Source organism: Nocardia sp. NPDC059691 (assembly GCF_042733915.1).
GTDB classification, from domain to species: domain Bacteria; phylum Actinomycetota; class Actinomycetes; order Mycobacteriales; family Mycobacteriaceae; genus Nocardia; species Nocardia sichangensis.
Genome location: NZ_JBHWFB010000020.1, coordinates 1 through 55523, shown reverse-complemented (window position 1 = coordinate 55523; position 55523 = coordinate 1). Strand labels below are relative to the sequence as shown.

General features: G+C 68.7%; 55 protein-coding genes and 2 pseudogenes (1 of these 57 running past the window's edge). 34 read left to right on the top strand and 23 right to left on the bottom strand.

The annotated features are described in order from the left end of the window. The 6 genes and pseudogenes from ACFV2O_RS33370 to ACFV2O_RS33345 all read left to right on the top strand — a co-directional run. A protein-coding gene (locus ACFV2O_RS33370; RefSeq protein WP_379255587.1) for a branched-chain amino acid ABC transporter permease crosses the window boundary here: on the top strand, positions 1–18 show its end. Its footprint begins 1401 nt before the window's first position; the window shows 18 of its 1419 coding nt (coding positions 1402–1419); its start codon lies beyond the left edge, outside the window; it ends in the stop codon at positions 16–18. Beyond that, a pseudogene (locus ACFV2O_RS33365) lies at positions 15–947 on the top strand (ABC transporter ATP-binding protein); the annotation flags it as partial. The gene ACFV2O_RS33370 and the pseudogene ACFV2O_RS33365, both read left to right, overlap by 4 nt. Before the next feature lie 186 nt (positions 948–1133). Further along, positions 1134–1829, top strand: a complete 696-nt coding sequence (locus tag ACFV2O_RS33360; protein ID WP_245562527.1) for an ABC transporter ATP-binding protein — start codon at positions 1134–1136, stop codon at positions 1827–1829. 99 nt (positions 1830–1928) lie between these two features. Further along, the gene (locus ACFV2O_RS33355; RefSeq protein ID WP_356967823.1) at positions 1929–3605 is read left to right on the top strand and encodes a DUF885 domain-containing protein; all 1677 of its coding nucleotides are present in this window, start codon (positions 1929–1931) and stop codon (positions 3603–3605) included. Between the two features lie 115 nt (positions 3606–3720). Further along, on the top strand, positions 3721–6465 hold the full coding sequence (polA, locus tag ACFV2O_RS33350) for a DNA polymerase I (RefSeq protein WP_379255586.1): 2745 nt from the start codon (positions 3721–3723) through the stop codon (positions 6463–6465). 200 nt (positions 6466–6665) lie between these two features. Further along, entirely contained in the window at positions 6666–7160 is a 495-nt protein-coding gene (locus ACFV2O_RS33345) for a beta-class carbonic anhydrase (RefSeq protein ID WP_379255584.1), read from the top strand. A gap of 70 nt (positions 7161–7230) precedes the next feature. Here the strand turns inward: ACFV2O_RS33345 and ACFV2O_RS33340 are convergent, their stop codons facing one another. Next, entirely contained in the window at positions 7231–7545 is a 315-nt protein-coding gene (locus tag ACFV2O_RS33340; RefSeq protein WP_379255583.1) for a DUF6191 domain-containing protein, read from the bottom strand. Between the two features lie 426 nt (positions 7546–7971). On the opposite strand from ACFV2O_RS33340, the gene ACFV2O_RS33335 reads away from it, so the two are divergent. Then, positions 7972–8409, top strand: coding sequence for a 2-keto-3-deoxygluconate kinase (locus ACFV2O_RS33335; RefSeq protein ID WP_356967829.1), 438 nt, complete (start codon positions 7972–7974; stop codon positions 8407–8409). Positions 8410–8570: 161 nt separating this feature from the next. On the opposite strand, the gene trxA is transcribed toward ACFV2O_RS33335, so the two are convergent. After that, the gene (gene trxA / locus ACFV2O_RS33330) at positions 8571–8942 is read right to left on the bottom strand and encodes a thioredoxin (protein ID WP_355078241.1); all 372 of its coding nucleotides are present in this window, start codon (positions 8940–8942) and stop codon (positions 8571–8573) included. A 47-nt stretch (positions 8943–8989) separates the two neighbouring features. Next, positions 8990–9520: a 2'-5' RNA ligase family protein gene (locus tag ACFV2O_RS33325; RefSeq protein ID WP_379255582.1), complete on the bottom strand. Its 531-nt coding sequence runs from the start codon at positions 9518–9520 to the stop codon at positions 8990–8992. A 79-nt stretch (positions 9521–9599) separates the two neighbouring features. Between ACFV2O_RS33325 and ACFV2O_RS33320 the strand changes: the two genes are divergently transcribed. Further along, positions 9600–10694: an isocitrate/isopropylmalate dehydrogenase family protein gene (locus ACFV2O_RS33320; RefSeq protein ID WP_379255581.1), complete on the top strand. Its 1095-nt coding sequence runs from the start codon at positions 9600–9602 to the stop codon at positions 10692–10694. 3 nt (positions 10695–10697) lie between these two features. Here ACFV2O_RS33320 and ACFV2O_RS33315 read toward each other — a convergent pair whose 3' ends face one another. From ACFV2O_RS33315 to ACFV2O_RS33305, 3 genes are read right to left on the bottom strand one after another with little or no spacing between them, the layout of a single operon-like run. Beyond that, on the bottom strand, positions 10698–12029 hold the full coding sequence (locus tag ACFV2O_RS33315; protein ID WP_379255579.1) for a diacylglycerol/lipid kinase family protein: 1332 nt from the start codon (positions 12027–12029) through the stop codon (positions 10698–10700). Next, positions 12029–13435, bottom strand: coding sequence for a hypothetical protein (locus tag ACFV2O_RS33310; RefSeq protein WP_379255577.1), 1407 nt, complete (start codon positions 13433–13435; stop codon positions 12029–12031). Before ACFV2O_RS33310 ends, ACFV2O_RS33315 begins: the two co-directional genes overlap by 1 nt. A gap of 58 nt (positions 13436–13493) precedes the next feature. Continuing rightward, the gene (locus tag ACFV2O_RS33305; RefSeq protein WP_379255576.1) at positions 13494–13973 is read right to left on the bottom strand and encodes a hypothetical protein; all 480 of its coding nucleotides are present in this window, start codon (positions 13971–13973) and stop codon (positions 13494–13496) included. Between the two features lie 295 nt (positions 13974–14268). Between ACFV2O_RS33305 and ACFV2O_RS33300 the strand changes: the two genes are divergently transcribed. Together ACFV2O_RS33300 and ACFV2O_RS33295 are read left to right on the top strand one after the other, a co-directional pair. Further along, complete coding sequence (locus tag ACFV2O_RS33300; RefSeq protein ID WP_379255574.1) at positions 14269–14721, top strand: DUF6325 family protein; 453 nt, start codon at positions 14269–14271, stop codon at positions 14719–14721. 9 nt (positions 14722–14730) lie between these two features. Further along, the gene (locus tag ACFV2O_RS33295; RefSeq protein WP_379255573.1) at positions 14731–15057 is read left to right on the top strand and encodes an SHOCT domain-containing protein; all 327 of its coding nucleotides are present in this window, start codon (positions 14731–14733) and stop codon (positions 15055–15057) included. Between the two features lie 18 nt (positions 15058–15075). Here ACFV2O_RS33295 and ACFV2O_RS33290 read toward each other — a convergent pair whose 3' ends face one another. Next, positions 15076–15537 (bottom strand): SHOCT domain-containing protein, encoded by a 462-nt coding sequence (locus ACFV2O_RS33290; RefSeq protein WP_356967839.1) that lies wholly within the window; start codon positions 15535–15537, stop codon positions 15076–15078. 715 nt (positions 15538–16252) lie between these two features. Here ACFV2O_RS33290 and ACFV2O_RS33285 point away from each other — a divergent pair. From ACFV2O_RS33285 to ACFV2O_RS33275, 3 genes are read left to right on the top strand one after another with little or no spacing between them, the layout of a single operon-like run. After that, positions 16253–17176, top strand: coding sequence for an ABC transporter substrate-binding protein (locus ACFV2O_RS33285; protein ID WP_364430393.1), 924 nt, complete (start codon positions 16253–16255; stop codon positions 17174–17176). Positions 17177–17179: 3 nt separating this feature from the next. Then, entirely contained in the window at positions 17180–18139 is a 960-nt protein-coding gene (locus tag ACFV2O_RS33280) for an amino acid ABC transporter permease (protein ID WP_379255572.1), read from the top strand. A gap of 32 nt (positions 18140–18171) precedes the next feature. Continuing rightward, positions 18172–18924, top strand: coding sequence for an amino acid ABC transporter ATP-binding protein (locus ACFV2O_RS33275; RefSeq protein ID WP_379255701.1), 753 nt, complete (start codon positions 18172–18174; stop codon positions 18922–18924). 5 nt (positions 18925–18929) lie between these two features. Here ACFV2O_RS33275 and ACFV2O_RS33270 read toward each other — a convergent pair whose 3' ends face one another. After that, positions 18930–19829 carry a LysR family transcriptional regulator gene (locus ACFV2O_RS33270; RefSeq protein WP_379255571.1) on the bottom strand — a complete coding sequence of 300 codons (900 nt, stop codon included), beginning with the start codon at positions 19827–19829 and terminating at the stop codon, positions 18930–18932. 71 nt (positions 19830–19900) lie between these two features. Here ACFV2O_RS33270 and ACFV2O_RS33265 point away from each other — a divergent pair, with 71 nt between their 5' ends. From ACFV2O_RS33265 to ACFV2O_RS33250, 4 genes are all read left to right on the top strand, one after another. Then, positions 19901–21262 carry an FAD-binding oxidoreductase gene (locus ACFV2O_RS33265; protein WP_379255569.1) on the top strand — a complete coding sequence of 454 codons (1362 nt, stop codon included), beginning with the start codon at positions 19901–19903 and terminating at the stop codon, positions 21260–21262. An 80-nt stretch (positions 21263–21342) separates the two neighbouring features. After that, the gene (locus ACFV2O_RS33260) at positions 21343–22227 is read left to right on the top strand and encodes an SPFH domain-containing protein (RefSeq protein ID WP_355078229.1); all 885 of its coding nucleotides are present in this window, start codon (positions 21343–21345) and stop codon (positions 22225–22227) included. A gap of 12 nt (positions 22228–22239) precedes the next feature. Continuing rightward, on the top strand, positions 22240–22398 hold the full coding sequence (locus tag ACFV2O_RS33255; RefSeq protein WP_168434213.1) for a toxin-antitoxin system HicB family antitoxin: 159 nt from the start codon (positions 22240–22242) through the stop codon (positions 22396–22398). 101 nt (positions 22399–22499) lie between these two features. Next, on the top strand, positions 22500–22808 hold the full coding sequence (locus ACFV2O_RS33250; protein WP_355078228.1) for a hypothetical protein: 309 nt from the start codon (positions 22500–22502) through the stop codon (positions 22806–22808). Here the strand turns inward: ACFV2O_RS33250 and ACFV2O_RS33245 are convergent. Further along, a complete protein-coding gene (locus tag ACFV2O_RS33245; RefSeq protein WP_364430381.1) occupies positions 22786–23637 on the bottom strand; it encodes a class I SAM-dependent methyltransferase in 852 nt (283 codons plus the stop codon). The genes ACFV2O_RS33250 and ACFV2O_RS33245 overlap by 23 nt on opposite strands. A gap of 240 nt (positions 23638–23877) precedes the next feature. Here ACFV2O_RS33245 and rpsA point away from each other — a divergent pair, with 240 nt between their 5' ends. Next, positions 23878–25344, top strand: a complete 1467-nt coding sequence (gene rpsA, locus ACFV2O_RS33240; RefSeq protein WP_039797295.1) for a 30S ribosomal protein S1 — start codon at positions 23878–23880, stop codon at positions 25342–25344. A gap of 71 nt (positions 25345–25415) precedes the next feature. Here the strand turns inward: rpsA and ACFV2O_RS33235 are convergent, their stop codons facing one another. Further along, the gene (locus ACFV2O_RS33235; protein WP_379255566.1) at positions 25416–25676 is read right to left on the bottom strand and encodes a hypothetical protein; all 261 of its coding nucleotides are present in this window, start codon (positions 25674–25676) and stop codon (positions 25416–25418) included. A gap of 49 nt (positions 25677–25725) precedes the next feature. Between ACFV2O_RS33235 and ACFV2O_RS33230 the strand changes: the two genes are divergently transcribed. After that, positions 25726–26004: a hypothetical protein gene (locus ACFV2O_RS33230; protein WP_379255565.1), complete on the top strand. Its 279-nt coding sequence runs from the start codon at positions 25726–25728 to the stop codon at positions 26002–26004. 107 nt (positions 26005–26111) lie between these two features. On the opposite strand, the gene ACFV2O_RS33225 is transcribed toward ACFV2O_RS33230, so the two are convergent. Next, positions 26112–26792: an NAD(P)-dependent oxidoreductase gene (locus ACFV2O_RS33225; protein WP_379255563.1), complete on the bottom strand. Its 681-nt coding sequence runs from the start codon at positions 26790–26792 to the stop codon at positions 26112–26114. 81 nt (positions 26793–26873) lie between these two features. Between ACFV2O_RS33225 and ACFV2O_RS33220 the strand changes: the two genes are divergently transcribed. After that, on the top strand, positions 26874–27575 hold the full coding sequence (locus ACFV2O_RS33220) for a TetR/AcrR family transcriptional regulator (RefSeq protein WP_356967854.1): 702 nt from the start codon (positions 26874–26876) through the stop codon (positions 27573–27575). 51 nt (positions 27576–27626) lie between these two features. Here the strand turns inward: ACFV2O_RS33220 and ACFV2O_RS33215 are convergent, their stop codons facing one another. Beyond that, positions 27627–28223, bottom strand: a complete 597-nt coding sequence (locus ACFV2O_RS33215) for a TetR family transcriptional regulator (protein WP_364430374.1) — start codon at positions 28221–28223, stop codon at positions 27627–27629. A 91-nt stretch (positions 28224–28314) separates the two neighbouring features. Here ACFV2O_RS33215 and ACFV2O_RS33210 point away from each other — a divergent pair, with 91 nt between their 5' ends. Continuing rightward, complete coding sequence (locus ACFV2O_RS33210) at positions 28315–28650, top strand: hypothetical protein (RefSeq protein WP_355078222.1); 336 nt, start codon at positions 28315–28317, stop codon at positions 28648–28650. 72 nt (positions 28651–28722) lie between these two features. On the opposite strand, the gene ACFV2O_RS33205 is transcribed toward ACFV2O_RS33210, so the two are convergent. Next, the gene (locus ACFV2O_RS33205) at positions 28723–30159 is read right to left on the bottom strand and encodes an MFS transporter (RefSeq protein WP_364430369.1); all 1437 of its coding nucleotides are present in this window, start codon (positions 30157–30159) and stop codon (positions 28723–28725) included. A gap of 100 nt (positions 30160–30259) precedes the next feature. Here ACFV2O_RS33205 and ACFV2O_RS33200 point away from each other — a divergent pair, with 100 nt between their 5' ends. Then, positions 30260–30682: a MarR family winged helix-turn-helix transcriptional regulator gene (locus tag ACFV2O_RS33200; RefSeq protein ID WP_379255561.1), complete on the top strand. Its 423-nt coding sequence runs from the start codon at positions 30260–30262 to the stop codon at positions 30680–30682. Positions 30683–31772: 1090 nt separating this feature from the next. Further along, positions 31773–32984 (top strand): dephospho-CoA kinase, encoded by a 1212-nt coding sequence (coaE, locus tag ACFV2O_RS33195; RefSeq protein ID WP_364430365.1) that lies wholly within the window; start codon positions 31773–31775, stop codon positions 32982–32984. Between the two features lie 58 nt (positions 32985–33042). Here coaE and ACFV2O_RS33190 read toward each other — a convergent pair whose 3' ends face one another. After that, the gene (locus ACFV2O_RS33190; RefSeq protein WP_355078218.1) at positions 33043–33567 is read right to left on the bottom strand and encodes a DUF402 domain-containing protein; all 525 of its coding nucleotides are present in this window, start codon (positions 33565–33567) and stop codon (positions 33043–33045) included. Between the two features lie 57 nt (positions 33568–33624). Next, positions 33625–34275: a hypothetical protein gene (locus ACFV2O_RS33185; protein ID WP_356967866.1), complete on the bottom strand. Its 651-nt coding sequence runs from the start codon at positions 34273–34275 to the stop codon at positions 33625–33627. A 501-nt stretch (positions 34276–34776) separates the two neighbouring features. Here ACFV2O_RS33185 and uvrB point away from each other — a divergent pair. Further along, on the top strand, positions 34777–36966 hold the full coding sequence (gene uvrB, locus ACFV2O_RS33180) for an excinuclease ABC subunit UvrB (protein WP_379255560.1): 2190 nt from the start codon (positions 34777–34779) through the stop codon (positions 36964–36966). A gap of 65 nt (positions 36967–37031) precedes the next feature. On the opposite strand, the gene ACFV2O_RS33175 is transcribed toward uvrB, so the two are convergent. After that, positions 37032–37502, bottom strand: a complete 471-nt coding sequence (locus ACFV2O_RS33175; protein WP_355078215.1) for a VOC family protein — start codon at positions 37500–37502, stop codon at positions 37032–37034. Positions 37503–37554: 52 nt separating this feature from the next. Here ACFV2O_RS33175 and ACFV2O_RS33170 point away from each other — a divergent pair, with 52 nt between their 5' ends. The 3 genes from ACFV2O_RS33170 (at position 37555) to ACFV2O_RS33160 (ending at position 39838) form a co-directional block, all read left to right on the top strand. Further along, the gene (locus tag ACFV2O_RS33170; protein ID WP_379255558.1) at positions 37555–38457 is read left to right on the top strand and encodes a DUF6597 domain-containing transcriptional factor; all 903 of its coding nucleotides are present in this window, start codon (positions 37555–37557) and stop codon (positions 38455–38457) included. 28 nt (positions 38458–38485) lie between these two features. Next, positions 38486–38899, top strand: a complete 414-nt coding sequence (locus ACFV2O_RS33165) for a DoxX family membrane protein (protein WP_355078213.1) — start codon at positions 38486–38488, stop codon at positions 38897–38899. 486 nt (positions 38900–39385) lie between these two features. After that, the gene (locus ACFV2O_RS33160; RefSeq protein ID WP_355078212.1) at positions 39386–39838 is read left to right on the top strand and encodes a universal stress protein; all 453 of its coding nucleotides are present in this window, start codon (positions 39386–39388) and stop codon (positions 39836–39838) included. Between the two features lie 82 nt (positions 39839–39920). On the opposite strand, the gene ACFV2O_RS33155 is transcribed toward ACFV2O_RS33160, so the two are convergent. From ACFV2O_RS33155 to ACFV2O_RS33145, 3 genes and pseudogenes are all read right to left on the bottom strand, one after another. Continuing rightward, entirely contained in the window at positions 39921–42218 is a 2298-nt protein-coding gene (locus tag ACFV2O_RS33155) for a HelD family protein (protein ID WP_379255556.1), read from the bottom strand. A 171-nt stretch (positions 42219–42389) separates the two neighbouring features. Next, a pseudogene (locus tag ACFV2O_RS33150) lies at positions 42390–42674 on the bottom strand (antibiotic biosynthesis monooxygenase family protein); the annotation flags it as partial. 10 nt (positions 42675–42684) lie between these two features. Beyond that, positions 42685–44034, bottom strand: coding sequence for a diguanylate cyclase domain-containing protein (locus tag ACFV2O_RS33145; protein ID WP_364430355.1), 1350 nt, complete (start codon positions 44032–44034; stop codon positions 42685–42687). Positions 44035–44313: 279 nt separating this feature from the next. Here ACFV2O_RS33145 and ACFV2O_RS33140 point away from each other — a divergent pair, with 279 nt between their 5' ends. Together ACFV2O_RS33140 and ACFV2O_RS33135 are read left to right on the top strand one after the other, a co-directional pair. Beyond that, entirely contained in the window at positions 44314–45456 is a 1143-nt protein-coding gene (locus ACFV2O_RS33140) for a beta-ketoacyl synthase N-terminal-like domain-containing protein (protein WP_379255699.1), read from the top strand. Between the two features lie 162 nt (positions 45457–45618). Then, the gene (locus tag ACFV2O_RS33135; protein WP_379255554.1) at positions 45619–46401 is read left to right on the top strand and encodes a sigma 54 modulation/S30EA ribosomal C-terminal domain-containing protein; all 783 of its coding nucleotides are present in this window, start codon (positions 45619–45621) and stop codon (positions 46399–46401) included. Between the two features lie 3 nt (positions 46402–46404). Here the strand turns inward: ACFV2O_RS33135 and ACFV2O_RS33130 are convergent, their stop codons facing one another. After that, positions 46405–47961 (bottom strand): GAF domain-containing protein, encoded by a 1557-nt coding sequence (locus ACFV2O_RS33130; protein ID WP_379255552.1) that lies wholly within the window; start codon positions 47959–47961, stop codon positions 46405–46407. Between the two features lie 507 nt (positions 47962–48468). On the opposite strand from ACFV2O_RS33130, the gene uvrA reads away from it, so the two are divergent. Then, complete coding sequence (uvrA, locus tag ACFV2O_RS33125; RefSeq protein ID WP_379255550.1) at positions 48469–51420, top strand: excinuclease ABC subunit UvrA; 2952 nt, start codon at positions 48469–48471, stop codon at positions 51418–51420. A 54-nt stretch (positions 51421–51474) separates the two neighbouring features. Here uvrA and ACFV2O_RS33120 read toward each other — a convergent pair whose 3' ends face one another. The 3 genes from ACFV2O_RS33120 to ACFV2O_RS33110 all read right to left on the bottom strand — a co-directional run bounded on the left by ACFV2O_RS33120 (position 51475) and on the right by ACFV2O_RS33110 (position 52900). Beyond that, entirely contained in the window at positions 51475–52185 is a 711-nt protein-coding gene (locus ACFV2O_RS33120; protein ID WP_379255548.1) for an alpha/beta fold hydrolase, read from the bottom strand. A gap of 240 nt (positions 52186–52425) precedes the next feature. Further along, the gene (locus ACFV2O_RS33115) at positions 52426–52767 is read right to left on the bottom strand and encodes a DUF1844 domain-containing protein (protein ID WP_355078206.1); all 342 of its coding nucleotides are present in this window, start codon (positions 52765–52767) and stop codon (positions 52426–52428) included. Positions 52768–52771: 4 nt separating this feature from the next. After that, positions 52772–52900 (bottom strand): hypothetical protein, encoded by a 129-nt coding sequence (locus tag ACFV2O_RS33110; protein ID WP_355078205.1) that lies wholly within the window; start codon positions 52898–52900, stop codon positions 52772–52774. Positions 52901–53236: 336 nt separating this feature from the next. On the opposite strand from ACFV2O_RS33110, the gene infC reads away from it, so the two are divergent. From infC to ACFV2O_RS33090, 4 genes are all read left to right on the top strand, one after another. Next, positions 53237–53902, top strand: a complete 666-nt coding sequence (gene infC / locus ACFV2O_RS33105) for a translation initiation factor IF-3 (RefSeq protein ID WP_379255697.1) — start codon at positions 53237–53239, stop codon at positions 53900–53902. Between the two features lie 59 nt (positions 53903–53961). Continuing rightward, entirely contained in the window at positions 53962–54156 is a 195-nt protein-coding gene (gene rpmI, locus ACFV2O_RS33100; RefSeq protein WP_355078204.1) for a 50S ribosomal protein L35, read from the top strand. 110 nt (positions 54157–54266) lie between these two features. Beyond that, positions 54267–54647: a 50S ribosomal protein L20 gene (gene rplT / locus ACFV2O_RS33095; protein ID WP_039797323.1), complete on the top strand. Its 381-nt coding sequence runs from the start codon at positions 54267–54269 to the stop codon at positions 54645–54647. Positions 54648–54687: 40 nt separating this feature from the next. Next, a complete protein-coding gene (locus ACFV2O_RS33090) occupies positions 54688–55479 on the top strand; it encodes an RNA methyltransferase (protein WP_356967886.1) in 792 nt (263 codons plus the stop codon). Positions 55480–55523: the final 44 nt, after the last annotated feature.

Here is a 55523-nt window from a genome sequence, read left to right as displayed (position 1 = left end):
ATCGGAGCGGGCCGATGACCGGGCCGGGTGCGGGCGACGCGCTGTTCGACAACGAGGACATGGCCGCGGGCTACGCGGCCGAGCCACAGGCCGAGTCCGCGGGCACGGTCGACGTCACCCAGGTGATCCCGGAACTCGCCGACGCGGAGACCGTCGCGGAAGTGGTGGCCCCGCGCCGCGAGATCGAGACCGCGGTGGGTGCGCCGCTGCTGCGGACCGAGGGCCTCACGGTGCAGTTCGGCGGGCTCACCGCGCTGGACCAGGTGAGCTTCGAGATCCGCCGCGGCGAGATCCTCGGTCTCATCGGACCCAACGGGGCGGGCAAGACCACGTGCTTCAACGCGATCACCGGCGTCTACCAACCCGCCTCCGGACTGGTGTACTTCGACGGCAAACCGCTGACCAAGACCAAGCGCAATGCGATCACTCGCCTCGGCATCGCCCGCACGTTCCAGAACGTGCGCCTGTTCGGTGAGATGACCGCGCTGGAGAACGTCGTGGTCGGCACCGACGCGCGGCACAAGACCTCGGTGCCGGGCGCGGTGTTCCGGACGCCGCGGCATCGGCGCGAGGAACGTGACGCCATCGAGCGCGGGATGGCGCTGCTGGAGTTCGTCGGGATCGCTCCGCGCGCGGTGGAGAAGGCGCGCAACCTGTCCTACGGCGACCAGCGTCGCCTGGAGATCGCCCGCGCGCTGGCCACCGAGCCGAAGCTGCTGTGCCTGGACGAGCCGGCGGCCGGGTTCAATCCGAGCGAGAAGTCCGCGCTCATGGACCTGATCCGCAAGATCCGCGACGACGGGTTCACCGTGCTGCTCATCGAGCACGACATGCGGCTGGTGATGGGCGTGACCGACCGGATCGTGGTGCTGGAGTTCGGCCGCAAGATCGCCGACGGGCTCCCCGGGGACATCAAGGACGACCCCGCCGTGATCGCCGCGTATCTCGGCGTGCCGGACGCCGAAGCGGTCGAAACCAGCTCCGCCACAGGCGAAGACGGCGCGTCCGGGGATGTCGCGCCGTCCGGGCCCGAGCCGGATGCGGTGCCGCTCGCCAAGGCGGCGGCCACCGAGCCGGTGGCGGAGACGGCACGCGAGACCGCAGCGGGCACACCGCTGCTCGAAGTCGAGGGCATGGTCGTCAACTACGGCAGGATCCAAGCGCTGCACGGGATCTCGTTGACCGTCGCGGAGGGCGAGCTGGTCACCCTGCTCGGCGCCAACGGCGCGGGCAAGACGACCACGATGCGCGCGATGTCGGGACTGCTGCCGTTGACGCGTGGCCGGATCCTGTTCGAGGGTCGCGACATCACCCAGATGAAGGCGCACGAGCGGGTGCTGCACGGGTTGATCCAAGCGCCGGAGGGCCGGGGCGTCTTCCCCGGCATGACGGTGCAGGAGAACCTCGACATGGGTTGCTACGGAAGAGGTTTCAAGCAGAAGGCCGAGTACGACCGGACCTTGGAGTGGGTGTTCGAGCTCTTTCCCCGGTTGCTGGAGCGGCGCAAGCAGGTCGGCGGCACGCTCTCCGGCGGTGAGCAGCAGATGCTGGCCATCGCCCGCGCGCTGATGGCGCGGCCGCGGCTACTGCTGCTCGACGAACCGTCGATGGGCTTGGCGCCCATGGTGATCCAGCAGATCTTCCGGATCATCGGCGAGATCAACCAGCAGGGCACCACGGTGCTGCTGGTGGAGCAGAACGCGCAGCAGGCGCTGGCCCGCAGCGACCGCGCCTACATCATGGAGACCGGTGAGGTCACCAAGACCGGCCGCGGCGCGGAATTGCTCACCGATCCCGCGGTGAAATCGGCGTATCTCGGCGTGGGCTAGGCGTGGGCTAGGCGTACCTCGGCCTTCGCTGGGGCGGCTTCGCCTGGCTCGCCGCAGACTCCGGTGCCGCGCGGCCTGGCTCGAGGCATGATCGTGACCATGGATGGTCACGACGAGCTGATGAGCTTGGCCGAGCGGTACTGGGACAGCGTCCTCGAGGCGGCGCCGAGCGAGGCGACCCTGCTCGGCGACCGCCGCTTCGACGATCGGATCGAGGATCTGTCCGTCGACGCCGAACAGCGGTTGCTGTCGACCTGGCGAGATCTGCTGCGCGCGGTCGACGCGCTCGACGCCGAGGGGTTGAGCCAGGGCGACCGCATCACCCGCAGCTTGCTGCGCACCGAATTGAACGGTGCGGTCGAGCATCTGGAGTGGCGGCCGCTGGAACTGGCCTCCGACCAGATGAACGGCGTGCACGCGGGCGTGCTGATGGTGGCGCCGCAGACGAACGCGCCGCGGCCGGAGCACGCGCTGGCGCTGGTACGCCGCTACCGCCAGTTCGGGGACATGCTCGGCCAGGCCGTGGAGCGGTTCCGCGCGGGACTGGCCGCGGGCCGCACGCCCGCCCGGATCGCCATCGAGCGCTCGCTCAATCAGCTGGACGGCTACCTGGATTCCGACGTGGCCGCCGATCCGTTCGTCACCTTCGCCGGTCCGGAGGGCTGGGACGGCGAGGCCGCATGGCGCTCGGAATTGACCGAGGTGACGCGGGATGTCATCCGGCCTGCGTTCCAGGTCTACCGCGACGCGCTGTACGACGAACTGCTGCCCGCCGCGCGTCCCGACGACCAGCCGGGCCTGTGCTGGCTCGGCGCCGACGGCGAGGACATCTACCGGCGGCTGCTGCGCCACCACACCACGCTGCCCGATCTCGGCGCCGACGAGATCCACGAACTCGGCCTCGCCGAGCTGGCGAAGCTGCGCGAGGAATACGCGACGGTGGGCGCGCGCCTGTTCGGCACCGGCGATCTCGGTGCGATCTTCGGTCGGCTGCGCGACGATCCCGCGCTGCGCTACGACGACGCCGAGCAGATCATGTTCGACGCCCGCCGCGCCCTGGCCGTGGCGACCGCCGAAATGGGGAACTGGTTCGGGCGCCTGCCGAAGGAGTCCTGCGACATCGTCCCGGTGCCGGAGTTCCTGGCCGCGGATTCGCCTGCGGCGTATTACTTCCCGCCGGCCGCCGACGGGTCCAGGCCGGGCACGTACTTCGTCAACCAGCACCATCCCACCGGCCGTGGGCGCTTCGAGACCGCGTCGGTGGCCTACCACGAGGCGATCCCCGGTCATCATCTGCAACTCACCATCGCCAACGAACTCGACCACCTGCCGCGTTTCCAGCGCCAGTCCTTCGCCAACACCGCCTTCGTCGAGGGCTGGGCGCTCTACACCGAGCGGCTTGCCGACGAGATGGGTTTGTACGAGGACGATCTCGGCCGCCTGGGCATGCTGGCGGGCGATTCCTGGCGCTCCTGCCGGTTGGTGGTCGACACCGGCCTGCACGCGAAAGGCTGGAGCAGGCAGCAGGCGATCGACTTCATGGTGGCCAACGCGCCGGTCGGGCTGGCCGAGATCACCGTGGAGGTGGACCGCTACATCGCGATGCCGGGGCAGGCGGTCGGCTACAAGATCGGGCAGCTGGAAATCCTGCGCCAGCGGGTGGCGGCCACCGAGCGGCTCGGCGCGGACTTCGACATCAAGGCCTTCCACGACGTGGTGCTCGGCTCCGGATCGGTGAGTCTGCCGGTGCTGCGGGAACTGGCGGGCACACTCTGACGGCGCGGGGCGCGACCGGTACTCGCGCCCCGCGGACCGGGATCCGGTCCCGGCGGCTCCGGCTGCCGGGTGTCGGCGTATCGCCTTGTCGGTGCCGGTCCCTAGACTCTGGGGCGTGAGTTCACCCACGACCGCTCCGCGTCCTGCCCCCGCGTCCGGCTCCGGCGATCCCGGCTCGGGAGACCGGCCGACGCTGCTGTTGCTGGACGGGCATTCGATCGCCTATCGCGCGTTCTTCGCGCTACCGGCGGAGAATTTCAAGACGGTCACCGGGCAGACCACCAACGCGGTCTACGGCTTCACCGCGATGCTGATCAACCTCCTGCGCGACGAGAAGCCGACGCACGTGGCCGCGGCGTTCGACGTATCGCGCCAGACCTTCCGCGCCGAGGCGTATCCGGAGTACAAAGCCAACCGCACCACCACGCCGGACGAGTTCCGCGGGCAGGTGGAACTCACCAAGGACGTATTGGGCGCGCTGGGCATTCCGGTGATGGCGATCGAGGGCTTCGAGGCCGACGACATCATCGCCACGCTCACCACGCAGGCGACGGCAGCGGGTTTCCGCGTGCTCATCGTCACCGGCGACCGGGACTCCATCCAGTTGGTGAACGAGAACGTCACGGTGCTGTACCCGCGCAAGGGCGTGTCCGACCTCACCCGGTTCACCCCTGACGAAGTGCTGGCCAAATACGGCCTCACGCCCAACCAGTACCCCGACTACGCGGCGCTGCGCGGCGATCCGAGTGACAACCTGCCCGGCATTCCCGGCGTGGGGGAGAAGACCGCGGCCAAGTGGATCCGCGAGTACGGCGACCTGAACACCCTGGTCGAGAAGGTCGACCAGGTGAAAGGCAAGGTCGGCGACGCGCTGCGGGCCAATCTGAGCAGCGTGGTGCTCAACCGGCAGCTCACCGAGCTGATGCGGGAGGTGCCGCTGCCGTACACCCCGGATCAGCTGGCGCAGGGGCCGTGGGATCGCGAGAAGATCCATCAGCTGTTCGACGATCTCGAGTTCCGCGTGCTGCGCGACCGGCTGTTCGAGACCCTGGCTCCGCCGGAGCCGGAGGCGGAGGCCGGTTTCGAGATCAGCGGCGGCGCGCTGGAGATCGGCGCGGTCGCGGACTGGCTCGCCGAGCACGCGAAAGCCGGTGTGCGCCACGGTGTCTCGATCCTCGGCACCGGCTCCCCGGCCGGCGGCGACGTTCGTGCGCTCGCCATCGCCGCGGGTGACGGCGAGAGCGGCTACATCGACGTCACGGTGCTCACCCCCGAGGACGAGGCGGCGCTGGGCGCCTGGCTGGCCGACCCGGCCGTGCCGAAGGCGCTGCACGAGGCCAAGGCCGCCCTGCACGCCCTGCGCGGCCGCGGCTGGGCACTGGGCGGGCTGACCAGCGACACCGCGCTGGCGGCGTATCTGGTCCGCCCGGGCCAGCGCACGTTCAACCTCGACGACCTGTCACTGCGTTACCTGCACCGCGAGTTGCGCGCCGAGACCGGCGAGACCGCGCAGCTGTCGCTGCTCGACGACGAGGACGCCGTCGACGCCGAGCTCGCGCGGGCGCAGATGCTGCGCGCGCGTGCCGTCGCCGACCTGGCCGACGCGCTCGACGGGGAACTGGCCCAGATCGAGTCCACCCCGCTGCTGGCGGACATGGAGCTGCCGCTGCTGGGTGTGCTGTCCACCTTGGAGGAAGCGGGCATCGCGGTGGACACCGACCAGTTGGCGACGCTGCAGCGGCAGTTCGCCGACCGGGTGGCCGAGGCGGCCGAGGCGGCCTACGAGGTGATCGGCAAGCAGATCAACCTGGGCTCGCCCAAGCAGTTGCAGGTGGTGTTGTTCGACGAGCTGGACATGCCGAAGACCAAGCGCACCAAGACCGGCTACACCACCGACGCGGACGCGCTGGAATCGCTCTACGAGAAGACCCAGCACCCCTTCCTGGAGCATCTGCTCACGCACCGCGACGCCACGCGCTTGAAGGTCACCGTCGACGGCCTGCTCAAGTGCGTCGCCGAGGACGGTCGCATCCACACCACGTTCAACCAGACGATCGCGGCCACCGGGCGGCTGTCCTCCACCGAACCGAACTTGCAGAACATCCCGATCCGCACCGATACCGGCAGGCAGATCCGCGACACCTTCGTGGTCGGCTCCGGGTACCAGTCGCTGATGACCGCCGACTACAGCCAGATCGAGATGCGGATCATGGCGCACCTGTCCGGGGACGAGGGCCTGATCGAGGCGTTCAACTCGGGGGAGGACCTGCACAGCTTCGTGGCGTCGAAGGCCTTCGACATCCCGATCTCCGAGGTGAGCCCGGAACTGCGCCGCCGGATCAAGGCGATGTCCTACGGCCTGGCCTACGGGTTGAGCTCCTACGGTCTGTCCGCGCAGCTGAAGATCAGCACCACCGAGGCGAAGGAGCAGATGGAGGTCTACTTCGCCCGCTTCGGCCGCATCCGCGACTATCTGTACGAGGTGGTGGAGCAGGCACGCAAGGTCGGCTACACCGAGACGCTGTTCGGCCGCCGCCGGTACCTGCCCGATCTGGATTCCAGCAACCGGCAGCGCCGGGAGGCCGCCGAACGGATGGCGCTCAACGCCCCCATCCAGGGCACCGCGGCCGACATCATCAAGGTGGCGATGATCAACGTGCACCGGGCGATGCGCGAGGCGGGTTTGCGCTCCAGGATGCTGTTGCAGATCCACGACGAACTGCTGTTCGAGGTCGCCGAGGGGGAACGGGAGACGCTCGAGGCGCTGGCGCGTGAGCAGATGTCCGCCGCGATCGCCCTCTCGGTGCCGCTGGAGGTCTCCGTCGGCGTCGGCCGCAGCTGGGATTCCGCCGCGCACTGACCGGCGCGGGCACACCGCACCGACATGCCGGGCCCCACCGCACGGGCCCGGCATCTGGCATCCCGAGAGCTATCATCGGGCCACCGCGCGCAAGTAAACGAATCACGGTGAACAGGACCCATGTCCCGTGCCGCGCGGCCACCTACCGTGGGGCTGGTCACACATAGGGATTCACGCATACCGAGCGCAGGGGATGGCCCATGACTGTCACCGATGAGTACCTGGAGAACAACGCGGCGTACGCGAGCACCTTCCGAGGCCCGCTGCCGCTGCCGCCCGCGAAGGGCGTGGCCGTGGTCGCGTGTATGGACGCGCGGCTCAATGTCTACGGCGCGCTCGGCCTCGCCGAGGGCGAGGCGCACGTCATCCGCAACGCGGGCGGCGTCGTCACAGCCGACGAGATCCGCTCGCTGGCCATCAGCCAGCGGCTGCTGGGGACCAGGGAGATCATCCTGATCCACCACACCGACTGCGGCATGCTCACCTTCACCGACGACGACTTCAAGGCGAGCATCCAGGAGGAGACCGGCATCAAGCCCGAGTGGTCGCCGGAGGCTTTCTCGGACCTGGAAACCGATGTGCGCCAATCGATCGCGCGCATCGTCGCCAGCCCGTTCGTGCCGCACAAGGACTCCATCCGCGGCTTCGTCTTCGACGTCGCCACTGGAAAGCTGAACGAGGTTCTGCCCCGATAGGGACGAATTTCACACTGCGCCAGTGGGATCCGGGTGAAGTCACCCGGATCCCACTGCGTTGTGGCGTATTTCACGAGGGCTGTCGCACGATCAGGCGCGCCGATCCGGCGCCGAGATCCACCTCGTCGCGGGGTGGCGCGCCGTCGGATGCGTCCTCCCGATGCATCAGCGTCGTCATCCGCTGCTCGAACTCGTGGTGCTTGCCGCCTTGGAAAACCGCCGTGACCTGTTCGAACCCCGCCGCCGCGACCGGAAGCCCCGACCGCTTGCGAGTCCAGGGCAGCGCGCGGCCGCCGGTGAGTTTGTTCCAGGCGACTTCGGCGAAGGCGAACAGGATGAGCAGGACGGCCAGACCGGGAATGGTCATCGCCACGAGGAGACCCATGTCACCGACGCTACCCTCGCCCTGGCCGCACCGCGCTGAACTGCACGTTTGATACTCGCCAGTAGACAATTCGGGCATCGAATGTGGTTGCTATTGCGCCGCGATGTCCCTATCCTCGATGCCGTGCCGAAACCCGCCGACCGCCGCAGCGCAGCGCTCCATGTCGCAGACCGCGACAGCGCTTTGCTTTCGGCGTCGCTCATCGGGCCCTCCGTGGCAACGCAGGCTACCGCCTCCGTGTCCGAGGATCGCGCCGAGCTACTTCCGCTCACCGCGATGGTGGCGTCGCTTCCCCGAGTTCTCGTAGTAGCCCGCCGTAGCGGGGTCTGATTCGGGCCGGCCCCCTCGCTGCGGGCATTTCCACTTGTTAGTGCTGGTCCCCTCTGTCAACTGAGCCACGACATTCTTCGGGAAGACCTACTTTCAATGACCATCCTGACTCTTGATACAGACATGTTCCAGGCCGCCGCGCCCAAGGGCCTACGGGCGGAAGCCACCGGGCTGACCTCGGCGGAGTTCCACAGCCGTTACTGCGCGCACGGCGGTCCGATCCGGCTCGGCGAGTGGTCGCCCGCGGGCGCCAGGACCGCGGAGTTCACCGCCACGCTGGAGTTCGCCGGGCATCTGCGGACCGTCGTCGCCACCGGCAGCCCCGTCGCGGCGATGACCTCGGCCCTCTACGAGGAGGGCTACCCCGTCGAGATCCTGCAATTCCACCAGCGGCGCACCGCCGAGGGCACCGCCACCTTCGTGCAGTGCGAATGCAACGGCAGGCGCGGCTGGGGCGCGGCGATCGCCGACGACGGCGCCGAGTCGACGGTCCGCGCCATGATCGCGGGCGTCAACCTGCTCGGCGTGTCCTGACATCGGGTTATTCGGCCTCGGGGCGGTGGCCTGCCGCCCCGAGGCCCGCACCCGGGCCCTGACGTGCGACAGGGCCCGGACACGGACTGCCGCTTTCGCGTGTCCGTCCCCGGGCCCGAGTGAATTCCGTTGTGGCGCAGTGTCGCACCGCGCCACGCGAACTACTGTTCGGCCTTCTGCTGCTCGGCGAGCTGCTTGCGCACCTCGTCCATGTCCAGCGCCTTGACCTGGGTCACCAGGTCCTCGAGCGCCGCGGGCGGCAGCGCGCCGGGCTGCGCGAACACCAGCACGCCCTCCCGGAAAGCCATGATGGTCGGGATGGAGCGGATGTTGGCAGCCGCCGCGAGGCCCTGCTCGGATTCGGTGTCGACCTTTCCGTGCACCACGTCGGGGTGCTTGGTGGAGGAGGCCTCGAAAGTCGGTGCGAAACTCTTGCACGGGCCGCACCAATCGGCCCAGAAATCGACGAGTACCACGTCGTTTCCGGTGACTACCTCATCGAAATTGTGCTGGGTCAGCGTCTGGGTGGCCATGACGTCCTCTCGTTTCGGTGTGCCTGCTACAACGCGGGCTGCCTCGGTTATCTTCCACGACGGATCCGGCCGACCGGCCACTCGCGCCGCTGATCCCCGTCCCATCGACGGATACCCAGCACCGTCGCGGGGAAATCCCGGTCCCGCGCGACGGCGTGAATGGCCTCGCCGAGTTGTTGCGGGGGCACCCGCCTGGCGAGGGTGATGTGCGGGGTCCACGCGTCCGGATGCAGGTTGGCCGGAACGCCGGGGCACGGGGAGATCGTGTGGAAGATCCGTCGGTGCAGGGCGAGCAGCGCCTCGGACGGGACCACCATCCGCACCAGGATGGGGCGGCGGGCGCCGAAGACCACCAGCCCGCCGAGCCGCAGGGGGATCGGCGCGAACGCCTGCTCGTCCAGCGCCTGCTCGATGCGCGGCCAGATCTGCCTGGCCACCCCGGCGGTGATGTGCGGGCGGTTGGACTCGTCGGTGCGCGCGGCGAGGCTCGGCACGCCTGCTTCCGCCAGCAGTTGCCACTGGCGGCGGATCTCCGTGTCGGCGGCCTCGTCGAGGAGTAGTTCGACCGACTGCACCATGGTCTCCCGAAGGTAGCCGCAACCGGCGTGTCCGCGGGCCGGTTCCGGCGGCCGGGCGCGCCGGCGGGAGGATGTCCCGGTGAACGACGTGAAGCGACCCCGGGCGCACCGGGCACTGCGACTCGGCCTGATCGACGGCGACGGCATCGGCCCCGAGGTGGTGCGATCCGCCAGGCAGGTCGTCGACGAGGCGCTGTCCGCGGCGGGCGCCGCCCCGGTCGAGTGGGTGCCGCTGGCCATGGGACACCAGGCCATCGCCGAGTTCGGCACTCCGCTGCCCGAGCAGACGCTCGAGCAGCTGGCCGCTGTGGACGCGTGGATTCTCGGCCCGCACGACAACGCGTCCTATCCGGCCGAACATCGCGTCGCGCCGGGCGGGGTGATCCGCAAGCATTTCGACCTCTACGCCAACATCCGTCCCGCGCGGGCCTTCGAGGGTGTGCACGCGGCGGCCCCGGATATCGACCTGGTGATCGTGCGGGAGAACAGCGAGGGGTTCTATGCCGACCGCAACATGTTCGCCGGGTCGGGGGAATTCCGGCCGACGCCGGACATCGCGATGTCGGTCGGACTGGTGACCCGGGCCGCCTGCGAGCGGATCGCGCATCAGGCGTTCCGGCTGGCCGCGACCCGGCGCAAACGGGTGACGATCGTGCACAAGGCCAACGTCCTGCCCCTGACCATGGGCCTGTTCCGCGACGTCTGCCGTGCTGTCGGCCAGGACTACCCGGGAATCGAGGTCGACGAGGAACACGTCGACGCGGCGGCCGCGCACCTGGTCCGCGCCGCCTCCGACTACGACGTCCTGGTCACCGAGAACCTGTTCGGCGACATCCTGTCCGACCTGGCCGGTGAGTTGAGCGGATCGCTCGGACTGGCCGCGTCGCTCAACTGTTCGGCCACCACGGCCATGGCGCAGGCGGTGCACGGCGCGGCCCCGTCGCTGGCCGGGCACAACCGGGCGAACCCGGTGGCGCTGCAACTGTCGGCGGCGATGCTCTTGCGCTGGCTGGCGACCCGGGACGCCGAGATGGCCCTGGCGCGGGCGGGCGAGCGGATCGAACGCGCCGTCGCCGCGACCTTCGGGGCGGGCATCGCCACCGCCGACCTCGGCGGACTGGCATCCACCAGCGAATTCACCGAGCAGGTTTGCGCCAGGGTGCATCGCAGGTAGCGGTCAGCGAAATTTGCGCGGCCCGGCCAGTTCTCGCAACCGCGCCCAGTTCAGCGTCGGTGGCGGCACCCGCGTGCCCGGCCGGGTCCGCGGCACCCGCACCCGCAGCGCGCCGGGCAGGATCGCGCAGCGCACCGGCGTTTCGAGGCGGAGGGATTCGCCGTCCACACCGACCGGGATCTCGGCCCGGTCCGCGTCGACGACCACCTCGGTGGCGGTGAGCCGCACCAGACCGCGATCGTGCGCCCGCCGCAGCAGGCCCACCGCTTGGCGCGTGCTCGCCACCGTGACCGTCACCACGCCGAGCAGGCCCGCGTCCAAGCGGGCGCGGCGGCCGAGGCCCGCGAGATCGCCGGTGGCGTAAGGGCCGTTGCTGACCAGGACCGCCTGGGGCCCGTCCACGGACACGTTGCCGATGCGCGCTCGCAATCCGGTGTCGGAGCCACGTCCGAGCAGGTCGGGTAGCAGGCGCAACACGGTCCCGGTCTTGTCGTCGCGATACTGCGGACTCCGCACCACCTCCGCGTAGACGCCGAAGGATGCGTTGTTGACGAACGTGCGCCCGTTGACGGTGCCGAGGTCGACCAGGATCTCGACACCGTCGCGCAGCGCAGCCAAGCCCGCGGCCGGGTTCGTCGTATCCAGTCCGAGATCCCGCGCGAAATGGTTTCGCGTACCGGCGCCGATCACCACGAACGGTAGCCGGTGTTCCGCGGCGACCGCCGCTACCGAGGCCTGGGTCCCGTCGCCACCGGCCACGCCGAGGAGGTCGGCGCCGCGCCGCACCGCTCGCCGGGCTAGCGCGGCGACATCGATCGGATGCGGCCCGGCCAGCAGCGCCACTTCGGCCCCGAGTTCCCTGGCCCTGCGTGGCAGATCGAACTCGAGCACCTTGCCGCCACCGGAGCGGGGATTCATCACCAGGAACGGGTGTCGTGCCGGGGCGGCGGGGAACTCGGGTAGGCGCGACTGCCCGCCGTCGTTCCGCAATGCCCGCCGTGCGAACGCCACGGCCGCCGCGACCAGCGCGCCGGAGACCAGCACCACCCACAGTTGCCGCTCCCGCACGAACAGAAGCACCACCACGATCGGCGACGAGATCGCCAGGGCCGCCGAAACGACCCGCAGCACGCCACGGTTGATCAAAAACCAGTAGGTCCCGGCGACGCTCAGCGCGACACCGCCCGTCCCGGCGATCAGCAGAGTGAGCAGACCGAGCAGCCCCGCCACCGCGAGCGGCAGCACGGCCGCGGCGATCGCGGCGGCGAATGCCGCCCTGGCCCACCATTGCCGAGCGATCGGGGGCCGCGCCGAGCCCGCGTCGGCTTCCGGCATCACGCACCGGCCCCGGCCGGGGTCTTGTCCTCCGGCTCGGGCTCGGCCTGCCAGGCGCGAGCGGGACGAATCAACAGCTCCAGCAGGAGCAGCGCCAGCAGCGCGCCCAGGACGATCCACACCACCACGAGACCGGTGGGGTAGCGCCAGAACACCAGCAGCAGCGCGGCGATGCCGATGATCGCGCAGCGCAGCGCGGTGCGCGCCCGGAAAGCCCAGGTCTCCACGGGGTTCGGCGGACGCGAACGCCGCAGGCCCTGTACCGCGTCCATGCCGCGCCCGAATCCACGGCGCACCGCGATGGCCGAGGCCGAGCCGCCGGTGAGGTAAGCGCCCAGCGCGATGACCAGGCCGAGCACGGCGACCCCGCGCAGCGCGGTCCGCAACGGCACCATCACCGTGTCGGTGATGACGGTGGCCGCGTCCGGTGACAGCACGTCGGGCGGAATCTCGTCCAGATACAGCGCCCGGGCGACCATCAGCGCGATCGCCAGGATCAGCATGCCCACCGCCAGCGCGAGACCCACGAAGGCCAGGGCGCGGCGGCGACGGCCGACGGGTGCCGCGGCGATCGCGGCCACAGCGGCCGCGATCGTCACCCACGGCAGCACTGCCGAAGCTTTGTCGAGATTGTCGACCGCCCGTTGCGCCCGTACCAGTTCCGGCGACCGGAACAACACGAACTGTTTGTCGACCGCGGGGATCTTCTCGGCGAACGTGAATCCGCGATCGATCAGCCGCGCCTTGACGTTCTCGATCACGGTGCGCAGCGAGAGGCTCACCGTGCCGTTCTCGTCGACGGTCACCGACTGCGGGCCGACGTGGCCGGTCAGCACCCCCACCAACGCGGTGTGGGCGGCGCGGTTGGCTTGCACCCACAGATCCTCGAACTGGTCGCTGCGCACGAACGACAGCACGGTGTCGTTGACGAAGCCGCGGGCCTGCTGCGTGATCACCGGCGCCAGACCCTCGACCGCCCGGTCCACCCGAGGCCGGTTCGCGGTCGCCGGAACGGCGTCGGTCAGCGCGGCCAGGGCGTCCGCGGTCAGGCCCTCGATGTCGACGCGAGCGAAGATCTCGTCGGTGACCGTGTCGGCCACCTCCGTCTGCAGCGCCGGATCCGATCCCAGCGGAGCCACCGTGCTCAGGTACCGGTCGGTGTCGAGGATCTCGCCGCGCACGAAGCGCGCCAGTACCGTGGTGATCGCCAGGACGGCGACCAGCACCGTCAATATCACCACCGCGGTCCACCGCCACGCATGCCGCGGTGGCCGCGACACCCGCGGCGGCGCGCCGCGCGCCTCCGTCCGCAGCGCGGCGACCTCGGCGCGCAGGCGCACGAGCTCGGCGCGTTCGTCCGCGCTCAGCCGACTTTCGGGTGCATTGTCACTCGCGTTGGAATCCATGGGTTCCTCACTCCAGGAACGGATTCGGGCTGCGGGACGCGACCGGCAGCGGCGCTGCTCAGGCCGTCGCCGAGCCGGAGGGCGGCGCTCCGGGGCCAGCGGCGGAACCCGGCCCCTGGAACGTGGTCTCCGGGTTCCACGTCGTGACGGCCCAGATCACCACCACGTCCAGCGCGATGATCAGGATGGACCAACCCGGGTAGTACGGCAGCCACAGGAAGTTGGCGATGATCGACAGCGCCGCGATGACGATCGCCGACACCCGCGCCCAGGTCGCGCCGGTCATCAACGCGATGCCGACGACGATCATCACCACGCCGAGCACGATGTGCGTCCATCCCCAGGCGGTGAAGTCGAATTTGAAGGTGTACTGCTGACCCTGGACGAACAACTCGTCATCGGCCACCGCCGAGATTCCTTGGAACAGCTGAAGGAACCCGACGGTGGTCAGTATGATCGCGGCCGCAATCGATGTGCCCGCGGCGATGCCTTGCCGGACGCGGTGGTTTTCCTGGCCCACAGGCGTGTGTTGCGACATTTGCGGTTCCCTTTCGCGACGATTTCGTATCGGCATGGGATGTGCGCATGCACGCCATGTCGGGACGGGCTTCGAACCTGAGGGTCCGGGCCGGGCTGAAGGTTTCGCGACCGGGTAGCGGTCGGCGGCGTACGCTATGACTGAGATTAGCATCGGGATGGCAGCCGAGTTCGAAGTTGTCATTTCTCGGATCCGGGATGCCGGTGCGTATTCCGGGAGACCTGTGGGAGGCCGATCGGCACGGCGGCCCGATTCGAACGAATTTCGTCATTTCGCAACGGAAAAGAGGCTTGCGGTGACCGGTACCGATATCGACGCGATAGGCCCTATTGACTATCTCGTTATCGAATTTCCCCCGGATCGACCCCCGGACGGTTCGGCGCTGCCCATGCTGGCCGACCTCGTCGAGCGCGGCATAGTCCGGGTCCTCGATCTGGCGTTCGTCCGCAAGGACACCGACGGTTCCCTCACCGGAATCGACATCGCCGACATGGGACTCGAAGGGGACTTCGACATCACCCTGTTCGCGGAGGCGGGCTCGGGCCTGCTCGACGAAGCCGACCGCAGGGAAGCCGGGGCGGCGCTCGAACCGGGATGTTCGGCCGCGATCCTGGTCTACGAGAACAGGTGGGCGGCGCCTTTCGCCTCCGCGTTGCGCCGCAACGGCGCTCAGCTCGTGGCCTCCGGGCGCATCCCGGTGCAAAGCCTTTTGTCGTCGTTGGATGCCCTCGAGGCACAGAGTCGATAGGAGACCGTCATGCCAGGTTTGCTTCGCGGAGTCGCCCGCACCGCCGTCGTCGCGGGCACCGCGACCGCCGTCTCCAATCGGGTCTCCCGACGTCAGGGGGAACGCTGGGCGGCGCAGGAACAGTCGCAGTACGACCCGTACGCGCAACAGCAGTACACGCAGCAGCAGTATGCGCCGCAACCCGCCGCGCCGCAGCCCGCGCCCGCACCGCCGAGTGGCGGCGGTGCGGGCATGGACCGGATCACCGCGTTGAAGGAACTCGCCGAACTCAAGGCTCAGGGCGTACTCACGGAACCCGAATTCGAGGCCGAGAAGGCCCGCATCCTCGCTTCCTGAGCGCGAGACCGGCGCTGGTCACCGACCCGCAGGCCGGGTGGGCGCCCCGCTAGGTTGCGGCGTCGGCGCCGCGCCCGCTTGCGGCGCCGCACCGGGCTGCTGTCCTGCCAGTGCCTGGGCCTTGAGTTGCTCGAATTCGGCCACGGTGATCGCGCCGGAGTCGAGGAGGGCTTTGGCGTCGGCGATGCTCTCCGCGGGAGACCTGCCCGCCACCTCCCGGATGTACTGGTCGGTGGCTTGTTTCGCTTCTGCCTGGGCATGTTGGGCGCGCAGGGCCATGCCCCGGCCCCGGACGACGAGGTAGACCAATGCCGCGAGGTAAGGGAACACCACCAAGGCGATCACCCACACGGCTTTGGCGATGCCCGAGACGGAGTGATCCCGGAACAGATCGACCAGAATCTGGAACAGCACGATCAGGTATGCCACGAAAGCGAATACGAGGATCGTGTACCACACGTAGTCCCAGAACGAATCCATGATGTGAACCTCCTCTGACGAGCCCGCGGCGTATTCGAAATCCGCGGCTCACCATGTCCTGGATCGGACCGTCGGACGGCCCGGTGGCCGGAAAACAAACCTTTCTCTGTGCGCTTGCCGGGCTCTGCCTGCCGTATATCTCTTTGTTCGGTAGGCCGGCCCGCATCGGTGCTCGGGGCGGGCGTCGTGCGAAGCGTCCGAAAGAGGGAACGTTTCACCGCCGCCGTGTCGCTCGAATATTCGAGGGCACATCGATTTTCGAGTGTCCGGACAGTCGTTCGGTTCATCCGTCGATCCGGAGAAACTCGTCCGGCCCGAAAAGACCGGCAAATAATCATCGGCGCTGGCGGAGGCGTCGTCAAGATTGCCGGGGAATTCGGCGCCGGTGCCGCAACGGCGTCGTCGCGCGGACGGAGCCGGTGTCCGATGGGCCGCGTGCGCGGATGTGAGCGCCGTGTCCACCGCCACGCTCCGGACAGCACGCGTGGGAAGAGCCGCGGCGGACGGCGGCGGAACCGGGCCGACGCAGAGCCCGAGCCGACGTCGTTCATTCGATCCGCGGAGCGGCACCCGGCGGAGTAGGGTCTCCCCGCCGGCGCCCCGGCACGGGGCGCGCGAGCAGATCGTGTTGCTGTTGCATTACTGTCCAGCGCGGAGCGGCCCGGTCGCTTAAATTGCCAAACGGGTGATGACGCCCGGGTAGCGTGGAGCCAAAATGTGGAGGGCTGCTGTGTCTGATCGTTCGTTTCTCGGCAGGCGCGCCCTGCGAGCCGCCACGGGCGCGCTCGCTGCGGGCGCACTGGTGCTGACCGGATGTACCACCAACACCGAGGACACCGGACCCTCGGTGGCCAAGGTGCAGGTGGACAAGGTCGACGAGATCGCCGCACAACTCCCCGACAAGATCAAGCAATCCGGCCGGCTCGTCGTCGGCGTGAACATCCCCTACCAGCCGAACGAGTACAAGGACGCCAGTGGCCGGATCGTCGGCTTCGACGTGGACCTGATGGACGCGATCGCCTCCGTGCTAGGCGTCAAGGCCGAGTACCTCGAGTCGGCCTTCGAGAAGATCATCCCCTCGATCCAGGCGGGCACCTACGACGTGGGCATGTCGTCGATCACCGACTCCAAGGAACGTGAGCAGCAGGTCGACTTCACCACCTACTTCAACGCGGGCATCCAGTGGGCCCAGCAGAAGGGCAAGCCGGTCGATCCGGAGAACGCCTGCGGCAAGAAGGTCGCCGTGCAGGCCACCACCGTGGAGCACACCGACGAGGTGCCCGCCAAGAGCGCCAAGTGCGTCGCCGCGGGCAAACCCGCCATCGATATCAAGTCGTTCGACGAGCAGAGCGCCGCGACCAACGCGCTGGTGCTCGGTCAGGTCGACGCCATGTCGGCCGATTCGCCGGTGACGGCGTACGCGATCAAGCAGAGCGGCGGCAAGATCGAGAACGCGGGGCCGGTGTTCGACTCCGCGCCCTACGGCTGGGCGGTGCCCAAGGGCGCGCCGCTGGCCGCCGTGCTGCAGAAGGCGGTCCAGCACCTGATCGACACGGGCAAATACGCCGAGATCACGAAGAACTGGGGCGTGCAGGAAGGCGCGATCACGAAGTCCGTCGTCAACGGCGCCGTGAGCTGATCGATGACGGACAACGACACTCGGCCGGCGCCCGGCGATCCCGGGCCCGGCGGAGCGGATTCGACGCGGGAGCCGGAGCCGATCAAAGCGGTTCCGCTGCGCAGGCCGGGGCGCTGGATAGCGGCGGCGGTCATCCTCGTCCTGGTGGGGTTGTTCGTCTACGGCGCCGCCACGAACCCGGCCTATCGCTGGGATACCTATGGGAAGTACCTGTTCGACACCAGGATCACGGCAGGCGCGATCGTCACGCTGGAACTCACCGTGTGCGCGATGGCGATCGCGGTCGTGCTCGGAACGGTGCTGGCCGTGATGCGGCTGTCGCCGAACCCGGTATTGCGCAGCTCGGCATGGGTGTACCTCTGGATCTTCCGTGGCACCCCGGTGTTCGTGCAGCTGGTGTTCTGGGGGCTGGTCCCCTCGCTGTACAGCCGGATCCAGCTCGGCGTTCCGTTCGGGCCGGAGTTCTTCCACCTCGACGTGCAGCAACTGCAGGCCGCGTTCGCCTTCGCCGTCCTCGGCCTCGGGCTCAACGAAGCGGCGTACATGGCCGAGATCGTGCGGGCCGGGATCAATTCCGTCGGTGAAGGGCAGCGGGAAGCGTCGTTCGCGCTCGGCATGTCCTGGAGCCAGACCATGCGCCGCACGGTGCTGCCGCAGGCCATGCGCGTGATCATCCCGCCGACCGGCAACGAGCTCATCGGCATGCTGAAGACCACCTCGCTGGTCACCGGCATCCCGCTGAGCACCGATCTGTTCGGCCGGGCGCGGGACATCTACGGCGTGAACTTCCAGCCCATTCCGCTGCTATTGGTCGCCGCCACCTGGTATCTGGCGATCACGAGTGTGCTCATGGTCGGGCAGTACTACTTGGAGCGCTACTACTCGCGCGGCGTCTCCCGCACGCTGACCACCAAGCAGCTGCAGGAGCTGGCCGACGCCCAGCAGGGGGAGAAGGCCAAATGAGCGTGCAGGTCGAGAAGACCACGGCCCCTCCGATGGTCCTGGCGGACCGGGTCTGCAAGAACTTCGGCGCACTGCAGGTGCTCAAGGGCGTCTCCCTCGAGGTGGGCCGCGGTGAAGTGCTGTGCCTGATCGGGCCGTCCGGCTCGGGTAAGTCCACCTTCCTGCGTTGCATCAATCACCTGGAGCAGGTGAACGCGGGGAGGCTGTACGTCGACGGCGAGATCGTGGGCTACCGGGAGAAGAACGACAAGCTCTACGAGATGCACCCGCGTGATGCGGCAAAGCAGCGCCGCGAGATCGGCATGGTGTTCCAGCATTTCAATCTGTTCCCGCACCGGACGGCGCTGGACAACATCATCGAGGCGCCCACCCAGGTCAAGAAGGTGCGTAAAGCGGAGGCGGTGACCAGGGCGCGTGAGCTGCTGGACCGGGTCGGGCTGGCGGACAAGGCGAACGCCTACCCGGCGCAGCTGTCCGGCGGGCAGCAGCAGCGCGTCGCGATCGCCCGTGCCCTGGCCATGGACCCCAAGCTCATGCTGTTCGACGAGCCGACCTCGGCGCTGGATCCGGAGCTGGTCGGTGAGGTCCTCACCGTCATGCGGGAACTGGCACGCTCGGGCATGACGATGGTCGTGGTGACCCATGAGATGGGATTCGCCCGCGAGGTCGCCGACCAGCTGGCGTTCATGGACGGCGGCGTGGTCGTCGAGTCGGGGCCGCCCAGACAATTGCTGGCGGATCCGCAGCACGACCGCACCAAGGCGTTCCTCTCGCGACTGCTCTGAGGGGGTTACGTCCCGGCGCGCAACGCGATGCGCAGCTGTCCGAGCAGCACCTTGGCTGCCGGACTCGCGGGACGGTCGGTGCGCCAGGCCAGTGCGAGGCGCCCGCGCGGTTCCGGTTCGACGATCCGGACGGTCCGCACCCCGAAGGCCGCGGCCTCCTCGGTGCTGAGCGCGGGCACGACCGCGACACCGAGACCGCGCGCGGCTAACCGCAGCAGCAGCGCGGGCGCCGCCGCCTCGTAGGCGATCGCGGGCTCGAATCCCGCCGCGGCGCATGCCCGCTCGAAGACGCCGCGGATTCCGGTGCCGGGGGTGAGGCAGATCAGCGGACGATCCCGCAGCGCGGTCAGCGGGATCTCCGCACCGTAGTCGAGGTCCGCCACCGCGACGGCGGCGACGACCGCGGTCTCCAGCACCACTTCGATGCCGATGCCCGGTTCGAGGTCCGCGCCGGTCATCCCGATCAAAGCGATGTCGAGCTCACCCCGGCCGAGGGCGGCGAGCATCCGCTCGGAGGTGTCCTCGGTGAGGCTGATGCCGACCTCGGGGTGGTCCCCGTGGAATTCGGCGAGCACGGCGGCGACGTCGAACTCCTCGACCGCCGCTCCCGAGATCAGGCCGACCCGGACCTGACCCCGCAGCAACCCGCTGAACTCGTCCACCGTATGGGTGATCCGTTCGGCGGCGGCCAGCGCCGCCTGCGCGTGCCGCAGAACGGCGGCGCCCACTTCGGTCAGGGTCACCGTACGCCCGCCACGGTCGAGCAGCGGTTGGCCGAGTTCGCGCTCCAGCTGCCGGATCTGGGCGCTCAGGCCGGGTTGGGCCAGATGCAGCCGAGCCGCCGCGCGGGTGAAGCTCGCTTCCTGGGCGACCGTGACGAAGTACCGTAGCTGACGCAGCTCCATAACAGATCATTATAGGAACTAGAAGAACTATCTGTTTTACTTCTTCACCCTGGCCGGGCAGGGTCGAAGCCATGGGAAACAACGCCGCACAGATCGAAGAGAACAGCGACATCTTCACCGGCCCGGTCTTCCGTCCTGGCGACGAGGGTTACGACGCGGAGATCGCCGGGTTCCAGACCGCCTACACCCATCGGCCCGCGCTGATCGTGGGCGCGGTGCACACCGAGGACGCGCGCGCGGCCGTGGAGTACGCCGCGCGCCACGATCTGCCGATCGCCGTGCAGGCCACCGGCCACGGACTGTCGGTCGCCGCGGACGGCGGTGTGCTGATCAGCACCCGGCGCATGACCGATATCCGGATCGATCCGGTGCGCCGGACCGCGCATGTCCGCGCGGGAGTGCGGGCGGGCGCGCTGGTGGACGCGGCGGCTGAGCACGGACTGGCGCCGCTGAACGGTTCGTCGCCGTCGGTGGGCGTGGTCGGCTATCTGCTCGGCGGCGGCGTCGGTCTGCTCGCGCGCCGGTTCGGGTACGCGGCCGAGCACGTGCGATCGATCGAGTTGGTCACCGCCGACGGCCGGGTGCGCACGCTGACGCCGGACGACGAGTTGTTCGGCGCCGTACTCGGCAGCGGGGGCAACTTCGGCGTCGTGACCGCGCTGGAAGTCGGCCTGGTCCCGGTCGCCACGGTGTACGGCGGGCAGTTGGTGTTCGACACGCCGCTGGTCGAGCGGGCGCTGGACGCGTGGCGACGATGGACCGCGACCGTGCCGGAGGACCTGACCTCGACGGTCACCATGCTCGCCTTCCCGGATATCCCCCAGGTGCCCGCGCCGCTGCGCGGACGGTATGTCGCCTCCGTCCGGATCGCTTACAACGGGCCCGCGGAAGAAGGGGAACGGCTGGTCGCGCCGCTGCGGGCGGTGGGGGAACGGCTGAAGGACGATCTGCGCGAAATGCCGTACCCGGAGTCGCACACCATTCACAGCGACCCTGATCATCCACACGCCTATGCCGCTACCAACGCGCTACTCGGCGAATTCACCGAGGAGACGGCCGCTGCCCTCCTCGCCGCCGCGGGCCCGGATTCCGGGGCGGGCGCGGTCGTCGACGTCCGTCATCTCGGCGGGGCACTGGCCCGCCCGAGCGATACCGGCATCGCCGTGGATCATCGCGAGGCCGCGTATGTCGTGCGAATCATCACCGGCCCCGAGAATGCCGCGACTCGCGCCGCGATCCGCGCCGCGCTGACGCGGTGGACGCTCGGGCACAGCCTCAATTTCCTCTACGGCGCGGGCGCCGAAGCGGACGAGGCGCAGACCCGCGCGGGTTATCGGCCCGACACCTACGCCCGGCTGGCCGCGCTCAAGGCCGAGCACGATCCGCGCAATCTGTTCCGCTTCAACCGCAATATCCGGCCGGAAGCCAGCTGATCCCACCGCCGCCGCGCCCTGGTGCGGCGCGGCGGCATCATGCTATCTTCGTGATATCACTCTGATATTGGGAGGATGTCATGCAGTTTCGATCCGCGTTCCACGTCGACGGCTTTCTGGTGCTGCTCGGGTGGTTCGTGCTCACGGTTTTGTTCGGCGGCGGCGCGGCGCTCGGTTTCGCCGTGGGCGCCAGGGACGGCAACGGCTTCGCGGTGGCCGGTGCGGTGGCGGCGGTCGTCGTGGTCGTAGTCCTGCTGCTGCTCGCGACCGGGCTGACCGTGGTGAACCCGAACGAGGCCAAAGTGGTGCAGTTCTTCGGCCGCTACGTCGGCTCGGTGAGCGAGCCCGGCTTCTATTCCGTGCTCCCGCTGACCGACCGCAAGAGCATCTCGCTGCGCGTGCGGAACTTCGAGACCCAGAAGCTCAAGGTCAACGACGCCGACGGCAACCCGGTGGAGATCGCCGCGGTGGTCGTCTACCGGGTGGTGGACAGCTTCAAGGCGGCCTTCGCCGTCGACGACTACGAGGAGTACGTCGAGACCCAGTCCGAGGCGGCCGTCCGGCACCTGGCCACGACGCACCCGTATGACGCGCACGAGGCCGACCGCACCAGCCTGCGCGACGGAGCGGAGGTGGCCGGGGAACTGACCGTCGAACTGCGTGAGCGCACCGAAATGGCGGGTATCGAGGTGCTGGAGGCGCGGATCACCCACCTCGCCTACGCGCCCGAGATCGCCCAGGCCATGCTGGTCCGCCAGCAGGCCGCCCAGGTGGTCGCCGCGCGGACCCGGATCGTCGAGGGCGCGGTCGGCATGGTCGGCCTGGCGCTGGAGCGGCTCGCTCAGGAGGGCATGGTGGAACTGGACGAGGAGCGCAAGGCGGCGATGGTGTCGAACCTGCTCGTCGTGTTGTGCGGTGACCGTCCCACCCAGCCCGTCGTCAACGCCGGTTCGCTCTACTCCTGAGGCGGGCTGCCCATGGCCGAGCGCAAGAAACTGCTGCTACGCCTGGACCCGGCCGTCCACGACGCCATCGCGAAGTGGGCGGCCGACGACCTGCGCAGCATCAACGCCCAGATCGAGTACGCGCTGCGCCTGGCGCTGGAGCAGGCCGGACGCAAACCGAAGTCGCAGTGACACGACCTCGATACCGATCAGAGATGGTGCCCCGGCCCGAGGGCGCGAAGACTTGCAAGGTGTCAGCAAATGTCCGGCCATCGGAACCGAAAGGGGAAATGATGACCACGGTCGTGCACATCGATGACACCGTCCGCGATTACGAGACGTGGAAGCCCGCCTTCGACGGTCTGGTGCAGTACTACACCGAGGCGGGAGCCCGCAACTGCCGGGTGGCGCGGTTCACGCACAACCCCAACCGGGTGCTCATTGAGCTGGACTTCGACACCATGGCGGAGGCCGAAGCCTTCCGGGACGGTCTGCACAAGCTGATCGACCTGCCGCGGACGCAGATGCTACTGGTCAGCCACGAGGTCTCCATCCTCGAGCTGGTCGATGACCGCCGCCTCACGGCCCGGGCTTCCTCGTGACGAAGATGGCCGTACCGGGGAACAGCTCACCGCGCAGCGGGCTCCACTGCCCCCATTCGCGGTCGAGCCATTCCGGCCATTCCGGTTCGACGATGTCCTCCAGCGCCAGGCCCGCCGCGACGATCTCCCTGACCCGGTCGCCGATGGTCCTGTGGTGCTCGACGTAGGTGGGCACGTCGTCGCCGTCGACCTCGACGTAAGGGGTGCGGTCGAAGTACGGGATGGTGGCGGTCAGGCCCGCCGGGCCGGGATCGTCCGGGAAGATCCAGCGCATCGGGTGGTTCACCGAGAACACCCAGCGCCCACCGGGGCGCAGCACCCGCGCGACCTCGCGCATCACCTGCGCCGAATCGGCGACGAACGGCACCGCGCCGAACGCCGAGCAGGCCAGATCGAACGACGCGTCCGCGAACGGAAGGGCCTCGGCGTCCGCCTGCACCAGCGGCACTCGCGGGCCGCCGCGCGCCATCACCGCGAGGCCCCGCTCGAGCATCCCGCGCGACAGGTCGAGCCCGACGGGGCGCGCGCCCTGCCCCGCCAGCCAGCGCGAGCACGGAGCGGAGCCGCAGCCGATCTCCAGCACCGCTTTGCCGGTGACGTCGCCGAGGAATCTCATGTCGCCTTCGTGCAGGCCCTCCGGGCACCACACGAACTCGCCGCCGGGGGAGTCCACGCCGAGGAACTCCGCGTGCGTCTCGTGGTACTGCGCGGCGTCGGCGTCCCACCATCGCCTGCTGGCCAGTCTGCTGGCCGCCGATCCGATCCGGGTCCGCACCGTGCCCGTCGTTCCGAGCAGTGCGTTTGCTTGCGCATGGCGATCTTCCGACACGCCGATCAGACTATCGGCGTGGCGACCCGACCGGTTTGCCCGCCCGGACCGAGGTCGCGTACGCTGAACGCGCGAGTGTCTTCCGTACAGCCGTACCGAAGTTCAACCCGTGCTGAGTTTCACGCGCGTCGCGTGCGGTACGTTCCTAGTGTCCGTCTTCACACCTCGCGGTGAGATCGCAGCGTACCGAAAGTTCCAATGTCCGCAACCGACCACAATCCGTCCGGAGCAAACCGACATATGCCCACCACCGTCACCTCGCCGCAGGTAGCCGTCAACGACATCGGCTCCGCCGAGGATTTCCTCGCCGCCATCGACGCCACGATCAAGTACTTCAACGACGGCGACATCGTCGAAGGAACCATCGTCAAGGTCGATCGCGACGAGGTCCTGCTCGACATCGGTTACAAGACCGAAGGCGTCATCCCCTCTCGTGAACTCTCCATCAAGCACGACGTCGACCCCAACGAGGTCGTTTCCGTGGGCGATGAGGTCGAGGCCCTTGTTCTCACCAAGGAGGACAAGGAAGGCCGCCTGATCCTGTCGAAGAAGCGGGCGCAGTACGAGCGTGCGTGGGGCACCATCGAGGAGCTCAAGGAGAAGGACGAGGCCGTCAAGGGCACCGTCATCGAGGTCGTCAAGGGCGGCCTGATCCTCGACATCGGCCTGCGCGGCTTCCTGCCCGCGTCGCTGGTCGAGATGCGGCGCGTCCGCGATCTCCAGCCGTACGTCGGCAAGGAGATCGAGGCCAAGATCATCGAGCTGGACAAGAACCGCAACAACGTCGTGCTCTCCCGCCGCGCCTGGCTGGAGCAGACCCAGTCCGAGGTGCGCAGCGAGTTCCTGCACCAGCTGCAGAAGGGCCAGGTCCGCAAGGGTGTGGTCTCCTCGATCGTCAACTTCGGCGCCTTCGTCGACCTGGGCGGCGTGGACGGTCTGGTGCACGTCTCCGAGCTGTCCTGGAAGCACATCGACCACCCGTCCGAGGTCGTCGAGGTCGGCAACGAGGTCACCGTCGAGGTGCTCGACGTCGATCTGGACCGCGAGCGCGTCTCGCTGTCGCTCAAGGCGACCCAGGAAGACCCGTGGCGTCAGTTCGCCCGCACCCACGCGATCGGCCAGATCGTGCCGGGCAAGGTCACCAAGCTCGTTCCGTTCGGCGCGTTCGTCCGCGTCGAGGAGGGCATCGAGGGCCTGGTGCACATCTCCGAGCTGGCCGAGCGCCACGTGGAGGTGCCGGACCAGGTCGTGGCCGTCGGCGACGACGCGATGGTCAAGGTCATCGACATCGACCTGGAGCGTCGCCGGATCTCGCTGAGCCTCAAGCAGGCCAACGAGGACTACCACGCCGAGTTCGACCCGTCGAAGTACGGCATGGCCGACAGCTACGACGAGCAGGGCAACTACATCTTCCCCGAGGGCTTCGACCCCGACACCAACGAGTGGCTCGAGGGCTTCGACAAGCAGCGCGAGGAGTGGGAGGGCCGCTACGCCGAGGCGGAGCGTCGCCACAAGATGCACACCGCGCAGATGGAGAAGATGGCGGCCGACGCCGCGGCCGAGGCCGCGAACGGCGGCGGCGCGTCGAACTACTCCTCCGAGAGCGGTTCGCAGTCCTCCGCGGGCCAGGCCGAGCCCGCCGGCGGTTCACTGGCCAGCGACGCCCAGCTGGCGGCTCTGCGTGAGAAGCTGTCCGGCAATGCCTGATCGGCAATAGCCTGAACGACTGTGCCCCAACCGGGATTCGGTTGGGGCACAGTCGTTTTTCGGTGCGCTTTTCAGTCGTTCTCGTGCCGTGAGGCTTTCGTCGTGCCGCGTTGCACTCGTGGCGCGTGAGCGGGCGGCCGTAGCGCCTCGTGTGGCGCCACCATCTGGGCCGTGGTGAGCGCGACGACCTGAATCTGCTCGAGCCGCAACCCGAGCGAGGCCAGCCGGGCGATGACGCCCAGCCGATGTTCCGGCAAGCCGGGGCGAATCACCAGCGGTTCCGGCTCCGGTCGACGCAGAACGTAGGCTCGACGTTCGGCGTCGAACCGCACGGGGACACCGTCCCGGATCGCCCGGTAAGCGGGTCAGATCCAGTGTGCTGTGCCGGATCGGGTCGATCAGCAGCGACTCGACGAATTGCTCCGCCTGCCGCAGGAACGGCTCTTGGTCCGACGGGTCCAGATGCTCGATCCGCTGGGCCACGCGGTACCGGTAATCCTCTGCGGCGGGGCGCAGCAGGGCGCGGTGCCGCTCGATCTCCGCCGCGAAGGCCACGAGCTCTTCGTGGTCCACGGCGAGACGGTCGGGCGTCGAAGCAAGGACGTCGGGCATGGTGACCCCTATCTCTCGGGTTGCGGATTACTTTGTGTGGCAACCTGATCGACGTCCGACATCCCTTATTGTGCCGGAGGGGTCCGACAGAAACCGTGCGCGGCGCCTGGCTGTTCGCCCGTAGGCTCCGGATTGTTCGGCAGGCGACTCCCGCCTCAGTAGCCCACGGTGAAGCGGCGCTGAACGAAACGCGGCTGCTCGGCCTCGTCGATGAGGGCGACCGCCACGTCTTCGGCGGAGAGGTCTCCGCCGCCGACCAAGAGTTGATCGCCGCCGATCCGGAAGCGGCCGGTGCGCTCGCCCGGAGCGATCCGCCCCGAGGAGGGGCTCAGGTAGGTCCAATTGCGGTTGGACAGCCGATAGATGTTCAACGCGTCGCGCAATGCGCGCACCACCCGCGCGTAGTCCGCGGGAACGTCGAGCACTTCGGTGAGGGTGCGAGTGAAATCGTCTCCGGTGTCCAGTAACTGGATGCCGGGCGCGACTTCCAGGCTGCCCGCCCCGCCCACCGCGATCAGCCGGACGCGCGGCTGCCGGTCGAGCGCGGCGACCATCGCCCGCGCGCCCGCCACGAAGTCGTCCGCTCTGGCGATGGTGTCGGCGATGCCGTGCCCGGCGTTCACCGCGCTCACGACGACGTCGAGCCCGGCTATGGCCTCGGCGATGCTGTCGGTATCCAGCCAGTCGGCCACCGCCCACGTCGCGCTCCCCCCGCGGGTCGGGACACGCGCCGCGTCGCGAGTGAACGCGGTGACCCGGTGCCCCCGCCGCAGCGCTTCGGTGACCACGCGCGACCCGATGACGCCGGTCGCCCCGAAAACTCCGATGTCCACCATTCTCCTTAGCAATGTTCATTTACTACACGCCGTTCAGTAACAACACGGCAGATAGTACCCAAACGCTGTAGGGTGTCAACCGTGGCCGAGATCGTGAGAAGTCGCCGGGAGCGCCTGCGCGCCCAGACGCTGGAGGACATCACGACGATCGCGATGCGGCTGCTCGCCGAGGGCGGTCCGGACGCGATCTCGCTGCGCGCCATCGCTCGCGAAATGGGCATGACGGCGGGCGCGATCTACGGCTACTTCGCCACCCGCGACGACCTGATCTCCACCCTCATCTCGGACGTCTACACCGCCTTGGTCGACCGGCTGGAAGCGGCGCGCGACGCCGTTCCTGCGGCGGATCCGGCCGGACGCATCATGGCCTGGGCCGAGGCCGTGCGCGCCTGGGCAATCGAACGGCCCGCCGAATTCCGGCTCATCTACGGCGATCCGGTGCCCGGTTATCGGCCGCCGCCGGGCGGACCCGCCGGCGCGGCCGAATTACGCGCCTGCACCGGCCTGGTCGGTCTCGCGGCCGCCGCGTGGCCACGGGCCGCGGCTACCCAGTCCGCGGGTGACTGCACGTGGTCCGACTTCGACGCGAGCTTGGTCGACCATGTCCGGTCCGACTTCCCGGATCTACCTCCCGACGCGCTCGCCCTCGCCCTGCGTCTGTGGGGCCGGATGCACGGCCCGATCGCACTGGAGGTGTACGGCCACCTGCGTCCACAGTCGCAGGACCCGGGGAAACTGTTCCGCGCCGAGATGCGCGACCTGGTTCGTTCGCTCGGCTTCTAGCCCGTAGGGTTCGGCGGCGGTTCCGCAGCGGCGTCGCGGAGCTCGGACGATCTAGCGTGCCGGTCGTGTTCCCTCGTGCGATCCCGGTTCGGCGGGGCCGTGCGCGATGTCGTGAAAGGCGTTGCGCAGCAAGGCAATGATGCGCTGCGGCGGCGCGTCGCGCAGACCATCGAGTTCGAGCAGATGACGGCCGATCACCACGCCGATGGTGAGGGCTCCCAGCAATCCGGCGCGCAGGTCCGCCTCGTCGTCGCGCAACTGCCCGGCCGCTTCCCGCTGTCGCGCGGTCATGGCCGCGCGTACCTCGTCGGCGGCGTCCGGGTGGGTGAGCATCGAGCGGATCGCCGCCAGCGTGTTGACCGGCTGGTCGGCGAGCTTGATGGCGAGCGCGTCGAGCAGGAGCTCGGCGACCTGCTCCGGCGTCCCGGTGATCGGGTGGTCGTCGGCGAAGACCGCGACCCGCGCGAACAAATTCTCTTTCGATCCGAAATAGCGCATCACCAGGCTCGGATCGGTGTCCGCCTCCGTCGCGACGGCCCGGATGGTCGTCCGGTCGTAGCCGATCTCCGCGAACAACCGGCCCGCCGCCGCCAGGATCCGTTCCTCGGTGTTGCGGCGCTGCTGGGCTCGGGTGGGAGTCGCATCCATGAATTCAGTCTACGTGCGTTGACTCAAAGGCCGCGCAGGGGTAGCTTTCGGTCTACAACTGTTGACCGAATTGGAGAGTGAGGTGGTAGCGATGTGGTCCACTGTCGCCCTGGCCCTCGGTGCCGGGATCCTGGGAGTGAACGCCGTTCCGCATTTCGTGAAAGGGATGATGGGGGAGGAGTTCCCGAACGTCACGGGTAACGCGCCCGTGCGCAACTCCGTGGCCGGATTCCTCGGACTGCTGCTGACGGCGCTGCTGGTGTACTGGGCCGACTTGGCGAGTCATCCATGGGTCGGTGCGGTGAGCATCGGCATCGGAGGCCTGAGCATGGCGGTCTTCCACGGTCTGGGTGGGGCTTACCGCCTCAATACCGCACTCGGGCTGCCGAATCCGCCTCGGCAGATGCACGCGGGTACGACTGCCTGATCCCGCGTTCCGGGCTGGTGCGGCTTCGGCGAGGCATCCGATGAGGTGTCTCGCCGTCGCCGGTCCATGAATTCAGCGAGCCGGTGCCGGAGCGGTGCCGGCTTTCGCTGTGATGCCGAGTGCCGCGAGGATCGCCGCCACCGCGAGAATCGCCGAGCTGATTTCGAATGCGAGCCGGAATCCCTGGGTGAGTGCGGATTCGGTGGAGATCCCGGACTCGAGCAACGCGGTGCTGCGGCTGATCGCGACGGTGCTGAGCACGCCGAGCCCGAACGCGCCGCCTAGCTGTTGCGTCGTCGTCACCAGTCCGGAGGCCAGTCCGGTGATGTCCTCGTGGGTTTCACCGACCGCCGCGATGGTGATCGACACGAACGCCAAGCCCATTCCGAACCCGGCGGCCAGCATGCCCGGCAACAGCTCGAGATAGCCTCCCGTGGGTGACAGCCGCGACAGTGCGAGCATGCCGAGACCGCAGGCGACCATCGCGGTGGTCAGAACCCAGCGGACGCCCAAACGTGGAGTGAGGGCCGCCGAAGTCGCGAAGCCCGCGATCACCAACGCGCAGAACGGCAGCCAGGCCGCTCCGGTTCGGGCCGGGCTGTAGTGCATGACCTGCTGCAGGTGGAGGGTGAGGAAGAACAACATCGACAGGATCGCCGAGCAGAACAGGACGTTGGCCGCGTTGGCGACCGCCCGATCCCGATCGCGGAAGAACGACAAGGGAATCAGGGGGGACGCGTGGCGCCGTTCGCGAACGAGGAACGCGAGCAGCAGCGCGAGACCCGCACCCAGCCGGAACGCCGTCGCGGCGAAGGATGCTCGGCCGCTGTCGATCAGCCCGTAGTCGAACGCCGCGACCGCCGCGGTGATCAGGGCTGCGCCGAGCCCGTCGATGCGCGGCCGCACGGCCTCGCTCCGGGTTCCCGTCTCGACCAGTCGTGGGATGGCGACCAGGGCGATCAGCGCCACCGGCACGTTGATGAAGAAGCACCATCGCCAGCTCGCGTACTGAGTGATGACGCCGGAAAGCACCACGCCGAGCGTGGCAGCCAAGCCGCCGAGGCCGGCCCAGATGCCCAAGGCGCGACTTCGTGCCCGTGGGTCGGTGAACAATCCCGCGACGATGCTCAGCGCGGCCGGACTGGCGAGAGCGCCGCCGATGCCCTGACCCGCGCGGCTCGCCACCACCATCAAGCCGTTCTGCGCGAGGCCGGTGGTCAGTGACGCGACCGCGAACACGGTGACGCCCACCAGGAAGACGCGCTTGCCGCCGAACAGGTCGGCGCAACGTCCGCCGAAGATCAGGAACCCGCCGAACAGCAGGAGGTAGGCGTTGACGATCCAGGTCAGGTCGCTTTCGGACATGTGCAGCGAGCGCTGGATGGTGGGCAGTGCGACGTTGACCACGGTGTCGTCGAGATTCAGCATCATCTGCACCGAGCACAACAGCGTCAACGCCAGATAGCCGGACCTCAGGCCGGGGCGCGGTGCGATCGTCGAAGTAGTCATGGTTCCTTCATTGGTGGTGTACCACTATTACCGAGCTATGGTGACATCCGATTTAATGGTGGTCAACCACTAATTAGTGTGCCGCGGGTAGGCTGTGTCGGTGAGCGAACCGCAAGAGGTGCCGAGCATGGCGGAGTTGGTCGACGTGCTGCAGCGCGCGGTCGGGCTGGTGCGTGCGCATTTCGCCGCTGCCACAGCGCGTTTGGGCGTGACCCCGGCGCAGGCCAAGGCACTGGGGCGACTGGATACGCCCCTGACGCCGAAGGATCTCTCCCGTCAGTTGGGTGCCGACCTGTCGAATACCGCGACCATGGTGGACCGCTTGGAGGCGCTGGGCTTGGTGCGCAAGGAGGTGCACCCCACCGATCGCCGCGCGCGCCTGCTGACTCTCACCGAGCGGGGAGAGGAGCTCCGGAGAACTCTCGATCGAGAGGTGTTCGACAACGTGCCCGCACTGGCCGTGCTCGACGAACCGGAGCGCAGGCAACTGTACGGGCTGCTGCGCCGCGTGACGTCGGGCTGAGCGCCGCGAGAGACCCGGTAGCCCGGCTCGCTGCGGATGGTTTGCCAGGAGACGCACCACATCGAGAATCCGAACGGCGTCCGGCTGCTGGTGAAAGGCAATATCCCGCTGGCGATAATGCCGGGAATTCGGTCGTCGGCGCTTTTGGGACCGTTCGGTGGGTCGTGTTGCGCGAGAAGCGGTGGAAACGGCGGCGGTTTCGGAGATGTTTTTCTCTCGTTCCGGTGACGGTCACGAATCGAAACCGAGTGCATGCCGTGGCGGCGCACGGCTTCGTCACCGAATCGGAGGAGAACCTTCGTAATTATTTACGATGTCACACGGGCATCCGGGCCGCTCGGAGTTCGCGCTCGGGGAAGCACGGCTTATTCGGGGACGGTCGGCGCGGAGTTCGCCGGAAGCGAGTTCACTGACGCCGCCCGCGATCGATCTTGCATCTGTACTTACATTCTGTCCGGCCGATGTCGTGCGCCGAGAACCGCGCTCACCGTTGGCACGCAAAACAGTGGCCCAGCCTTGGCGAGAGGCTGGGCCACTTCGAGCTCGGGTTCAGCTTGCGGTAGCAGGTACCCACCGGACCGCGGGTGCGGCCGGACGGTTCCGCATGGCAGCGAAACTGTGCCGCGCGGGACTGATGAACGCGGTGAACCAAGAGCGACGGTGCTCCGCGAGCGCCGCCGCGACAGCGGGGATCTGAATGCAGTGCACTCGCCCCGCCATGCCCAGGCGGTGGCGACCCGCCCGGTTGATTCTGGTGCCCAATGGTGTTCCTTTGCTTCGCTGGTGTCGGCCTGGATCGCCACGGCGAAGATTAGCGGAACGAAACTGATCGGCAGAGTATTTTGCCCGAGTAATTGCCTCGGCGTGTCGGAAAGTCGTCGCGGCCGAACCGTAAACATCCGGAATTGTTGCGAATCGGTCTCGGCGCTGTCACGGATCGGGCAAATGGCTTCCCGGGCGGTGGAATACGCGACCGCATCGGGTATTCGGCCGGATCGCCCGTCGACGGGCCTGGCCTACGAGGCGGACCGTCGCCGACGCGTTCGGGGCAGCACAGGCCCCTGCCAGGCCCGGATGCAAGACTGGTCGAATGTTACGAATCGGCCTCACCGGAGGCATGGGAGCGGGGAAGTCGACGGTGGCTCGCGCACTGGCCGACCTCGGCGCGGTGGTCATCGATTCCGACCTCATCGCCAGGGAGGTGGTCGAGCCGGGCACCGAGGGACTCGCCGCGCTGGTGGAGGCGTTCGGCGCAGGCATCCTCGCCGCGGACGGCAGTCTCGACCGGCCCGCCCTGGCCGCCGCGGCGTTCGGTGACGACGCGGCGCGCGCGAGACTGAATTCGATCGTGCACCCGCTCGTTGGAAAACGTACCGCGGAATTGATCGCGGCCGCACCCGCGGACGCCGTTGTGGTGCAGGATATTCCGCTTTTGGTGGAAAACGGCCTGGCGCCGTTGATGAATCTCGTGCTCATCGTCGACGTCGACGCGGAAACGCGAATTCGCCGTTTGGTGGAATTCCGTGGTGTCGCCGAATCCGATGCGCGTGCGCGTATTTCGGCGCAGGCCACCGACGAGCAGCGTCGAGCCGTTGCCGATGTATTGCTGGACAACAGTGGCGCGCCGGGTGAGGTCGAGGCGGAGGTACGCGCGCTGTGGGCGGAGCGCCTGGTGCCCTTCGAGCGCAACCTGCGCGCCGGGACGCCTGCGCGACGCGGTGACATCCGGCTGGTGCCCGCCGATCCGGCCTGGCCCGCGCAGGCGCAGCGGCTGATCGCCAGGCTGTGGGTGGCCTGCGGCAGCGCCGCCTCCCGGATCGACCACGTCGGTTCCACGTCCGTGCCGGGCCTGCCCGCCAAGGACGTCATCGATCTGCAGATCACGGTCGCCGACCTGGCCGCCGCCGACGGCCTGCGCGATGCCATCGCCGCCGCGGGATTCCCGGCGCGGCCGGAGAGTACCCAGGACAATCCCAAGCCGACGCCGCAGGACCCGGCGGGCGTCGACACCGCGCTGTGGAGCAAGCGCTTCCACCAGAGCGCCGACCCCGGCCGGTTGGCCAACGTGCACGTGCGCGTCGAGGGTTCGCCGGGGCAGCAGTACGCGCTGCTGCTGCGGGATTGGCTGCGTGCCGACGCCGGGGCTCGCGCGGAGTATCTCGCCGTCAAGCGTGAGGGTGAAGCCAAGGCGGCAGGGCTGACGGGCGCGGAGGCCACCGCCGCCTACCTCGACGTCAAAGAGCCCTGGTTCGACGCCGCGTATCCGCGGGCGCTTGCTTGGCGGGAGTCGTCGGCGCCTTAGCCGCTCCGGCCCCGGCCGTCCGCCGCGTCGATCGGGTCGCGTGTGCGCAGGTCCGGGACTACAGCCAGGTCAAGGTGATGTCCATGGTCTCCAGCCAGCCCTCGAAGGTGTGACCGTTCGCGGCGATGCCGTCGATGGCGGCGGTGGCGTGCTGCACCGCCGCCTCGGCGTCGGCGAGGCTGATCAGGCCCGCGGCGTGCGCGGCGATCAGCTCGTCGACGTCGAGCAGCTGCGTCTCGCGTGCGGAGCGCACGACGATGTCGAGGTAGTGATCGACGGACTTCCACTTCTTCGGGGCGACCGGTGTGAATTCACCGATGTCGAGGTAATAGTCCTGGTCGCGCCGATGCGCGGGCAGGTAGTGGAAGATGGTCGCGCGCAGGTGCAGCTTCGGCAGCAACCAGGACTCGATGTAGTGGAACTGCGGGTGATCCGAGGTGCGCGCCATGTACAGGCCCCACGGCTCGACGTGGTACTTCTCGACCGGGCGCACGAAGCCTTTCGGATCCGTGTTCGTCAGGTCCGCGAGGTTGAAGTACTCGACTTTGGGCCGGTGCACGTCGACGATGGGTGCCTGCGTCATGCATCAAGAATCTACCGCCGTTCCCGGCGCGTCGAGCCGGAGGCAGTAATCCGCGGGCTACATCCAGGTGAGGGTGATGCCGTGGGTGGCGAGCCAGCCCTCCACGCGGTGATCGTGCGCGGCCAGCCCGTCCAGCACGGCCGTGGCCCGCTCGAACGCCCGGTGCGCCTGCGCCGTCTCGACCAGTCCCGCGGCATGCGCGGCGAGCAGTTCGTCGACGCCGAGCAGTTCGGCGGTGCCGCCGCGGCGCACGGCGATGGACAAGTACTGGTCCACCGCTTTCCAGCGTTTCTGGCCGACCCGGCTGAACTCGCCGACGTCGAGGCGGTAGACCGGTTCCCGGTGGTGCGCCGGGTTGGTCCGCGCCAGCGTCGCGCGCAACGAGAGTCCCGGCAGCAACCAGGATTCGAGGTAGTGCGAATCCGGTCCGCCGACCCGGCGGGCCATGTACAGGCCCCACGGCTCGACGTGGAAGCGGTCGACCGGGCGGACGAAGCCCTTGGCGTCGGTGTTGCTGAGTTCGGCCAGATTGAAGAACTCCACCCGCGGCCGGTGCGGCGCCGGTCTGACCGGAGCGATCGGCCCTGGTGGGGCGGCCATGACCGCGCCGGCGACGGAGGGAACCACCGCGCGGATGTCTCTGGCGACGTACCCGGCGATGCCGGTCACAGCCGGCACGGCGACGAGCAATGGAATCAGACCGCTCATGGCTTTCGTCCTTCACCAAGTCCGAACAACCAGATCAGGTTACACCTGGGTCGGGGTGCTCGCGCGGTTCGCGATAAGGTGTTCTCTCACACGAAATCTGTTGCCGCAACGGACATTTCGGACATGTAACCGTTCGCGCCGAGCGAGGGTGCGTGGGCTGTGAGGATGCGGTCGAGCGCAGGCCGCACGGCGAACTCCCTGCCGCCGAGGATGATAGGAGCGGGCTCGCACCGATTCATCGAAAGTCGTTGAAATCGTTCGCTTTCGGTGTACCCACCGCGCGGTGTCGCTTATCCCCTTCTTCTCGATGGCCGACAGGCGGCTTCGATCGCATCCGTGCGCATCAGTGGCACGCGAGCTCGTGAACTTCCGGCGAACGACCGGTCGGCGACCGCTTCCGGTGTGATCGGTTTCACAGCGTCGAAGCGTGGGGTGTCACCCGGCTCGTGACCGTCCGTTGTCCACGGGAACCTGTCGGTGGGTGGGCCTAGGCTGGTGAGCATGGCATTCGCAACCGAGATTCCGGCGGAGGGCTTCGAGGGCAGGGCCGCCGAGCAGCCGCTCGCGCACTCGGAGTTCCGCCCGGTCGGCGAGATCGAGCGCGTCGGCGGCCGGTTCGAGGTGGTCAGCGAGCACCAGCCCGCGGGCGACCAGCCTGCCGCGATCGCCGAACTGGAGCGCAGGATCACCGCGGGGGAACGCGACGTGGTGCTGCTCGGCGCCACCGGTACGGGCAAGTCGGCCACCACGGCCTGGCTGATCGAGCGGTTGCAGCGGCCGACGCTGGTGATGGCGCCGAACAAGACGCTCGCCGCCCAGCTGGCCAACGAACTGCGCGAGATGCTGCCGAACAACGCCGTCGAGTACTTCGTCTCCTACTACGACTACTACCAACCCGAGGCGTACATCGCGCAGACCGACACCTACATCGAGAAGGACAGCTCGATCAACGACGACGTCGAGCGGCTGCGCCATTCGGCGACCTCGAGCCTGTTGTCCCGGCGCGATGTGGTGGTGGTCGCCTCGGTGTCGTGCATCTACGGCCTCGGCACGCCCCAGTCGTATCTCGACCGGTCGGTGCAGCTACAGGTCGGCACCGAGATCGATCGGGACGCGCTGCTGCGGCTGCTGGTCGACGTGCAGTACACCCGCAACGACATGGCGTTCACCCGCGGCTCGTTCCGGGTGCGCGGCGACACCGTGGAGATCATCCCGTCCTACGAGGAACTCGCCGTTCGCATCGAGTTCTTCGGCGACGAGATCGAGGCGCTGTACTACCTGCACCCGCTCACCGGCGACGTCGTCCGTCAGGTCGACATGCTGCGGATCTTCCCCGCCACCCACTACGTGGCGGGCCCGGAGCGGATGGAGCGCGCGGTGCACGATATCGAGGCCGAGCTGGAGGACCGGCTCGCCGAGCTGGAACGTCAGGGCAAGCTGCTCGAGGCGCAACGGCTGCGCATGCGCACCCAATACGACCTGGAGATGATCCGGCAGGTCGGCTTCTGCTCCGGCATCGAGAACTACTCCCGCCACATCGACGGCCGGCCGGCCGGTTCGGCGCCCGCGACGCTGCTGGATTACTTCCCGGAGGACTTCCTGCTCGTCATCGACGAGTCGCACAACACCGTCCCGCAGATCGGCGGTATGTACGAGGGCGACATGTCCCGCAAGCGCAACCTGGTGGAATACGGCTTCCGGTTGCCGTCCGCGGTGGACAACCGGCCGCTGACCTGGGAGGAATTCGCCGATCGGATCGGGCAGACGGTGTATCTGTCGGCGACTCCCGGTCCGTACGAACTCGGGCAGACCGGTGGCGAGGTGGTCGAGCAGGTCATCCGGCCGACCGGCCTGGTCGATCCGCAGGTCGTGGTGAAGCCGACGAAGGGGCAGATCGACGATCTGATCCACGAGATCAGGCAGCGCACCGAGCGCGACGAACGGGTCCTGGTCACCACGCTCACGAAGAAGATGGCCGAGGACCTCACCGACTACCTGCTCGGGCTGGGGGTCCGGGTGCGCTATCTGCACTCCGAGATCGACACCTTGCGCCGCGTCGAGCTGCTGCGGCAACTGCGGCTCGGCGAATACGACGTGCTGGTGGGCATCAACCTGCTGCGCGAGGGCCTCGACCTGCCCGAGGTGTCGCTGGTGGCGATCCTCGACGCGGACAAGGAAGGATTCCTCCGCAGCACGACCGCGCTGATCCAGACGATCGGGCGCGCGGCGCGCAACGTCTCCGGCGAAGTGCACATGTACGCGGACAAGATCACCGACTCGATGCAGTTCGCCATCGACGAGACCGAACGCCGCCGCGCGAAACAGATCGCCTACAACGAGGAAATGGGCATCGATCCGAAGCCGCTGCGCAAGAAGATCGCCGACATCCTCGATCAGGTGTACCGCGAGGCCGACGAGACCGAGGTGGAGGTCGGCGGTTCCGGACGCAACGCCAGCCGGGGCAGACGCGCGCAAGGCGAGCCGGGGCGGGCGGTGAGCGCGGGCGTGTACGAGGGCCGCGACGTCAAGTCGATGCCGCGCGCCGAACTGGCCGATCTCGTGAAGGAACTCACCGCACAGATGATGAACGCGGCTCGGGAGTTGCAGTTCGAACTCGCCGGGCGGTTACGCGACGAGATCGCGGATCTGAAGAAGGAATTGCGCGGCATGGACGCCGCCGGGTTGAGTTGATCCGGGGCGCAGCGGCGCTGCCTCCGCGGTCCGTTCCCGGAACGACCGCGGAGGCAGCCGAGCCGTCAGGCCTGGGTGGCCATCCATTCGTTCACCCGGCGCTCGGCCTCTTCGCGCGAGACGTCCTCGACCTTGGTGAGCACCACCCAGCGGTGCCCGAAGGGATCGATCACCACGCCGAACCGGTCGCCGGTCACGAAGGTCTGCGGCTCCTCGACCTTGCGGGCGCCGTGTTCGACGGCGCGCCGCACCACGGCGTCGACATCGGGGCAGTAGTGCACGATCGAGGTGTGCACCCACTCGCCGTTCGGCGCCAGCACGCCGTTGTCCGGGATGGGCAGCCCCATCTGCAGGGTCGAGTCGCCGATCTTCAGTTCGGCGTGCGCGGGCTGCCCGTCGGGCATGTCGTTGCGAGTGACGACCTCGGCCTCGAAGACGGCGGTGTAGAAATCGATCGCTTTGTTGCCGTCGCCGACCGCGAGGAAACAGGTGATCGAGTGGTAGCCATCGGCAATGGGATTCACTGTGTTCGTCATGACCACTACTTTCGCCGGTCCGGGCCCCCGGGTCTTGTAAGAAAGCGACACCGTGCCGCGTAGCGCCGAATCATCCGCCGCCGAGCCGCCGCAGCCCCGCAATCCCCTCGCGCCCGAGGACACGAAGGGCATTCTGCATCCGGACGAGCAGGCGAAGCATCGCTCTCTGGTTCGCTTGCCGCCGGGTCCCGCGGTCGACCGCTACATCGAGTGGTACTGGGCGGTGAGCTGGGATCTGCGGGGCAGGCCGCCGTACCGGGCGGAGGTCCTGTCCTATCCGAGCGTGAACGTCACCTTCGAGCGATCCGAAACGCGCACCGGCGGATTCGTCAACGGCGTGACCACCACGAAATTCATCCGCGAACTCAGCGGGCTCGGGGAGACGTTCGGCATCCGCTTCCGTGCGGGCGGATTCGGCGCGTTCACCGGCCTGGATGTCGGCTCGTTCCGCGATCGCGCCGTGCCACTCGCCGACGTGCTGCCCGACGCCGCGAGCTTGACCGAACGCGTGCTGGACGCGCCGACTGTCGAGCGGCGTCGCCACATCGTCGAGGAATACCTCGCCGACCACCCCGCGGTCGAGGACCCGACCTATCGGTCGGTGCTGCGCATCATCGACGCCATGGCCACCGACCAGGAGCTCACCAGGGTCGATCAGATCGCCGAGCGGTTCGATGTGCCCGCCCGCACGCTGCAGCGCATGTTCCGCCGCTACGTCGGCGCGGGGCCGAAATGGGTGCTGCGGCGCTATCGATTGCAGGACGGCGCCGATCTGCTCGCGAAAGGCCGTACCGAGGATCTCGCCGCGTTGGCCGCGGAACTGGGTTATTTCGACCAGGCCCATTTCTCGCGTGAGTTCACCGCGGAAGTGGGTATGGCACCCCTGGAATACGCCAAGAATTCCCTACGTCTCCGGAACGAGGTCACCGCCAAGGTCATCCCGGCGAGGGCTTAGTTGCCGGACAGCCGACGAGGAGCTGGACATGGATGTCGTGGTGTTGATCGGACGAGTGTTGTTCGCGCTGCTGTTCCTGGCCTCCGCCCTCGGGCATTTCACTCAGACCGAGGCGATGGCGGGGTACGCGCGGAGCAAGGGCGTCCCGATGGCGAAGGCCGCAGTGTTCGGCTCGGGGGCGCTGTTCCTGCTGGGCGGCCTCAGCGTGCTGTTGGGCATCTGGGCCGACCTCGGTTCGCTGCTGTTGGTAGTCGCGCTGCTGCCGACGGCGGCCGTGATGCACCGGTTCTGGCAGGAGTCCGATCCGCAGACCAGACAGGGCGAGATGATCCATTTCAACAAGGACGTCGCCCTGGCGGGCGCCGCCCTGATGCTGTTCGCGTTCTTCGCGCACGTCGACGAACTCGGATTGACCATCACCGGTCCGCTTTTCGACCTCTAGTCCGCGCTCCCCGCGCTAATATTGCGCGTCCTTTTCACCGCAGGAAGAAGAAGCCATGGACATCATCGGAGCGATTCTCGGCATATTCTGGGCAAACTATCGGCAGTGGCCGTAGCCGCACGGCAGTCCGGGCCCGATCGGTCCGTTCCCGGCACGTGATCAACGTGCGGTGCGGACCGATCTTCGTGTGACGGACCTGGCTCTGTGATGAATATCCCAGGCCCGCAACGGTGTTGAAGGCCGTTGTGGCACATCACAAGTTTAGTTCTCCGAAATTGCGTCTGCCCTGGTTGGTCCGGCCCTTCCGGTATTCCCTGGCGAATACGCGGCGGGAATGGCCGGACGGCCCCGGTGTGATGTCTTGCGATTTCTGAAATTTCCGCACCGATTGCCGCTATGGTCGACCCCAGTCGCCGCGCCGGCGCGCCGTCGAACCAGAGGCGAACCCGTGCGCAGCACCCGACACACCGCATAGTTGGAGGAGAAATGACCGCCTACCGGACCATTGTCGTCGGTACCGATGGCTCGGACTCGTCGTATGTCGCCGTCGAGAAGGCAGGGGCGCTGGCCGGTGTGTCCGGCGCGACCCTGGTCGTGGCCTGCGCGTACTACCCGACCGACGACCGCGATGTCGCCGCCGCGGCCGACGTGCTCAAGGAGGAGGCTTACCAGGTACGCGGTTCCGCGCCGACCAATGAGATCCTGCGCGTCGCCAGGGACAAGGCGATCGCGGCGGGTGCGGCCGACATCGTCGAGCGCGCCATCGTCGGCGAGCCGGTGGAATCGCTGCTGGCGCTGGTCAAGGAGGTCGACGCCGATCTGCTGGTCGTCGGTAACCGGGGCCTGAACACCTTGGCCGGACGGCTGCTCGGCTCGGTGCCCTCCGATGTGGCGCGCAAATCGCGCTCCGACGTCCTGATCGTGCACACCGTGCGCTGAGTCCCCCCTCGGCCGAAAGGCTCCGTGCCCACCGCGAACAGCGTTGTGGCACGGAGCCTTTCGTCTTCCGGTGCGTCGGTGATCAGCGCAGCCGGTCGAGCACGGCGGGCAGGTCCGCGCTGTGCACCACGCCGAGCCGCTGGGTGGCGCGGGTCAGCGCGACGTACAGATCGTTGAGGCCACGCGGCGATTCGTCGAGGATGTCCCGCGGTTCCACCAGGTAGACCGCGTCGAACTCCAAGCCCTTCACCTCGTGCACGGTCAGCACGCGCACCGATTCGCCCGCGAGGTCGGCCAGCGGTGCCACCAGCGCCTGCGGCGCGATCACCGCCGTGGTCCCCGGCCCCGTCTCGGTGGCGACCAGCCGGGCGACCTCCGCGTGCACGTCGCCGGGCTCGACCCGGTACGCGCGCGGCGCGACGCCGGTCTCGCGGACCGAGCGCGGCGCGGTCGCCGTCGGATCGATGGCGGCGAGGACGTCGGCGGCTACGTCCATGATCTCCGCGGGGGTGCGGTAGTTGACGGTGAGTTCGGTCAGCTTCCACCGGGCCGCGACGTAGGGCTCCAGCATCCGCTGCCACGACGACGTGCCCGCCGGGTCGCCGGTCTGCGCGACGTCGCCGACCACCGTCACCCACCGGTTCGGGATGCGCCGCATCACCATGCGCCAGGCCATCTCCGACAGCTCCTGCGCCTCGTCCACGATCACGTGGCCGTAGGTCCAGGTGCGGTCGCCCGCAGCGCGCTCCGCGGTCGTCTGGCGGGTGCGGAAGTCCTGGCGTTCGGCCAGCTGGCCGGCATCGATCAGGTCGTAGGCCATCAGAATCTCGGGATCGAGGTCGTCCTCCAGATCCTGGGGCGCGGAGCCGGTGAGGATGTCGAGGGCGTCCTGCGCCTCGGCGAGCTGGGCGCGCCAGCGGCGGCGGGCGCGTTCGCGTTCCTCGGTGTCGTCCACGCCGAGCAGTTCGGCCAGCTCGTCCAGCAGCGGTGCGTCCGCCGGACTGAACCGCCCGTCGTCCGGCCGGAGCAGTTCGGCGCGGTCGGCCGGGTCCAGCGAGCTGGCGGCCCGGTCCAGTCGCTTCGGGTCGGCGAGCAGGTCGGCCAGGACATCCTGCGGGGACAGGATCGGCCACAGTTTCGCGATCGCCGCCTGGATCTGCGGGTCGGCGCGCATCTCGTCGCGGATCTCGGTGAGATCGGCCGAGCTGAGCAGACTGGGCCCACCGGAGAGGTCGGCGCCCATGGTCGCGGCGAGCTGATCGGTCAGCGCATCGATCACCGAGGCGGCGAAGATGGGCCGCGCCAGGTTGTGCGGGCGGCGCGAGGAACGGGCGCGGCCACGGGCCTTCGTGGCGATCTTGCGATCCAGCGTGACCGGATAGCCGTCGAAGCCCAACCGGATCGGTTCGGCGGGCACTTCCTGGCGGTCGCGCACGGCCTGCTTGAGCACCTCGAGTATCGTCAGCGCCCCCTTGATCTCGCCCGCGCGCAACGAGTCCTCGCGCGCGGCCCGGACGCCGGGGTACAGATCGCCGATGGTGGACAGCAGCACGCCGGTTTCGCCGAGCGAGGGCAGCACCTGCCCGATGTAATCGAGGAAGGTGGCGTTCGGCCCGATGATCAGCACGCCGCTCTTGGCCAGCTGCTGCCGGTAGGTGTAGAGCAGATACGCCGCCCGGTGCAGCGCGACCGCCGTCTTGCCGGTGCCGGGCCCGCCCTGCACCACGAGCACGCTCTTGTGCTCGGAGCGGATGATCGCGTCCTGCTCGTGCTGGATCGTCTCGACGATGTCGTTCATGTGGCCGGTGCGCGCGGCGTTGAGCGCGGACAGCAGCGCGCTCTCGCTGCCGACACCGCCGTCCGCGGCCGTGACGCCGGCCCGGCGCGCGGCCGTCAGATCGAGGTACTCGTCGTTGATCGCGGTGACCTTGCGGTTGCGCGAGCGGATGTGCCTGCGCCGGGTCACCCCGTCCGGCGCCGCGGTGGTGGCCAGGTAGAACGGCCGCGCCAGCGGGGCGCGCCAGTCCAGCAGCAGGCTCTCGTAGTCGTCCTTCTCGTCGAGAATGCCGAGCCTGCCGATGTAGCGGTACTCCTCCTGTTCACCGTCGAGGTCGATGCGGCCGAAACACAGGCCGTGCTCGGCGGCGTCGTATTTCGCCAGGTCCTCGGTGTAGAGCTGACTGAAGGACTCCCGTTCGCTGCGGGCCTGCGGCGTGCCGCCGGTCTCCAGCAGCACGGTGCGCAGGCGATTGCGCGCGTAGTCGCGCATCTCGTCGAGCCGCTCGTACAGCACCGACAGGTAGGCCTGCTCCTGATCGGTTTCGCGGGTCCGCTCGGGCGCGCCGCCGCCTGCGGCACGGTCCTGAGTGAGGTCGGGCAAACTGAACTCCTTGTCACCGCGAACAGGCGCGAGCACGCCGCCGGGATCGGGCAGGTGCACGCACGGAAAACAGAGTTGTCGAGTCTACTGGGGTTGCGACGGGCTCGCCGTAACCGCAGGTGAGGACCCCGGCGCCGGGGCGGGGGCGAGGTCGGCGGGCGGTGTGAGCTGCACCGGCGTGAAATGCTCGACCACCGGGAACGGGTCGTAGAAGTGGTGTAGCAGGTCCTTCCAGCGCTGATATTCCGGCGAGCCGCGGAATCCGACGACGTGATCATCGAGCCGGTCCCATTCCACCCGGAGCAGGTAGCTGCCCGGCGACTCGACACCGCGCGACAGCGACAGCGCCCGGAAGCCGGGCATGCTCGCGATGATCGGCCGTGCCGCGGCGAAGGCGGCTTCGAAATCGGCGGCGAGTTCGGGGTGAACCGGCAGAAGTGCGTGTTCGATGATCATGGCGAGCTCGTCAGGACGCGTGGGTGCTGTTGGGTCTGCGGCCTTTGGTGACGGTGCCTTCCCGCCGTCCAGGCGGCTTCGCGCGGTACATCGCCAAGTCCGCGTCGTGCAGCACCGCCTCCGGGCTGCGCCGGTCGCCCACCCCCAGTTCGGTGACGCCGATCGAGGCGTTCACCTCGATCCGGTGCCCGCGCGCGATGATCGGCTCGGCCATGGTCGAGCGCAGCCTGCTCACCAACGCGTCGATGTCGACGCGGCGGGTGCGGCCGGACAGCAGCACCAGGAATTCGTCGCCGCCGAGCCTGCCGACGATGTCGTCGCCGCGCAGGGCGCGCTGCAGGCGCTGGGCGACGATCTGCAGCACGGTGTCGCCGATGGCGTGCCCCAGCGTGTCGTTGATCGTCTTGAACCCGTCAAGATCGATGAACAGCACGGTGGACACCGGCAGCAGTTCCTCGGTGCTGGCCAGCGCGGCGGCCAGCTGGGACAGGATCAGCGAGCGATTGGCCAGCCCGGTCAGCGAGTCGTGCGTGGCCTGATACTCCAATTGCCTTCTGCTGGCGCGGAATTCGGTGATGTCGGCGAAGGAGGACACCGCCGACGAGCGCGGATCGCCTGGATTGAGCAGGCGGCTGCTGCCCGACAGCCAGCGCCGCTGGCCGTCCACCCGGTCGACGCCGAAGACATAGCCGGTGATCGTCTCGCCCGTGGCCAGCGTGCGCGCCACCGGATGGCGGCTCGGCGGCAGCGGCTGGGCGTTCGCGTCCAGCAGCACCAGCGGCAACGACTGGATGGTGCGCCCGATGACCATGCCGTCGGGCCCCTCGGTACCGAAGATGCGCTTGGCCGCCGGGTTCATCGACTCGATCCGGCCCTCCGGATCGATCACCACGACGCCCTCCTCCAACTGGGACACGACCGTGGTGAAGTAGTGCTCGGCCCTGCGCTGCGCGGCCTCGGCGTGGCGCTGGGCGGTGAGGTCGTGGATGACCACCTGATAGGCGAGGTGATCGTGCCACGCGGTCAGCACGGACACCGTCTCCACGGGCACGGTGCCGCCGTCCACCCGCATCAAGGTCATCTCGGTGGGAATCGAGGCCGCGCCCGCGGTGGTGAGGGTGCTGATCCGGTCGAGCATCGAGGGGACGGAGGCGGGGTGGACGAAGTCGGTCAGCGGGCGGCCGATGATCTCCTCGGCGTCCTCCGCGGCGAGCAACCGGACGGTGGCCGGGTTGACGTAGACGACCCGGCCACGCTCGTGCACACAGATCCCGTCCGGGGTGTGCTCGACCAGGGAGCGGTAGCGCGCAGCCAGCTGTTCGGCGGCGTCGACCGCCGCGGCCAGCTTGTCGTCACCCACTCGAACCCCCGATCATCGACCCCATTATGGCCATTGGAACACGGGATTATTCTGGTATCGACGTGGACAAGATCACATCCTCCACGCTATTGCTTCGATCACAGTACTGGCACGTTCTCGGGCCGGATCCGGCGATCATGGCAGAAACCGGTTTCTGCGTCGAGGCGGGGCAGACGGTTCGGCCCGCCCTGGGAGCCGGTGAAGGAGCGATACATGCCGGGTGCCGACCCGAACGCCGCTACGCGGTTCCGCACCGATCCGCGGGGGCCTCGAGACAACATGACCATCGCCGGGATCGGCGCGATCACCGGGTACGGATGGGGACGTGAACAGCTGTGGGACGGCTTGCTCAGCGGCAAGTCGGCGGCGGCTCTGCAACCGGGCTACGGCCCCGGTCGCGACGACGACGCGTGGGTCGCGCTCGTCCCTGACGGCGGGGACCCCGAGGTGAGCACGAGCCGGTACGGGCGGGCCGTGCACGAGGCGGCGCGGGAGGCCGTCGCCGACGCACGCGACCGGGGCTGGCGGCCAGGCCGCACCGTCGGCCTGCTGCACGCCATCGTGCTCGGCGACGTGGTGAACTGGCGCGACTTCTACCTCGTCGACGGCGGCCGCCGCCGGTCGAGGGACTACCTGCGGCTGTTGCCGTCCACGCCGGTCTCGATGCTGATGCAGGAATTCGGCTTCCACGGCCCGGCGATGAACATCTCCGCCGCGTGCAGTTCCGCCAACGTCGGGCTCGTCACCGCTAAGCTCTGGCTGGACGCGGGCATGGCCGACGACGTGGTCTTCGTGGCGACCGACCTGTCCGCAACCCCGGACATGCTGGACAGTTTCGTGCGGCTCGGCGCCGCGGTCGCCGACGCCGAACCGCTGGACGCCTGCCGTCCCTTCCAGGAGGGCAGTCGCGGGTTCAGCATGGGCGAGGCCTCGGTGGCGTTCGTGCTGACCCGTTCGGTGGATCGGCCCTATGCGGCGGTGCTCGGCGGCGCCATGTCCAACGACGCCTATCACGTGGTCTCGGTCGACCCGACGCACGAGCAGATCCTCGACTGCGCTCGCGGCGCGCTCGCCGCCGCGCACGTCACCGCCGCCGACGTGCGCTATTTCAACGCGCACGGCACCGGGACCCGGCAGTGTGACGTGGCCGAGCACCATCTGCTCGCGGACGTGTTCGCCGACCGCCCGCACATCTACGCGGTGAAACCGCTTGCGGGCCACTGCCAGGGCGCCGCGGCCGCCGTCGAGGTCGCGGCCGCCGCGCTGGGCTACGACCGGGGCATCGTGCCCGCGGCCCCGATCGTCGCGCCTGCGCATCCACGGCTGCTTGACGGCCCCACACCGTTCGAAGGCGGCATCACCGTGAAGCTCTCCCTCGGTATGGGTGGCAACAACTCCGTCGTGGTGCTCGGCGCCGCGTGATCGTGGCCGCCATGCGAGGTGCGGCGCGGGCACTCGCCCCGGGCCGAGCCTGAATTCCGCCTGCGCCAGTCTTTTTCGCTCGATGGGGACTTTCGGCCCTGTTCGCGGCATCCCCCGCGGTGCTGGCATGGGGTGGGACGAATCGATCCGGAAGGCGGGGCAATGCAGATGGTCTCATCGGGGCTGCGATTCGCGTCGGACCAGTGGACGACGGCCGCGGGGCCGGAAGTGGCGGTGACCACGCGTGGGGAGGTCTCGGCCATGGACGTGACACGGGCGGTGCGCGCCATCACCCGGGTTCTGCGCAGGCATCATCTCGACGGGCCCGCCCGGGTGCGTCTCGGCGCGCCGCCCGATCCGGAGGCGCCGACGGTGGTCCAGGTCGACGTCCACCACCGGGATGTGGTCACCCGGGTGCAGGTCACCGGTCCGCGCGGGTTCGCGGTGACCTTCGCCGCCGAGCGGCTCGACCGCCGACTGGCCCGCTCGGCCGCGGGCGAGACGCGGACCTGGCCCGATCCGGCCCGCCCTCCGCTGGCCCGCGCGGGTGCGCCGCGTCCGATCGTGCGCCGCAAGCGGTGCGTTCTGTCCGTCTGCACGCCCGCCGAGGCGGTCGCGGTGCTGGACGCCATGGACTACGACGCCCACCTGTTCATCGACGCCGAGACCGGTGCGGACGCGGTGGTGCACTGGACGGAGTCGGGCGTGCGACTCGTCCGCCAGTGGGCGACGTATCCGCCGATCCGGTCGACGGAGCTGGTGCGCGGCACCCCGCCGATCGTGGCCGACGCGGCTCCCGCCGTCTGTCTGGACCCGGCCGAGGCCGCGAACATCCTGTGCCACAAGGGATTGCCGTTCCTGTTCTGTACCGATCCTGGTAGCGGGCGTGGCGGGTTGCTGTACCGGCGCCACGACGGCGACCTTGCGATCGTGCTGCCCGCCTGACTCTCAGGCCAGCGGCGCGGACCAGTGCACCCTGGTGCCGCCGCTGTCGGTCCGCTGCACCGTGCAGTGACCGTCGGACATGCTCGCACGCTGCGCGAGGTTGGCCAGACCGCTCGGTGTCACCTGCGCGGGCATCCCCGCGCCGTTGTCCTCGACGAGCACGGTCAGTTCGTCGCCGACGGTGATCTCGACGGCGAGCCGGTTCCCGCCGGAATGGCGCACCGCGTTGCTGACCGATTCGCGCACCACGGCTTCCGCGTGGTCGGCGAGTTCGTCGCCGACCACGGACAGCGGCCCGGAGAACCGCACACTGGTCCGGAACGCGCCGTCGGCGGTCTGCTGGCGGATGGCGTCCTCGAGCCGACGGCGCAGTGGGTCGCCGCCGTGCAGGTCGAAGATGGACGTACGGATCTCCTGCACGACCTCCTGCAGACCGTCCATCTCCACCGAAAGTCGTTGCCGCACCACGGGATCCTCGGTGCGGGCCGCGGTGGCCCGCAACCCGAGCCCGACCGCGAACAGTCGCTGGACCACATGGTCGTGCAGGTCGCGTGCGATGCGGTCGCGGTCGGCGAGCACGTCGAGTTCGCGCATTCTGCGCTGGGTCTGGGCCAGTTGCATGGCCAGCGCCGCCTGATCGGTGAACGCGGCGGTCAGGTCCACCAGTTCGCCGGGGTACGGGGGACACCCGGGTGGCCGCACCACGATCAGCACACCGAGCGCGAGGTCCGCGGTCTGCAGTGGCAGCACCAGCGCGGGGCCCGCCGCGCCGACCTCGGCCCCGAGATCGACCGATTCGGCGTCGGCTAACCGCACCGGCGCGCGGCGAGTGAACGCCGTGCCGGTGGCGGTATCCGCGATGCGCACCCGCTCCGGGCCCCCTCCAGGGCCGAACCATTGCGCCACAACGAGTTCGGTGGCTTCATCGGGCGGCGTCCCGGGCGCCACCACGGCCAGCAGCGCCTGCTGCGAACCGGTCAGCGCGCGGGCGCGCGCCACCACCTGCGCGAGCACGAGATCCGGCGCCGTGCCCGCGAGGAACTCGGTCGCGATGTCGCGCGTCGCCTCGATCCACGCCTGCCTGGTCCGCGCGGATTCGTACAGCTTCGCGTTCTCGATGGCGATACCCGACGCGGCGGCCATGGCGAGCACGATGGCCTCGTCGTCCTCGGTGAACGACTGTCCCCCGGCCTTTTCGGTGAGGTAGAGATTGCCGAAGATCTCCTCGCCGACCCGCACCGGGACGCCGAGGAAACTGCCCATCGGCGGATGGCCGGGCGGAAAGCCCGCAGCGGCCGGATGTTCCGACAGATCGTCCAGCCGGATCGGGTGCGGGTGCGCCGGCAGCAAGCCCAGTACGCCGTGTCCCTCGGGGGAGCGGCCGATGTGGGCGGCCGTCGCGTCGTCGACGCCGTGGAAGATGAACTCGACCAGCCGGTCGTCGTGGCCGCGGATGCCGAGCGCGCCGTAGCGGGCCGCGACCGAGCGGGTGGCGGTTCGCAGCAGGGCGCGCAGGGTGTCGAGCACCGTTGACGGGAGATGCTGGGTCAGGATCGTCATGGATGAGTGGGGGAGGCCGGTGGGGGGCGCACAGCGGGCTCAGTTTAGTCGGGGACCGGTGCGCGCGGGGCGCAGTTGTGCGGAGTGGTGACCGGTCTCGCCGGAGACATCCGCGCCGCGCTTCTGTGGGTGTCCGTGGGTGCTCGCACCGTGCTGACCAGTTCGTTCGCCGCGCGTGCTCGAGGTTTTCCATCCCACCACCGCGGAGTGATCTCGCGCACCGCGCATCCGTTGGGGGCGTCGTCGGCCGCCCTGCGTCGGGCTGCCTGCCGTAACTGCGTCGACCAGGGGAATGCCGAATGACGTCGCGCTGTTGACCAGTGGTGCCGGGAGGGCGATGCTACGGAGGCGTCCTGGCCCGTTTCCCGGCTCATCCGCAACGTCCGGCCACAGGGGTCCCGCCATTCGCCCAGGTGACGGCCGGTCCGCGAAACTTGTCGGTGCCCATGCCTAGCATGGCGGCCGGGGGTATGTCTGGACGCCGAACACGAAGGAGAAGGGACGGCCGTGGCGGAACGCCTCACTGTGCGCGGAGCTCGGGAGCACAACCTCAAGGGTGTCGATCTCGACCTGCCCCGCGACAGCCTCATCGTGTTCACCGGTCTGTCCGGCTCCGGCAAGTCGAGCCTGGCCTTCGACACGATCTTCGCGGAGGGGCAGCGGCGCTACGTCGAGTCGCTGTCGGCGTACGCGCGGCAGTTCCTCGGTCAGATGGACAAGCCCGATGTCGACTTCATCGAAGGCCTCTCGCCCGCGGTGTCCATCGACCAGAAGTCGACCAACCGCAACCCGCGCTCGACCGTGGGCACCATTACCGAGGTCTACGACTATCTGCGGCTGCTGTACGCGCGAGCAGGCACGCCGCACTGCCCCGTCTGCGGCGAGCTGATCGCAAAGCAGACGCCGCAACAGATCGTCGACCAGGTGCTGGCCATGGAGGAGGGCATTCGATTCCAGGTGCTCGCGCCGGTGGTGCGCACCCGCAAGGGCGAGTTCGTCGACCTGTTCGACCAGCTCAACACCCAGGGCTACTCTCGCGTGCGGGTGGACGGCGTGGTGTATCCGCTCACCGATCCGCCGAAGCTGAAGAAGCAGGAGAAGCACGACGTCGAGGTCGTCGTCGACCGCTTGGCGGTGAAGCCGAGTTCCAAGCAGCGTCTGACGGATTCCATCGAGACCGCGCTGCGCCTGGCCGACGGCATCGTGGTGCTCGACTTCGTCGATCGCGACGAGCACGCGCACGACCGGGAGCGCCGCTTCTCCGAGCGCCTCGCCTGCCCGAACGGCCACCCGCTCGACATCGAGGACCTGGAGCCCCGCTCCTTCTCGTTCAACTCGCCCTACGGCGCCTGCCCGGACTGCACCGGCCTCGGCATCCGCAAGGAGGTCGACCCGGAACTGGTGGTGCCCGACCCGGCGCTGAGCCTGAACGACGGCGCCATCGCGCCGTGGTCGCGCGGCCAGACCGCCGAGTACTTCACCCGGCTGCTCTCGGGCCTCGCCGATTCCATCGGCTTCTCCATGGACACCCCGTGGCAGGATCTGCCGCCCAAGGCGCGCAAGGCCGTGCTGGAGGGCAGCGCCGACCAGGTGCACGTCTCCTACACCAACCGCTACGGCCGCAAGCGCTCGTACTACGCGGACTTCGAGGGCGTGATGCCGTTCCTGCAGCGGCGCATGGAGAACACCGAGTCCGAGCAGATGAAAGAGCACTACGACGGGTACATGCGCGACATCCCGTGCCCGGTGTGCAACGGCGCCAGGCTGCGCCCGGAGATCCTCGCCGTCACCATCGCCGCGAACGGCGACAAGAAGTCCATCGCCGACGTCAGCGATCTGTCCATCGGCGAGTGCTCGGCGTTCCTGAACTCGCTCACCCTGGGCGAGCGCGAGGCGGCGATCGCGGGGCAGGTGCTCAAGGAGGTGCAGGCGCGGCTGGGCTTCCTGCTCGATGTCGGCCTGGAGTACCTCACGCTGTCCCGCGCGGCCGCCACCCTCTCCGGCGGTGAGGCGCAGCGCATCCGGCTCGCCACCCAGATCGGCTCCGGCCTGGTCGGTGTGCTGTACGTACTCGACGAGCCGTCCATCGGCCTGCACCAGCGGGACAACCGCAGGCTCATCGAAACCCTCACGCGGCTGCGCAATCTGGGCAACACGTTGATCGTGGTCGAGCACGACGAGGACACCATCCGCGCGTCGGACTGGGTGGTCGACATCGGCCCGTTCGCCGGCGAGCACGGCGGCACGGTGGTGCACAGCGGGCCCTACGAAGAGTTGCTCACCGATCCGAACTCGCTCACCGGGGCATATCTGTCGGGCCGGGAACGCATCGACGTGCCGCTGGTGCGCCGCCCGGTCACCAAGAAGCGGCAGCTCACCGTGGTCGGGGCGAGCGAGCACAACCTGAAGGGCATCGACGTCGCCTTCCCGCTCGGTGTGCTCACCTCGGTGACGGGCGTCTCCGGGTCGGGCAAGTCGACCTTGGTGAACGACATCCTGGCCACGGTGCTGGCGAACCGGCTCAACGGCGCCCGGCAGGTGCCGGGCAGGCACACCCGAGTCAACGGGCTCGACCACCTGGACAAGCTGGTGCAGGTGGACCAATCGCCGATCGGCCGGACGCCACGGTCCAACCCGGCCACCTACACCGGCGTCTTCGACAAGATCCGCACGCTGTTCGCGGCCACCACCGAGGCGAAGGTGCGCGGATACCAGCCGGGCCGGTTCTCCTTCAACGTCAAGGGCGGTCGCTGCGAGGCCTGCTCCGGCGACGGCACGCTGAAGATCGAGATGAACTTCCTGCCGGACGTCTACGTCCCCTGCGAGGTGTGCCACGGCGCCCGCTACAACCGGGAAACCCTCGAGGTGCACTACAAGGGCAAGACCATCGCCGAGGTGCTGGACATGTCCATCGAGGAAGCCGCCGAGTTCTTCGAACCGGTCACCTCGATCCACCGCTACCTCAAGACCCTGGTGGACGTCGGGCTCGGCTACGTACGTCTCGGCCAGAGCGCTCCCACCCTCTCCGGTGGTGAGGCCCAGCGGGTGAAACTCGCCGCCGAGTTGCAGAAGCGGTCCACCGGCCGCACGGTGTACATCCTCGACGAGCCGACCACGGGCCTGCACTTCGAGGACATCCGCAAGCTGCTGAACGTCATCAACGGCCTGGTGGACAAGGGCAACACGGTGATCGTCATCGAGCACAACCTGGACGTCATCAAGACCTCCGACTGGGTGATCGACATGGGTCCCGAGGGCGGCTCCGGCGGCGGCACCGTGGTGGCGGAGGGTACGCCGGAGGAGGTCGCGGGCGTCGCGCACAGCTACACCGGTCAGTTCCTGAAGGAAGTGCTGGACCAGCCACCCGCGCCGCAGAGCGTCGCGAAGAAGGCTCCGGCGAAGAAGACCGCGGGCAAGGCCACCAAGCGTCCGGCGAAGAAGGCCGCGGCGGTCGGCTGACCTCTCGTCCGAAGCGGGCGCGGTCCGGGTGCGCCGGGCCGCGCCGCCGTTCGTTCAGCGGTTGGCGATGGCGTGGATCAGTTCGGTGAGTTCCTTCGGCTTGGACCACATCGGCCAATGTCCCGTGGGCAGGTCGACGTACTCGGCGTCGATGCGTGCCAGTTCGGCGAAGAGGGGAGTTTCACCGTTGTCGCGCAGCTTCTCGACCACGTCGGCGGTCATGCTGCTGCAGATCACGGTGGCCGGGACCGACAGGCGGGCGTCCGAATCGCTCAACCGGAGCGGGGCGGCCGCGACGGACGTGGGCTCCGACACGGCACGCTCCCGAAAGCGCGCCAAGGCGGCCTCGTCCAGGCCCGCCAGGCTGTTGCCCGCGGCCTCCAGTTCCGGCCATTCCGGCAGAATCCATTCGCGCACGGCGACGTCGAGCGCGGAGTTGATGACGAAACCGTTCGGCAGCGGCGCGCTGTCGACGTAGATCGCCCGGCGGAACAGCTCGGGCGCGCGGTCGATGGCGAGATAGGCGGGCGCCGCCCCGCCGGAATGCGCGACGAGCACGACGGTCTCGCCCTCGGGCACCGCATCGACGATGGCTTGCGCCTGGGATTCCAGGGTGGCCGACAACCGGTCCGGGTCGGCTTCATCCAAGCCGGGCAGTGTGAGCGCCACCACCTCGTTGCCACGCCGCCGCAGATCGGGTGCGACCTCGTCCCACGCCCATGCACCGAGCCAGAATCCGGGAGCGAGAAGAATCCGAGTAGCCATGGGCTCACTGTGCCCCACCCGTTGGTAAATTTCCTAAACATCGTTGTACCCAACGGTATTCGCGCACAATTCCGTCGGTGCTTCGGAATTCTCTGCTCGACCGGGCGGAATGCTGAGAATGGATGGGGGCGGGCACGTCACCGATGGACGACCTGCTCCTGACCGGCCGCGGCCTGTCGATTGTTCAGCGCGGTACGGTGTTCGGCGTCTTCCAATGCCAGGCTCGGGAACCGCGCGAGCTCAGTAGACCGGACCGGTGTATTTCTCGCCCGGGCCTTTGCCCGGCTCGTCGGGATGCGCGGAGGACTCGCGGAAGGCGCGTTGCAGGGACTGCAACCCCTCGCGCATCGGTCCCGCGTGCGGACCCAGGTACTCCACCGAGGCCGTCACGAGTCCGGCCAGCGCGGTGATCACGCGGCGCGCCTCGTCCAGGTCACGCCGCGGGCTGGTCTCGGGGTCCTCGTCCGCCAGCCCGAGCTTCTCGGCCGCCGAACTCATCAGCATCACGGCGGCGCGGCTGATCACCTCGACCGCGGGGATGTCGGCCAGTTCGCGTACGGAGGCGTCGAGCTCGTCAGTCATGCCTTCAGGCTAGCGACGCCGCCCGGAGCATCCGGAGGTGGCCGATCTCGGTGATGTCGGCGAGGTGGATCCCGGCGAGTGACCAGGTCAGGTCGAACTGCCATCGCAGCAGGTCGCGGGGTGGTGTGGGCACCGGGGGAGCGTGGCATGCCGGACGCGGCCGGGCAATGATTCGCGGCCGATTCGGCGATAGCCGAACGGAATGTTAGACTTTCCGCTGACGACCGCCCCGGGCTGCCCCGGGGCTGATAAGTGGAGCCCGACTCCCACCGTTGCCGACGAGTCATCGTACGGTCCAGCGGTCCGGTCACTCACCCGCGAGGGTGGGTTTCTCGTGCCGGGGTTCTCATGGAGAACCCTGCCGCGCGAGAGTCGACCCGAGTTCGCTCGTGGTTGGTGATCGGTCGACATCGGGCCCCGTGCGCGGAATACCGCACCGGGGCCTTCGTGTTGAACAGGGGTTGCAGTTATTGCGCGCGGTCGTCTGACGACACCGCTTGACCTAGGAGGCCCCATCAGCACTGAGACCCGCATCAACGATCGCATCCGTGTTCCCGAGGTCCGGCTCATCGGACCGGGCGGCGAGCAGGTTGGGATCGTGCGTGTTGAAGATGCACTACGCGTCGCCCTCGAAGCCGACCTCGATCTGGTCGAGGTGGCACCGGATGCCCGTCCGCCGGTCTGCAAGATCATGGACTACGGCAAGTTCAAGTACGAGACGGCGCAGAAGGCGCGCGAGTCTCGGAAGAACCAGCAGCAGACGGTGATCAAGGAGCAGAAGCTCCGCCCGAAGATCGACGACCACGACTACGAGACCAAGAAGCGCAACGTCGTGCGCTTCCTCGAGGCCGGGTCCAAGGTCAAGGTGACGATCATGTTCCGGGGACGCGAGCAGTCCCGCCCCGAACTCGGTTTCCGGCTGCTGCAGCGGCTGGCGTCCGACGTCGCCGATCTCGGTTTCGTGGAAACCTCGGCCAAGCAGGACGGTCGCAACATGACCATGGTCCTCGCCCCCCACAAGGGCGCGAAGACCCGGGTGAAGGCGCAGCAGGAGTCGGCTTCGCGCCCGGCGCCCAGCGCCGCCCCGGCCGGTCAGCCCGCCCCGGAGCAGGCCGAGACGGCCGGCCCGCAGTAACACCGATCAGAACACCCGGCGGTCCGCCCCGACCGCCGGGACGACAGATAGAGGAATCCATGCCGAAGATGAAGACGCACAGCGGCGCCTCGAAGCGATTCAAGGTGACCGGCAAAGGCAAGCTGCTGCGCCAGCAGGCGAACCGTCGCCACCTGTTCGAGCACAAGCCCAGCCGCCGGACTCGTCGTCTGGACGGTGTGGAAGTCGTCGCCTCCGCCGACGTCCGTCGCGTGAAGAAGCTGCTCGGTCTCTGATCGCGCCCGCGCGCAGACCGGCACGCACTCGCGACCGGAGTTACCTCCGTCGCCACCCCGACCCATTTCCGGGCGCCGCCCCGCGCCCCCAGATCGAACAGGACTGACCAGTGGCACGCGTCAAAAGGGCCGTCAACGCTCAGAAGAAGCGCCGTTCCATCCTCGAGGCCTCCAAGGGCTACCGCGGCCAGCGCTCGCGGCTGTACCGCAAGGCCAAGGAGCAGCAGCTGCACTCGCTCACCTACGCCTACCGGGACCGCCGGGCGCGCAAGGGTGACTTCCGCAAGCTGTGGATCGCGCGCATCAACGCCGCCGCGCGGATCAACGACATCACCTACAACCGCTTCATCCAGGGCCTGAAGGCCGCCGGTGTGGAGGTGGACCGCAAGATCCTCGCCGAGCTCGCGGTGTCGGACGCCGAGGCGTTCGCCGGTCTCGTCGCGGTCGCCAAGGCCGCCCTGCCGCAGGATGTCAACGCGCCGGCCGCCTGAGTCGCGTTCGTTGACACCCGGACGACTTTCGGAACGACCCGTGGAAGCGCTCAGTGAGCGCAATCCGCGGGTCGTTTCCGCTGTCAAGCTGCAACGCGGAGCGCAGCGCCGCAAAGCGGGCCGATTCCTCGCCGAAGGAGCCAATGCCGTCGCCGCGGCCCTGGAGACCGCCCGCGTCCACGAGCTGTTCTATTCGCAGGCGGCCGCCGAACGCGACCACGCGCTGATCGCGGGGGCGTCCGCCGCGGGCGTCCGCACCACGCTGGTCAGCGACCGCGCGGCGGAGCATCTCGCGGAAACGGTCACGGCGCCGGGCTTGGTGGCGGTCTGCGATCTGCTCGACGTGCCCCTGGCCACGATCCTCGACGCCGGACCCCGGATGCTCGCCGTCCCGGTCGAGATGGCCGAGCCGGGAAACGCAGGCACGGTCATCCGAGTCGCCGATGCGGTCGGCGCCGACGGCGTGGTGCTGGCGGGCGACACGGTCGACCCGCACAACGGCAAATGCGTACGAGCCAGCGCGGGCAGCATCTTCCATGTGCCGATCGCCCGGCACCGCGATGTCGCCGAGACGCTGGATGCGATCGCCGCGGCGGGCATCACGATCCTCGCTACGGCGGCGAACGGCGAGGTCGACCTCGACGACGCCGACGAATTGTTCACCGAACCGGTGGCCTGGCTGTTCGGCAACGAGGCGCACGGCCTCGACCCGGCCGTCGCACGCCGCGCCGACCACCGCGTCCGCATTCCCATTCGCGGCCGCGCCGAGAGCCTGAATCTGGCGACGGCCGCCGCGATCTGCCTGTACGCGAACTCGCGCGTGCGGTATTAGATCTCCAGCGCCTGCGGCGCTGGGTGTTCGCGGCCCCCTTGTGG

Coding starts and splice junctions, on each gene's coding strand:
- ACFV2O_RS33255 (WP_168434213.1), top strand. CDS start 22,240: ATGGCCGAGCGCAAGAAACTGCTGCTACGCCTGGACCCGGCCGTCCAC.
- ACFV2O_RS33340 (WP_379255583.1), bottom strand. CDS start 7,545: ATGGGTCTCCTCGTGGCGATGACCATTCCCGGTCTGGCCGTCCTGCTC.
- ACFV2O_RS33190 (WP_355078218.1), bottom strand. CDS start 33,567: ATGACGCAGGCACCCATCGTCGACGTGCACCGGCCCAAAGTCGAGTAC.
- ACFV2O_RS33325 (WP_379255582.1), bottom strand. CDS start 9,520: ATGGTGCAGTCGGTCGAACTACTCCTCGACGAGGCCGCCGACACGGAG.
- ACFV2O_RS33270 (WP_379255571.1), bottom strand. CDS start 19,829: ATGGAGCTGCGTCAGCTACGGTACTTCGTCACGGTCGCCCAGGAAGCG.
- ACFV2O_RS33210 (WP_355078222.1), top strand. CDS start 28,315: ATGTGGTCCACTGTCGCCCTGGCCCTCGGTGCCGGGATCCTGGGAGTG.
- ACFV2O_RS33130 (WP_379255552.1), bottom strand. CDS start 47,961: ATGACGATCCTGACCCAGCATCTCCCGTCAACGGTGCTCGACACCCTG.
- ACFV2O_RS33310 (WP_379255577.1), bottom strand. CDS start 13,435: ATGGATTCCAACGCGAGTGACAATGCACCCGAAAGTCGGCTGAGCGCG.
- ACFV2O_RS33335 (WP_356967829.1), top strand. CDS start 7,972: ATGACCATCCTGACTCTTGATACAGACATGTTCCAGGCCGCCGCGCCC.
- coaE (WP_364430365.1), top strand. CDS start 31,773: ATGTTACGAATCGGCCTCACCGGAGGCATGGGAGCGGGGAAGTCGACG.
- ACFV2O_RS33280 (WP_379255572.1), top strand. CDS start 17,180: ATGACGGACAACGACACTCGGCCGGCGCCCGGCGATCCCGGGCCCGGC.
- ACFV2O_RS33275 (WP_379255701.1), top strand. CDS start 18,172: ATGGTCCTGGCGGACCGGGTCTGCAAGAACTTCGGCGCACTGCAGGTG.
- ACFV2O_RS33185 (WP_356967866.1), bottom strand. CDS start 34,275: ATGAGCGGTCTGATTCCATTGCTCGTCGCCGTGCCGGCTGTGACCGGC.
- ACFV2O_RS33295 (WP_379255573.1), top strand. CDS start 14,731: ATGCCAGGTTTGCTTCGCGGAGTCGCCCGCACCGCCGTCGTCGCGGGC.
- ACFV2O_RS33160 (WP_355078212.1), top strand. CDS start 39,386: ATGACCGCCTACCGGACCATTGTCGTCGGTACCGATGGCTCGGACTCG.
- ACFV2O_RS33175 (WP_355078215.1), bottom strand. CDS start 37,502: ATGACGAACACAGTGAATCCCATTGCCGATGGCTACCACTCGATCACC.
- ACFV2O_RS33285 (WP_364430393.1), top strand. CDS start 16,253: ATGTGGAGGGCTGCTGTGTCTGATCGTTCGTTTCTCGGCAGGCGCGCC.
- ACFV2O_RS33225 (WP_379255563.1), bottom strand. CDS start 26,792: ATGGTGGACATCGGAGTTTTCGGGGCGACCGGCGTCATCGGGTCGCGC.
- trxA (WP_355078241.1), bottom strand. CDS start 8,942: ATGGCCACCCAGACGCTGACCCAGCACAATTTCGATGAGGTAGTCACC.
- uvrB (WP_379255560.1), top strand. CDS start 34,777: ATGGCATTCGCAACCGAGATTCCGGCGGAGGGCTTCGAGGGCAGGGCC.
- ACFV2O_RS33305 (WP_379255576.1), bottom strand. CDS start 13,973: ATGTCGCAACACACGCCTGTGGGCCAGGAAAACCACCGCGTCCGGCAA.
- ACFV2O_RS33120 (WP_379255548.1), bottom strand. CDS start 52,185: ATGGCTACTCGGATTCTTCTCGCTCCCGGATTCTGGCTCGGTGCATGG.
- ACFV2O_RS33250 (WP_355078228.1), top strand. CDS start 22,500: ATGACCACGGTCGTGCACATCGATGACACCGTCCGCGATTACGAGACG.
- ACFV2O_RS33355 (WP_356967823.1), top strand. CDS start 1,929: ATGGATGGTCACGACGAGCTGATGAGCTTGGCCGAGCGGTACTGGGAC.
- rpmI (WP_355078204.1), top strand. CDS start 53,962: ATGCCGAAGATGAAGACGCACAGCGGCGCCTCGAAGCGATTCAAGGTG.
- ACFV2O_RS33135 (WP_379255554.1), top strand. CDS start 45,619: ATGCAGATGGTCTCATCGGGGCTGCGATTCGCGTCGGACCAGTGGACG.
- ACFV2O_RS33265 (WP_379255569.1), top strand. CDS start 19,901: ATGGGAAACAACGCCGCACAGATCGAAGAGAACAGCGACATCTTCACC.
- ACFV2O_RS33205 (WP_364430369.1), bottom strand. CDS start 30,159: ATGACTACTTCGACGATCGCACCGCGCCCCGGCCTGAGGTCCGGCTAT.
- ACFV2O_RS33215 (WP_364430374.1), bottom strand. CDS start 28,223: ATGGATGCGACTCCCACCCGAGCCCAGCAGCGCCGCAACACCGAGGAA.
- ACFV2O_RS33260 (WP_355078229.1), top strand. CDS start 21,343: ATGCAGTTTCGATCCGCGTTCCACGTCGACGGCTTTCTGGTGCTGCTC.
- rpsA (WP_039797295.1), top strand. CDS start 23,878: ATGCCCACCACCGTCACCTCGCCGCAGGTAGCCGTCAACGACATCGGC.
- ACFV2O_RS33345 (WP_379255584.1), top strand. CDS start 6,666: ATGACTGTCACCGATGAGTACCTGGAGAACAACGCGGCGTACGCGAGC.
- ACFV2O_RS33360 (WP_245562527.1), top strand. CDS start 1,134: ATGGTCGTCAACTACGGCAGGATCCAAGCGCTGCACGGGATCTCGTTG.
- ACFV2O_RS33140 (WP_379255699.1), top strand. CDS start 44,314: ATGACCATCGCCGGGATCGGCGCGATCACCGGGTACGGATGGGGACGT.
- ACFV2O_RS33165 (WP_355078213.1), top strand. CDS start 38,486: ATGGATGTCGTGGTGTTGATCGGACGAGTGTTGTTCGCGCTGCTGTTC.
- ACFV2O_RS33315 (WP_379255579.1), bottom strand. CDS start 12,029: ATGCCGGAAGCCGACGCGGGCTCGGCGCGGCCCCCGATCGCTCGGCAA.
- ACFV2O_RS33115 (WP_355078206.1), bottom strand. CDS start 52,767: ATGACTGACGAGCTCGACGCCTCCGTACGCGAACTGGCCGACATCCCC.
- ACFV2O_RS33290 (WP_356967839.1), bottom strand. CDS start 15,537: ATGGATTCGTTCTGGGACTACGTGTGGTACACGATCCTCGTATTCGCT.